General features: G+C 32.4%; 48 protein-coding genes, 1 tRNA gene and 2 pseudogenes (1 of these 51 cut by a window edge). 18 read left to right on the top strand and 33 right to left on the bottom strand.

Annotated elements, in window-relative coordinates:
• Positions 1-1,051: cache domain-containing protein (locus RVY88_RS01770; protein ID WP_317051247.1), on the bottom strand; the 1,051-nt coding region annotated here is incomplete at its 3' end.
• A gap of 222 nt (positions 1,052-1,273) precedes the next feature.
• Between RVY88_RS01770 and RVY88_RS01765 the strand changes: the two genes are divergently transcribed.
• The 3 genes from RVY88_RS01765 (at position 1,274) to RVY88_RS01755 (ending at position 3,458) form a co-directional block, all read left to right on the top strand.
• A complete protein-coding gene (locus RVY88_RS01765; RefSeq protein ID WP_162167632.1) occupies positions 1,274-2,842 on the top strand; it encodes a multicopper oxidase family protein in 1,569 nt (522 codons plus the stop codon).
• 124 nt (positions 2,843-2,966) lie between these two features.
• The gene (locus RVY88_RS01760) at positions 2,967-3,200 is read left to right on the top strand and encodes a DUF1353 domain-containing protein (RefSeq protein ID WP_046037407.1); all 234 of its coding nucleotides are present in this window, start codon (positions 2,967-2,969) and stop codon (positions 3,198-3,200) included.
• Between the two features lie 114 nt (positions 3,201-3,314).
• Positions 3,315-3,458: a hypothetical protein gene (locus RVY88_RS01755; RefSeq protein WP_251149216.1), complete on the top strand. Its 144-nt coding sequence runs from the start codon at positions 3,315-3,317 to the stop codon at positions 3,456-3,458.
• A 121-nt stretch (positions 3,459-3,579) separates the two neighbouring features.
• Here the strand turns inward: RVY88_RS01755 and RVY88_RS01750 are convergent, their stop codons facing one another.
• From RVY88_RS01750 to RVY88_RS01670, 15 genes and pseudogenes are all read right to left on the bottom strand, one after another.
• Positions 3,580-3,765, bottom strand: coding sequence for a hypothetical protein (locus tag RVY88_RS01750; RefSeq protein WP_038453909.1), 186 nt, complete (start codon positions 3,763-3,765; stop codon positions 3,580-3,582).
• A gap of 693 nt (positions 3,766-4,458) precedes the next feature.
• Entirely contained in the window at positions 4,459-5,082 is a 624-nt protein-coding gene (locus RVY88_RS01745) for an FMN-dependent NADH-azoreductase (protein WP_162167623.1), read from the bottom strand.
• A gap of 65 nt (positions 5,083-5,147) precedes the next feature.
• Positions 5,148-7,258 (bottom strand): annotated as a pseudogene (gene feoB / locus RVY88_RS09200) (ferrous iron transport protein B).
• Positions 7,255-7,488, bottom strand: coding sequence for a ferrous iron transport protein A (locus RVY88_RS01725; RefSeq protein ID WP_002850087.1), 234 nt, complete (start codon positions 7,486-7,488; stop codon positions 7,255-7,257). The pseudogene feoB and the gene RVY88_RS01725 overlap by 4 nt, the downstream one beginning before the upstream one ends.
• A 167-nt stretch (positions 7,489-7,655) precedes the next feature.
• A complete protein-coding gene (gene argH / locus RVY88_RS01720) occupies positions 7,656-9,044 on the bottom strand; it encodes an argininosuccinate lyase (RefSeq protein WP_002850086.1) in 1,389 nt (462 codons plus the stop codon).
• Between the two features lie 289 nt (positions 9,045-9,333).
• Entirely contained in the window at positions 9,334-10,908 is a 1,575-nt protein-coding gene (pckA, locus tag RVY88_RS01715; RefSeq protein ID WP_162167624.1) for a phosphoenolpyruvate carboxykinase (ATP), read from the bottom strand.
• Between the two features lie 159 nt (positions 10,909-11,067).
• Positions 11,068-12,909: a biotin/lipoyl-containing protein gene (locus tag RVY88_RS01710; protein WP_025370381.1), complete on the bottom strand. Its 1,842-nt coding sequence runs from the start codon at positions 12,907-12,909 to the stop codon at positions 11,068-11,070.
• Between the two features lie 27 nt (positions 12,910-12,936).
• The gene (locus RVY88_RS01705; RefSeq protein ID WP_002850085.1) at positions 12,937-14,313 is read right to left on the bottom strand and encodes a sodium-dependent transporter; all 1,377 of its coding nucleotides are present in this window, start codon (positions 14,311-14,313) and stop codon (positions 12,937-12,939) included.
• A gap of 232 nt (positions 14,314-14,545) precedes the next feature.
• The gene (locus RVY88_RS01700; RefSeq protein ID WP_317051243.1) at positions 14,546-15,160 is read right to left on the bottom strand and encodes a hypothetical protein; all 615 of its coding nucleotides are present in this window, start codon (positions 15,158-15,160) and stop codon (positions 14,546-14,548) included.
• A 639-nt stretch (positions 15,161-15,799) separates the two neighbouring features.
• Entirely contained in the window at positions 15,800-16,255 is a 456-nt protein-coding gene (locus RVY88_RS01695) for a hypothetical protein (RefSeq protein ID WP_002850084.1), read from the bottom strand.
• Between the two features lie 521 nt (positions 16,256-16,776).
• On the bottom strand, positions 16,777-17,049 hold the full coding sequence (locus RVY88_RS01690; protein WP_167497343.1) for a hypothetical protein: 273 nt from the start codon (positions 17,047-17,049) through the stop codon (positions 16,777-16,779).
• A 71-nt stretch (positions 17,050-17,120) separates the two neighbouring features.
• Positions 17,121-17,360, bottom strand: coding sequence for a helix-turn-helix domain-containing protein (locus RVY88_RS01685; protein ID WP_162167343.1), 240 nt, complete (start codon positions 17,358-17,360; stop codon positions 17,121-17,123).
• A gap of 124 nt (positions 17,361-17,484) precedes the next feature.
• A complete protein-coding gene (locus tag RVY88_RS01680) occupies positions 17,485-17,610 on the bottom strand; it encodes a hypothetical protein (RefSeq protein ID WP_011732149.1) in 126 nt (41 codons plus the stop codon).
• A 64-nt stretch (positions 17,611-17,674) separates the two neighbouring features.
• Positions 17,675-18,819: pseudogene (locus RVY88_RS01675) on the bottom strand (iron-containing alcohol dehydrogenase).
• A gap of 112 nt (positions 18,820-18,931) precedes the next feature.
• Positions 18,932-19,804 (bottom strand): AraC family transcriptional regulator, encoded by an 873-nt coding sequence (locus tag RVY88_RS01670; RefSeq protein ID WP_238389025.1) that lies wholly within the window; start codon positions 19,802-19,804, stop codon positions 18,932-18,934.
• A 140-nt stretch (positions 19,805-19,944) separates the two neighbouring features.
• On the opposite strand from RVY88_RS01670, the gene RVY88_RS01665 reads away from it, so the two are divergent.
• Positions 19,945-20,244, top strand: coding sequence for a zf-TFIIB domain-containing protein (locus RVY88_RS01665; protein ID WP_002850081.1), 300 nt, complete (start codon positions 19,945-19,947; stop codon positions 20,242-20,244).
• 30 nt (positions 20,245-20,274) lie between these two features.
• On the opposite strand, the gene RVY88_RS01660 is transcribed toward RVY88_RS01665, so the two are convergent.
• The 4 genes from RVY88_RS01660 to ciaB all read right to left on the bottom strand — a co-directional run bounded on the left by RVY88_RS01660 (position 20,275) and on the right by ciaB (position 22,966).
• The gene (locus RVY88_RS01660; protein WP_024305165.1) at positions 20,275-20,601 is read right to left on the bottom strand and encodes a YnfA family protein; all 327 of its coding nucleotides are present in this window, start codon (positions 20,599-20,601) and stop codon (positions 20,275-20,277) included.
• A gap of 14 nt (positions 20,602-20,615) precedes the next feature.
• Positions 20,616-20,701, bottom strand: a tRNA-Leu gene (locus tag RVY88_RS01655).
• A 31-nt stretch (positions 20,702-20,732) separates the two neighbouring features.
• Positions 20,733-21,035, bottom strand: a complete 303-nt coding sequence (locus tag RVY88_RS01650; RefSeq protein ID WP_002850080.1) for a F0F1 ATP synthase subunit C — start codon at positions 21,033-21,035, stop codon at positions 20,733-20,735.
• 110 nt (positions 21,036-21,145) lie between these two features.
• Entirely contained in the window at positions 21,146-22,966 is a 1,821-nt protein-coding gene (ciaB, locus tag RVY88_RS01645; protein ID WP_162167344.1) for an invasion protein CiaB, read from the bottom strand.
• A 174-nt stretch (positions 22,967-23,140) separates the two neighbouring features.
• Between ciaB and msrB the strand changes: the two genes are divergently transcribed.
• Together msrB and RVY88_RS01635 are read left to right on the top strand one after the other, a co-directional pair.
• Entirely contained in the window at positions 23,141-24,154 is a 1,014-nt protein-coding gene (gene msrB, locus RVY88_RS01640; protein ID WP_011732145.1) for a peptide-methionine (R)-S-oxide reductase MsrB, read from the top strand.
• An 85-nt stretch (positions 24,155-24,239) separates the two neighbouring features.
• Positions 24,240-24,650, top strand: coding sequence for an acyl-CoA thioesterase (locus tag RVY88_RS01635; RefSeq protein WP_002850076.1), 411 nt, complete (start codon positions 24,240-24,242; stop codon positions 24,648-24,650).
• Between the two features lie 37 nt (positions 24,651-24,687).
• On the opposite strand, the gene RVY88_RS01630 is transcribed toward RVY88_RS01635, so the two are convergent.
• The 7 genes from RVY88_RS01630 to RVY88_RS01600 form a co-directional block, all read right to left on the bottom strand.
• Entirely contained in the window at positions 24,688-26,301 is a 1,614-nt protein-coding gene (locus tag RVY88_RS01630; RefSeq protein WP_162167345.1) for a cation acetate symporter, read from the bottom strand.
• A complete protein-coding gene (locus RVY88_RS01625) occupies positions 26,298-26,630 on the bottom strand; it encodes a DUF485 domain-containing protein (protein WP_065844397.1) in 333 nt (110 codons plus the stop codon). The genes RVY88_RS01630 and RVY88_RS01625 overlap by 4 nt, the downstream gene beginning before the upstream one ends.
• Positions 26,631-26,931: 301 nt before the next feature.
• Positions 26,932-27,123, bottom strand: a complete 192-nt coding sequence (locus tag RVY88_RS01620; RefSeq protein ID WP_162167346.1) for a hypothetical protein — start codon at positions 27,121-27,123, stop codon at positions 26,932-26,934.
• 61 nt (positions 27,124-27,184) lie between these two features.
• Positions 27,185-28,903 carry a Na/Pi cotransporter family protein gene (locus tag RVY88_RS01615; protein ID WP_170117946.1) on the bottom strand — a complete coding sequence of 573 codons (1,719 nt, stop codon included), beginning with the start codon at positions 28,901-28,903 and terminating at the stop codon, positions 27,185-27,187.
• Positions 28,904-28,960: 57 nt separating this feature from the next.
• Complete coding sequence (locus tag RVY88_RS01610) at positions 28,961-29,677, bottom strand: EI24 domain-containing protein (protein WP_002850066.1); 717 nt, start codon at positions 29,675-29,677, stop codon at positions 28,961-28,963.
• Positions 29,674-30,369, bottom strand: coding sequence for a dUTP diphosphatase (locus RVY88_RS01605; protein ID WP_002850064.1), 696 nt, complete (start codon positions 30,367-30,369; stop codon positions 29,674-29,676). The genes RVY88_RS01610 and RVY88_RS01605 overlap by 4 nt, the downstream gene beginning before the upstream one ends.
• A 55-nt stretch (positions 30,370-30,424) precedes the next feature.
• A complete protein-coding gene (locus RVY88_RS01600) occupies positions 30,425-30,952 on the bottom strand; it encodes a hypothetical protein (RefSeq protein WP_002850062.1) in 528 nt (175 codons plus the stop codon).
• 90 nt (positions 30,953-31,042) lie between these two features.
• On the opposite strand from RVY88_RS01600, the gene RVY88_RS01595 reads away from it, so the two are divergent.
• Entirely contained in the window at positions 31,043-31,453 is a 411-nt protein-coding gene (locus RVY88_RS01595) for a pyridoxamine 5'-phosphate oxidase family protein (protein ID WP_065844394.1), read from the top strand.
• Between the two features lie 6 nt (positions 31,454-31,459).
• Here the strand turns inward: RVY88_RS01595 and RVY88_RS01590 are convergent, their stop codons facing one another.
• The 5 genes from RVY88_RS01590 to RVY88_RS01570 all read right to left on the bottom strand — a co-directional run bounded on the left by RVY88_RS01590 (position 31,460) and on the right by RVY88_RS01570 (position 37,944).
• Complete coding sequence (locus tag RVY88_RS01590; RefSeq protein ID WP_011732143.1) at positions 31,460-31,840, bottom strand: PleD family two-component system response regulator; 381 nt, start codon at positions 31,838-31,840, stop codon at positions 31,460-31,462.
• A 6-nt stretch (positions 31,841-31,846) separates the two neighbouring features.
• Entirely contained in the window at positions 31,847-34,897 is a 3,051-nt protein-coding gene (locus RVY88_RS01585) for an ATP-binding protein (protein ID WP_038453877.1), read from the bottom strand.
• Positions 34,894-35,646 (bottom strand): hypothetical protein, encoded by a 753-nt coding sequence (locus tag RVY88_RS01580; protein ID WP_202930982.1) that lies wholly within the window; start codon positions 35,644-35,646, stop codon positions 34,894-34,896. The genes RVY88_RS01585 and RVY88_RS01580 overlap by 4 nt, the downstream gene beginning before the upstream one ends.
• A gap of 62 nt (positions 35,647-35,708) precedes the next feature.
• Entirely contained in the window at positions 35,709-37,517 is a 1,809-nt protein-coding gene (gene uvrC / locus RVY88_RS01575; RefSeq protein WP_011732141.1) for an excinuclease ABC subunit UvrC, read from the bottom strand.
• Positions 37,504-37,944 carry a hypothetical protein gene (locus RVY88_RS01570; protein WP_002850056.1) on the bottom strand — a complete coding sequence of 147 codons (441 nt, stop codon included), beginning with the start codon at positions 37,942-37,944 and terminating at the stop codon, positions 37,504-37,506. Before RVY88_RS01570 ends, uvrC begins: the two co-directional genes overlap by 14 nt.
• A gap of 196 nt (positions 37,945-38,140) precedes the next feature.
• Here RVY88_RS01570 and guaA point away from each other — a divergent pair, with 196 nt between their 5' ends.
• The 9 genes from guaA to RVY88_RS01525 all read left to right on the top strand — a co-directional run bounded on the left by guaA (position 38,141) and on the right by RVY88_RS01525 (position 48,676).
• A complete protein-coding gene (gene guaA, locus RVY88_RS01565) occupies positions 38,141-39,673 on the top strand; it encodes a glutamine-hydrolyzing GMP synthase (RefSeq protein ID WP_002850054.1) in 1,533 nt (510 codons plus the stop codon).
• Positions 39,674-39,687: 14 nt separating this feature from the next.
• The gene (locus tag RVY88_RS01560; RefSeq protein WP_162167365.1) at positions 39,688-40,161 is read left to right on the top strand and encodes a DNA-deoxyinosine glycosylase; all 474 of its coding nucleotides are present in this window, start codon (positions 39,688-39,690) and stop codon (positions 40,159-40,161) included.
• A 4-nt stretch (positions 40,162-40,165) separates the two neighbouring features.
• Positions 40,166-40,801 (top strand): uroporphyrinogen-III synthase, encoded by a 636-nt coding sequence (locus RVY88_RS01555; RefSeq protein ID WP_002850051.1) that lies wholly within the window; start codon positions 40,166-40,168, stop codon positions 40,799-40,801.
• A 256-nt stretch (positions 40,802-41,057) separates the two neighbouring features.
• Positions 41,058-42,305 carry a phosphoribosylamine--glycine ligase gene (gene purD / locus RVY88_RS01550; RefSeq protein ID WP_162167347.1) on the top strand — a complete coding sequence of 416 codons (1,248 nt, stop codon included), beginning with the start codon at positions 41,058-41,060 and terminating at the stop codon, positions 42,303-42,305.
• Positions 42,302-42,757 carry an RDD family protein gene (locus RVY88_RS01545; protein WP_038453867.1) on the top strand — a complete coding sequence of 152 codons (456 nt, stop codon included), beginning with the start codon at positions 42,302-42,304 and terminating at the stop codon, positions 42,755-42,757. Before purD ends, RVY88_RS01545 begins: the two co-directional genes overlap by 4 nt.
• Positions 42,747-44,933 carry an LPS-assembly protein LptD gene (locus tag RVY88_RS01540; protein WP_410494514.1) on the top strand — a complete coding sequence of 729 codons (2,187 nt, stop codon included), beginning with the start codon at positions 42,747-42,749 and terminating at the stop codon, positions 44,931-44,933. The genes RVY88_RS01545 and RVY88_RS01540 overlap by 11 nt, the downstream gene beginning before the upstream one ends.
• Entirely contained in the window at positions 44,930-45,610 is a 681-nt protein-coding gene (locus RVY88_RS01535) for a phosphoribosyltransferase family protein (RefSeq protein WP_002850043.1), read from the top strand. Before RVY88_RS01540 ends, RVY88_RS01535 begins: the two co-directional genes overlap by 4 nt.
• Positions 45,611-45,619: 9 nt before the next feature.
• Positions 45,620-47,806, top strand: coding sequence for a polyribonucleotide nucleotidyltransferase (locus RVY88_RS01530; protein WP_002850035.1), 2,187 nt, complete (start codon positions 45,620-45,622; stop codon positions 47,804-47,806).
• A gap of 21 nt (positions 47,807-47,827) precedes the next feature.
• A complete protein-coding gene (locus tag RVY88_RS01525; protein ID WP_002850032.1) occupies positions 47,828-48,676 on the top strand; it encodes a universal stress protein in 849 nt (282 codons plus the stop codon).
• Positions 48,677-48,701: 25 nt separating this feature from the next.
• Here RVY88_RS01525 and RVY88_RS01520 read toward each other — a convergent pair whose 3' ends face one another.
• Positions 48,702-49,061: a histidine triad nucleotide-binding protein gene (locus tag RVY88_RS01520; protein ID WP_002850031.1), complete on the bottom strand. Its 360-nt coding sequence runs from the start codon at positions 49,059-49,061 to the stop codon at positions 48,702-48,704.
• Between the two features lie 127 nt (positions 49,062-49,188).
• On the opposite strand from RVY88_RS01520, the gene pheS reads away from it, so the two are divergent.
• A complete protein-coding gene (gene pheS / locus RVY88_RS01515; RefSeq protein ID WP_162167349.1) occupies positions 49,189-50,181 on the top strand; it encodes a phenylalanine--tRNA ligase subunit alpha in 993 nt (330 codons plus the stop codon).
• Positions 50,178-51,838 carry the 5' portion of a phenylalanine--tRNA ligase subunit beta gene (gene pheT / locus RVY88_RS01510; RefSeq protein WP_162167350.1) on the top strand. Its footprint extends 676 nt past the window's final position, so 1,661 of the gene's 2,337 nt are visible here — the first part of the coding sequence; its start codon is at positions 50,178-50,180; its stop codon lies off the right edge, out of view. The genes pheS and pheT overlap by 4 nt, the downstream gene beginning before the upstream one ends.

The raw sequence follows: 51,838 nt of genomic DNA, 5'->3' as shown, positions 1-51,838 counted from the left end.
CGTTTATAAGTTTAGCCATAACTCCAAACTCATCATTAGATTTTAAGCTTATAGCTTTAGGATTATCATTTTTATGGTTTAAGAAGTCAAAGAAGTCTTTGAGACCGTTTTGGATAATCTGTATAGGTTTTAAAAATCTTTTTACTAAAATATATATTATTAGTGTTGCCAATATAATAAATGTTATAGATATGATAATATTTTTGTAAAGTATATTATCAGTCTTTTTGCTAAAAAAATCTATATCTACATTGCTACAAATAATCCAATCGTTTATTCCAAACGAAACACATCTGCCAAGTTTTTTAGATCCGTCTTCATGTGTGTATGGAAGCCTACCGTATTCATCTACATTGTTAGCTTTGTAATTTTTGAGAATTTCTTTTGTAGCATTTAATGTTTTTCCTATAAAATCGCTATTTGGATGCATTATTAGTTTTGCATTTTTATCCATCAAAAGCATATATGCTCCTTCGGCGTTTCCTAGTTCATTAAACTCTTTTTGTATCCCATCAATCGTAAAATCCGCACCTACTACGTATAATAGTTTATTATCCTTATAAAAAGGAGTCGCTGCCGTTATTATCTGTTTTTTTGTTACGTTATCGATATACGGTTCTGTAATTAACGTTTTTCTTAAATTTGCTGCTTCTTGATACCAGTTTTGTTTTCTAGGATCGTACTCATCAGTCGGGAGCCCAGAATTTCCATCCGAAGCTACAATCATTCCGTTATCTTGATATGCTATATACATTGCTTCAAAATCCATTGAGCTATTGATATTTTTGAGTATATTTTCAACTTCTTTATAATCATAGTTATTTGAGCTAAATAGCTTTGATAAATTTTCAATACCTACAATGGCTTTTTTAAACTGTGTATCTAATAACATCTTACCAGCTTGTATGGATTTTGCTCTTTCACTTGATAAGAGTTGAGTCGTATTTACTTTTGAATTTGAATAGTTTATATATGTTAAAACTATAAGCAGAATCATAAATAATATGGATACTCCAATCGATACTTTTGTGGCAAGCCCTCTTTGTTGCATATATGCTCCTTAAAATATTTCTATTTTGAAATTATAATAGATTGATTTTTAATTTATTCTTAAATGATATATAGTATCATTTAAATCAAATTTCAGAGTAATATAATCTCCTATAAAATCAAAAGCTTTGGAAGTCGATAAAGATTATTTTTTTGTTTTAGTTTTATAAAAATTTGTTAGTTAAAATACCAAACGATGCAAAACTTAATAATAGGAGTTATAATGAATAGAAGAACATTTTTAAAGCTAAATGCCTTAGGATTAGTTAGTTTTTGTAATGCATATGCAAATCACATTAATCATTTTGGTATGCACCATGAAATGATGAACGTCAATGATAGTATATTAAATATTGATACATCTTTTATTAACTTTTCTTCAAACAATTTAAAGCTTCTTGATGAAAAATATTTTCCGCAAAATCAAAATCTAAAAGCCTTGCCTTTGCTTAAAAATGAAAGCAAAACAAAAAATACGTTTAAAGCAACTTTACAAATTACTCAAAGCCAACTAGAGATAGTTAAAGGTAAAAAGACTAAAGTATATACATATAACGGTACAATACCAGCACCAAAAATTGAGGTTTTTGAAGGCGATAACGTAGAAATTTTAGTTAAAAATAGATTAAGTGAGCCTACAACCATTCATTGGCACGGACTACTGGTAGCTCCAGAGCAAGACGGTAATCCGCATGATCATATTTTAGCTGGCGAAGAAAGAGTATATCGCTTTAACTTGCCTATGGGTAGCGCTGGAACATACTGGTATCATCCACATCCTCACCATATTGCTTCAAAACAGGTTTTTATGGGTTTAGCTGGAGCTTTTGTCGTTAAGTCTAAGCAAGATGCCTTAAGCGATTTAGTAGAAAAAGATTTGATGATAAGCGATTTAAGACTTGATGAGAATGCTCAAATTCCAAATAACAATTTAACCGATTGGCTAAATGGAAGAGAGGGAGAATTTATTTTAATAAATGGGCAGTATAAACCTAAAATACGCTTAGCCACAAATGAACGTATAAGAATATATAATGCTACTTCTGCAAGATATTTGAGATTAAAAATACACGGAGCAAATTTTATACTAGTAGGAACCGACGGTGGGCTGATTCAAAAACCGATTTATAAAGATGAGATATTTTTAACTCCTGCTTCAAGAGTTGAAGTATTAATACAAAGTAGTAAAAGCGGTGAGTTTAAGCTTGAAAGCTTATATTATAATAGAGATAAAATGATGGTACAAGAAGAGCCAAAAACATTATTTTTAGCTGATATCATCCTAGAGAATAAAGATATTAGTATTCCAGATAAATTAAGAGAATTACCAAGATTAGAAGAGCCTAAAAGCTTTAAAAAAATAATTATGAGTGAAAATCACTCAAAAATGATGCAAATAATGAATTCTAAAGATGACAATGAGATTAAAGCAGCCCTTGCATCAATGTTTTTGATGAATTCAAAGACTTATGATTTAAATAGGACTGATTTAATTTCTGAAGTTGGAGTAGTGGAAGAGTGGGTAGTAAATAACAACTCGCATATGGACCATCCATTTCACATACATGGAACTCAATTTGAAGTTATTAGCTCAAAACTAAATAAAGTTGTATCAAAACCGGAGTTTAGAGCATTAAGAGATACAATCAATGTCAGACCAAATGAAGAGATAAGACTTAGAATGAAACAGGATTTTGTTGGAACTAGAATGTTTCATTGCCATATACTAGAGCACGAGGATTTAGGAATGATGGGAAATTTAGAAGTGAAAGAATATCATCTTAAGCATTAACTTAATGAAATGAATTGTTATCAAATTTGATATACTTTGTAACTCAATATCGTCTGATTTTTAATGTAAATATTATGACGTATATATGTCATAATATTTTAGTGCTTTATTTTTTATCATTAAAATGAAGCAAAGCTTTTTAGTATGCTGTTCTCAGCAAGTTAGTGGTATTAATATACCAAAAGGATATAAAAACGGTGCTGATATACCGCATATATTTTTGGTTATTGCATCCACCTTTAAGCCAAAATATCTCGATGCGATAGTCTTGCACGGCTACTTATGTGATAATGCGAAAAGCAAGGCAGAGTATAGAACAGCGGATATACTGCTCAAATCATCTATGGAAAATCTATGAGCAAATAAATTAACAGTTTTTTATTTCTACAAATTGATTTTAATGCGGATATTTTTGATCTACTTGATACGGATTTTGACAGGAGGGCAACTAGCCAAAGAGAATCGGGCTATTATGGCGCGGGATTTGTATCTATCTGCGCGAGATAGAGACGATCAACTGAAGCAAAAAAGAAGGAGAGATAAAACGGATGCAAATGAATATATCAAATTATCAAAGATAGACGATATCATAAGATATCAGCTTATCTTTTTTTAATCGATTTGGTAGATATTCACTAAATTTATTTGCAAAACTAACTGTATTATTTTTACTTCTGTAGTTTGTTAATAAATTATATTGTTTCAATATATTATCTTGATCATTTATTTCATTGTATTCAATAATCTCTTTGAAATCTTTTTAATATTACAGATGATATAGAAGCTGTTTTGTCTGAAAATATAAAAGCTATAGCAAAAGCTAGTTCAAGTCTATAATTTTCTATAAAGAATTCAAGTCGTTCATTTGAGCACGTAATTTTATTTTTGATAGTTTCAAAAATATCTATTTGATTTTTTTGCAAATTTTTATATTTAAAGAAAGCATTAAAATATTTATTATCAGATGATGGATATATAAATATCTTTTAATGACTTAGGCAATGATTCAAATTTATCATTCAAAATTTTTAGAAGCTCTTGCGCATGTTCCATATCAATGAACGGCTGATTTTCTATATTTAGCTCTGTCTTATAAGGCTTATCTAATTTATGAGTTTTTTATTTGAAAATAGAAGTATTGATAACAGCAATGTGTCGATTATCGGTATTTTTTGGATATAACTATTAAAACTTTAACTTTTAATTCATCAATTACAATTCCTAAATTTTCTATTTTTTGACCATTTATATTTACTTCAATATACAAAAAGGCTATTTTTTCTAAATTCACTAAAGATAGCTTTTTATTGAATATGAGATATGGCGGTTATTTTTATTCATAATTGTTTTGCCTATTTTATTATTTGTTTTAATATAATTTACTTCTTATTTTATCTTTTTTTCATATATAATTATAATTAAATTTATATAAAGATAAATTTATCCATATTAAAAAATATAAAATTCCACACACAATAAAAGTCCAAATTTATGTAATAGTAAATTTAAAAATAAGCAGATAAAATATATGTTTTATTTTTGATTTGTATCTATATTTTATGAGAATTACTTCATGTTTTCTATAGATATATCTGTAAAATTTACTATTTTTAAATTTAACTTAGTTTATAGAATTCGGCAAAAGTCTTATCTAAATCCAAATAAGCTTTGCTTAAAATACCGTCTTTGCTAAATTTACTCATTGACGTACCTTCGGCCCTAACTATATAAAAATTGTTAAAACCCATGATCTCGCAAAACATCGCCTTTAGGTATTGGCATGCAAAATCAAGATTTGCATATCTTCCTCCATCTGTATAAACTGATCCGCTAGAACATAAAACAAGAACTTTTCTATCATCGTTCATCAGTCCTACCGAACCGCCGCTTGTGTAGGCAAACGTCTTTTTAGCGATAAGAATGTTGTCCATATAGTCCTTTAAACGTGCTGGGATATTAAAATTATGCAAAGGCATAACTATTGCTATTCGTTTTGAGGATAAAAATTGCTTCATTATGCTATTCATCTGTGTTTGAAGTTCGTCATTTTGTTGATTTTGAAATAAATTTAACATATCTCTATCAAGTTTTGGTATTGCGCTATTGTATAAATTTATGCTACATAATGAGTTTGTATCAAATTCATTCTCAAATTTATTTTTAAATTTACTCTGCAAAGAGTAAGAAAACGTACCTTTCTCATCAAATTTAGGATGAGCGTTTATGAGTAGTGTTTTCATTGATTGTCCTTTTGATTGTTTATTTTAACTATAAATAATAAATTATTTTACGGGTCATGATTAAATCACGCTATATTTAAAAAAGTGATAACTTTATATGTAATAAACGCGAGTATCCAAGCAGCACTAAAAGTAAATATAACTAGATAAAACGTATATTTTTTACTTTCTGCTTCTTTTGAAAATACGGCAGTTGCTGCGAGACAGGGCAGATATACCATAACAAATACGATAAATGCCATAGCCGAGGCAAACGATATATTTTTAGCTAAAGTTTGCTGCAAAGTAATGTTACTTTCGCTAACCTCCCCGCCTAAAGAGTATAAAACTCCTAAAGTAGAAACTATAACTTCTTTTGCCGCAAGCCCGCTTACTGTGGCAACAGACATTTTCCAGTTAAATCCAAGTGGTGCAAATATAGGCTCTATAGTTTTACCAAACATTCCTAGATACGTATTTTCCATAAGCTCTTGATCTTTTTGATTAGTAAGCTCTAATTTTAGCTCGTCGCTTGACGCTGTTTGAATTTGTTGTTGGTATTTTTCTTCTATATGTGGATTTTGCGGAAAAGTGCTGATAAACCAGACCAAAATAGAAGCTGCTAGTATAAAAGTACCTGCCTTTTTTAAATACATCATGGATTTTGAGTATATAGTTAGCCAAATGAGCTTTATGCTAGGAAGTCTGTATTTCGGCATTTCCATAACAAATGGTTCATAATTGCCTTTGAAAACGAAAATGCGTAAAACTTTAGCTGCTATCAGTCCTAAAAGAGCACCTAATATATATGAAAAACAGCACGTTTCCCGCATTATCCGGTTTAAAAAATGCTCCAGCAAATAGTACATACACAGGAAGTCTAGCCCCACAGCTCATAAATCCTATGATAAACATAGTAAGAAGTCTATCTTTTTGACTTTTAAGAGTGCGCGCTGCCATATATGCAGGGATGGAACAGCCAAATCCGGTAACTAGCGGTATGAAACTTTTGCCGTGAAGTCCGAATTTGTGAAAAAATCCATCTAGTAAAAACGCAACTCTTGCCATATATCCGGTTGTTTCTAAAAGTGCTATACCTAAAAATAAAATTATTATGTTTGGTAAAAACAGTATCACTGTGCCGACTCCGGCTATGATACCGTCTACTATTATGGATTTTATCATATCATCATTTAAATTTGCAGATACGCTATTGCTAAACCAAGCAAACGTCATCTCTATGTATTGCATCGGAACTTCGCCAAGAGTAAACGTGGCTTGAAACAGTAGCCACATAAAAAATAAAAATATAGGTAGTCCGAAAAATCTGTGTATAAGTATGCTGTCTATCTTTTTTGTGATATCCGTGCTTTTGCCGGCTTTTATATTTTGAGTTTCCAATGCCGCGCCTTTTGCAAACGAGTGGTATTCGTCGATAAGCACGTCCTCTATGGAGTTGTTTTGCGTTTTTTGTTTGATATTATCAAATACTTTTTTGATCTCGGGTATCAAAAACAGCATTTTTGGATCTTCATGAGACAGTGCGTAGAATTTCTTATCTTCTAGTAAAAATAGTATAGCCGCTTGTCTTGAGGAGATGCCTTCTTGTTGAAATCCTGTTTCGTCTATTATTTTGGTTAGATATATCAGTTCTTCTTCTATAGAATCACTAAATTTAAGTCTATTTTTCTTATACGGCGTGTTTAAAGTTTGAATAATTATATCAAGTAAAGTTTTGAGATTTGTCTTTTTTACCGATGATACCTTAATGGTTGGTATACCTAAAATAGAGCTCAAATGTTCACTATTTATATCTATACCTTCGCTTTTGGCTTCATCATCCATATTGAGAGCTATCACCATTTTTTTACCAAGAGTCATAAGTTCTGCCGTTAAAAAGAGATTTCTTTCTAAATTTGTAGAATCTACGACATTTAGTATCATATCGTATTTGCTTTTCATCAAAAAATCTTTTGCTACGCTCTCGTCTTTTGAAAAATCGTCCATACTATAAAGACCAGGAAGATCTATAAAATGTAAAGTTATACCGTTCTTTTATAAGAGTTGCTTCGTATTTTTCTACTGTTACGCCTGCGAAATTTCCGATTTTTGGATTTGATTTGCTAATCGCGCTTAAAAACTGACTTTTGCCTACATTGGGTTGTCCTACAAGAGCTATGATAAACTGTTGGCTCATTTTTCAGCCAACAGTTCACAGCTTAGCATTTTTGCCTCATTCTCTCTCAAAGCTATTAAACCGTGTTCGCTTAGTATCTCTATGTTTGAATTTGTTATGCTTTTTTGTTTGATTTGTATCTTAGATCCGATATCGAGTCCAAATGACCTAAATCTTCTTTTTGTATTTTTCAGTCCGTTTATCCCAGTGAGTATAGCTTTTTGATTTATTTCTAATTTAGATAAATCCATTTTTACCTCTTTAAATTAGCAAATTATTTATAAATTATATCTAAATCAGCTTAATATAGCTTTATCGATAATCAATACCATTAATAATAATATGTAGTTATATAATTTTTTATAAATTTTTAAAAAGTGATTTCGCACTCCAAACATATACGAGTGCGATTTATGTACTATCTTTTTAAATTTAAAAACGAATTTAGTTCGTTTAATTGCGTATCGACACTTTTATTGCCGGTGCCGCCCTCAGATTGTCTAGCTTCTTTTGAGTTTTCTAATTTTAACACTTCTAAAGCGTCACTTTTGATATCTTGGTGGATACTTTTTAGCTCATCTAAGCTGAGCTCGCTTATATCTTTACCAAGTTTTTCAGCTAATGCCACGCATTTCCCGGTGATAAAATGAGCTTCTCTAAATGGTATATCTAAATTCCTTACTAAATAATCCGCCAAATCAGTAGCGCTAAGGTGACCGTTTTTACAAGCTTTTAACATAAAATCTTTATTGAAAGTAGTCGTTTTTAACATCTCTTTAAGTATAATAAGAGAGTTGATCGCAGTTTTAACACTATCAAATACGCATTCTTTGTCTTCTTGCATATCTTTATTATAAGCAAGCGGAAGAGCTTTCATAACTGTTAAAAGTGAAATGAGGTTGCCGTATACTCTACCTGTTTTTCCTCTTATAAGCTCGGCAACATCCGGATTTTTCTTTTGCGGCATTATGCTTGAGCCGGTACTAAATTTATCACTTATAGTAATGTATCTAAACTCACTGCTACTCCATAGTATAAGCTCTTCACAAAGTCTTGATGTATGAGTAAATATAAGGCTTATATTAAAAAGAAGTTCAAGCGCAAAATCTCTATCGCTAACACTATCCATACCGTTTTGTGTGATATCTTTAAATCCGAGTTCTTCAGCTACCATTTTTCGATTTATGGGATGAGGAGTTCCGGCAAGTGCGCATGATCCAAGTGGACTTAAGTCGTTTCTTTGGTAGCAGCAAATCAACCTTTCATAATCTCTTTTAAACATAAAAGCATACGCTAATAAATGATATGCAAGGCTAATTGGTTGTGCGTGTTGAAGATGTGTAAAACCAGGCATTAACGTATTTTTATGCTCAGCAGCGATATCTTTTAAAACCACCATTAATTCTAATATTAAATTTGAAATTATAACGCTTTGTTGTTGCACAAAAAGTTTAAAATCAAGAGCTACTTGATCGTTTCTACTTCTTGCTGTGTGAAGCTTACCGCCAAGCTCTTTGCCTATAATCTCGGATAGTCGCTTTTCAACTGCCATATGTATATCTTCATTTTCTATTTTAAATTCAAACTCAGAGTTGTCTATTTCGCTTTTTACTTGTTGCAGTCCGTTTATAATTTTTTGCGATTGTTCTGTGGTTAAAATTCCGCATTTTCCCAACATTTTGGCGTGAGCTATTGAGCCCTCTATATCTTGTTTATACAACTCTTTATCAAATTCTATTGAGGCGTTAAAAGCTTCTAAAAGTTCGCTGCTACTCTCACTAAATCGACCTTCCCACATTTTTTGCATATGTTTCCTTTTTTTTGTTTTAAATTTAAAACAAATATTGTTATCGGTAAATATCTTTTTTATACAAAAATTGTCATTAACAAAAGTTTTATATTTTTTGATAGTTAATTTTTTAAAAGCAGTCATCGCTGCTAATATACTAATCTTGCTTCTATATTAAATTTATTATTATTCATCAAAAAAGAGATTATTTTAACATTATTTATTTTAAAAGGTAATTTAATTTTTAAATTTAATAGATAAATTTCCGCAACCGAATTTTAAAATAGTTACGGAAATTTATATAAGTTTAATTTGCCGGACCGGCTTTTGCGAATTGCACGCCTTCTTCTACATCCTCGTATCTGTTGAAATTTTCCACAAACATATTTGCTAGCTTATCTCTAGCTGCTAAGTATTGGTTTTTATCATTCCAAGTATTTATAGGATTTAAAAGTTTTGTTTCTACTCCTTCTAGCTCTTTTGGAATAGAAAGATTAAATTTATCAAAGTTTTCAAATTCGCATTTTTTTATGCTTCCATCAAGTATAGCATTTATACAAGCGCGAGTAGCTTTTATGCTCATTCTCTTACCGATACCGTAAGCACCGCCGCTCCAGCCTGTATTTACTAAATATACGTTTACTTGATGTTTGTCGATTTTTTCTCCAAGAAGTCTTGCATAAACTGTTGGATGCAATGGCATAAACGGTTCTCCAAAACATGCTGAAAAAGTAGCTTGAGGCTCGGTTATACCGCGTTCCGTTCCTGCTACTTTTGCGGTGTATCCACTTAAAAAGTAGTACATAGCTTGCTCTTTTGTAAGTTTTGAAACAGGAGGCAGAACTCCAAATGCGTCTGCTGTTAAAAATATAATGTTTTTTGGATGACCTGCTTTTAAGCTCGGTTCGTGATTTTCTATATGCTCTATAGGATAGCTTACTCTTGTGTTTTCTGTTTTGCTGGCATCACCGTAATCCACGCAGCCGCATTCATCGCAACAAACATTTTCTAAAAGTGCGTCTTTTTTTATGGCTGCATAAATTTCAGGTTCGCTTTTTGGATCTAAATTTATACATTTTGCGTAGCAGCCGCCCTCAAAGTTAAATACTCCTTCATCATCCCAACCGTGTTCGTCATCGCCTATTAAAGCTCTATTAGGATCTGTTGAAAGAGTTGTTTTTCCAGTGCCACTAAGTCCGAAAAATAGTGCGGTATCTCCGTCTTTGCCGACATTTGCTGAGCAGTGCATAGATAGTTTATTTTCTAGCGGAAGCCAGTAGTTCATCATAGAAAAAATACCTTTTTTCATCTCTCCGCCGTACCAAGTTCCACCTATGACGGCTATATTGTCTTCTATATTAAATACTACAAATACCTCTGAGTTTAGTCCATCTTCTTTATAATTGTCATCAACACATTTGCAAGCATTATATACCACGAAGTCTGGTTTAAACTCAGCTAATTCGTTTTGATTTGGACGGATAAACATATTTTTTACAAAATGCGCTTGCCATGCTACTTCTGTTACAAATCTAACACTTTTTCTACTAGCTAAGCTAGAGCCGCAATATGCATCTTGAATATATATATTTTTACCGCTTAATTGTTTTTGTGCTTTGTGTAGTAGTTTGTCGAAGATCTCTTTGCTGATAGGTTTATTTACTTTACCCCAAGCTATATATTTTTGACTCGGGTCTTGTTTAACGAAATATTTATCTTTTGGGCTTCTGCCCGTGAATATACCGGTATCCACGCCGAAAGTTCCGCTATTTGTAATATATCCTTCACCATTTGCTTTTTCGTGTTCAAAGAGTTTGTCATAGCTTAAATTATGATAAATTTCTTTTATATCCTTAAGTCCTAGCTTATCTACATCCTTTATCATGGTTATACCTCTTGTAAATCTTTATTAATTGAAGTCTATATGAATTTTAGTAATTTTTTGCTTAATATCTCTTTTATTTTGTATATTTTGGATAATAAATTTCAAAATTTAAAAAGTAGCCATCTGCACGCTATGTGCAAACGGCTTTTTTTGGGGTTATAATTTTATTAGTATCTGTCCATCATCTACTGATTGACCTTGGGTTATAAGGATTTCGCTTACTACTCCAGCGCTTGGTGATTCAACCGGTATTTCCATTTTCATAGCCTCTAACACTACAACTGTTTGACCTTTTCCTACGGTATCTCCAGCTTTTACAAGTATTTTAAATACTCCAGCAGACATTGTAGCTCTTATCTCGCTTGATCCATTGCCGCTGGATATTTCGCTACTTTGTTCTGTTTTTGGCTCATCTTTTTTTTCTGTAGCTTGAGCTGGTTTGCTAGTTGCTGGAGTTACTGATTTTATTTGAAAATTATCAAATCCGTCAGAAACTTCAACATTATATTTGCTTCCGTTTACTACTACGCTATATTTGTTTGCTTCTGATTTTGTTTTAGGCGCTTGATTTAATACTTGTTTAGACATATTGCTTATTTTGCGAACCATAACTTTACCTTCACCTTTGAGATACGCTACGCCTTTTTCTTTACAAGCAGCTGCTATAAAAATATTTTCTTCGGTTTGCTCAATGCCTTCTTTCTCTAAAATAGCTTTTGTGTAAGAAAGTGATTTTGTCTCGTCGTTATCGGCGATATCTATAGCACTTTCATTTGTAGGTTCAAGCCCTAATTGTTTACTGGCAAGTTCTACTATATCTTGATGCGGCGTAACCGGAGTTTTACCAAAATATCCAAGAACCATTTTTCCATAGCCTTCTGCTATTTTTTTCCATGGTCCAAACATTACGTTATTAAATGCTTGTTGGAAGTAAAATTGGCTAACAGGGGTTACGCTTGTACCGTATCCACCTTTTTCTACTACTTCTCTCATAGCTTTTATAACTGCTGGGAATTTATCAAGTATATTATTGTCTCTCATCATTTGAGTATTAGCCGTAAGCGCTCCTCCTGGCATAGGAGAAAATGGTATAAGAGGACTTACTTGAGTAGCTTCAGGTGGCATAAAGTAGTCTTTTAAACAGCCGTGTAATACATCTTCGTATTTTAGGATTTTTTCTACATCAAGTCCGCCAAGATCATAGTTTTTACCTTTTACAGCGTGAAGCATAGTAAGGATATCTGGCTGACTTGTTCCACCGCTTACTGGAGACGCGGCAAGATCTATGCCATCTGCTCCGGCTTCAAGAGCAGCTAAATAACAAGCTACGCTAACTCCTGCGGTTTCATGAGTGTGAAGACGCAAATGCACAGAATCGCCAAGTAGTCTTCTAGCCATTTTTATAGTTTGATATACTTTTTCGGGACTGCTTGTACCGCTAGCATCTTTAAAACAAACGCTATGAAATTTGATATCCGAGTTTAAAATATCTCTCAAGCATTTCTCGTAAAATGCAGCGTCGTGAGCTCCTTCGCAGTTTGGCGGTAAATCCATCATAGTAACTACGACTTCATGTTTTAGACCGTGATGAACTATTCTTTCACCGCTATATTTAAGATTTTTTACATCATTTAACGCGTCGAAATTTCTAATGGTATTTGTGTTGTGTTTCGCAAATAATTTTGCGTGCAGATCTACTAACTCACGACTTCCTGTATCAAGAGTTACCGTATTTACGCCCCTTGATAGAGTTTGTAGATTTGCATCATTTCCTGCTGCTTGTCTAAATTTATCCATCATTAAGAACGCATCTTCATTTAGATAAAAATATAAACTTTGAAATCTAGCCCCACCGCCAAATTCAAAGTGGTTTATACCGGCTTCTTTTGCCGCGCTAACCGCGGGTAAAAAGTCATCCATCAAGACTCTAGCGCCAAAGACTGATTGAAAACCATCACGAAATGTGGTGTCCATCACATCTATAAATTTCTTTGCCATTTATTTTCCTTTTTACAATATTAGATATTAATTAAGCTTATTAATTAGCTGATAAACGCCGATAGCTATTATCGCGATCGGTGCGACATAACGAAGTGCAAAATACCAAATTTCAAACCAAGTTTTACTAATAAATCCTGAGAATAAGATATATAGCCCGTCGCGTTTTAAAATCCAACCGACAAAAATACTAAATGTTAATGCTCCAATCGGCATAAGCACATTTGAAGTCATAAAATCCAGCATGTCAAAAAACGGAACTGGTTTTTGAGTAGCAAAAATCTCTTTCGGAAGAGAAAATGAAGCAGATGTATCTCCATAATATGATAATATACAACATATTCCAAGAATATAAACTAATACTCCTATAAAAGTTATTGACATTTTTCTAGATATATTAAATTTATTTATAAGATAAAGGGTAAATGGTTCAATCATAGAAACAGCTGAGGTTACGCCGGCAAAAAGTAAAGATATAAAAAATGCTATAGCTAAGACATTTCCCACAACTCCCATTTGTGCAAATAAAGATGTTAGCGAAACAAAAATAAGCCCGGCTCCTTCGCTGGCTGGCTGACCATCTTGTATAGGTATGAACGAGAATACAACAAGTCCCATCATTATACCGATTAAAATATTTATAGATACTATGGAGAAAGTTGATTTGATCAAATTCGTTCCATCCGGAAGGCTAGCAGCATATGTAGCAACAGTACCTACGCCCATAGACATAGAGAAAAAAGCAAGTCCTAAGGCTTGAAGTATGATACTAGGATTTAAAAGTTTGCTGAAATCCGGAATAAACAAGAACTGAACTGCGCTTACAAATCCTCCGCTTTGAAATATAGAGTATAAAAGTAGAAGTACAAGTAGTCCGAACAAAGATGGCATCATCCAAATATTTAGTCTTTCTATACCGCTTTTTATACCTTTTGATACTACATAAAAAACTAGTAAAAACACTAGCGTAAAACATATAAATACGCTTATAAAGTCATTTGTTATTAAATTACCAAACGCCGCGCCAGCCGCAGCCGTATCAGCTGGAAGAGTGCTAAAACTCATAAATATATATTTTAAAATCCATCCTATAACTATCATATAAAATGAAGCTATGAGCACAGCGGTTATCATAAAAAATCCAGCTAAACTCCACTGTTTTTTATGCTTCGGTGCTAGTTTGTAAAGAGAGCCTACTATATCTGTTTCACCGAGTTTTCCTATAGCAAGTTCTGCTAAAAAAACAACTACCGCTATACCAAGAGTTAGCAAAACATAAAGCAAGATAAATGCCGAACCGCCGTTATTGCCAACCATAGTAGGGAATTTCCAAGCATTTCCAAGTCCTACGGCGCTTCCTGCCATCGCAAGAACAAAGCCGATTTTAGAAAACTTTTCTATCATTTATAAAACCTTCTATTTAAATATGGTTAGTTTAACAAATTTTTTCTTTTAAATACTTTTACGGCGATAAAAAAATATTTTTTTTATCGATAATGTAACTTTTTGACAATCTTTTGATGCAAGGCTTATATTTAAACTCAAATAAGCTGGATATTTGCTTAAAATTTATTTAAATATAAGCAAATTTACAGCTCACGCCCAAACTCTAAGAGGTTTTGGATAGAATTTATCTTTACTCGTTTATGGTTTTGTTTGAATTTGAGTTATTTAAATTTAAATTACTTGATTTATCAGAATTATCTAAATTTGAATTACCAAATATATATTTAGTATAGATATCGCTTACTGTTATGCTTTTATTGTTTTGTATATCAGTAAATAACTTATATCCTCTACTAGATAGTTTCTTTATCATCTCAACGCCAAGATCTTTTAAAGATATAAGTTCCATCTCTCCTGAACTATTTCTTATTTTAGCCGCACTTACGCTAAAGTCTAATTTAGTATTTAATTCTTCTTCGTTTAGTCTATTTATATTTAAGTTTAGTTCTATCCTTGCTTCAAATACTTTGCTTGTATCTTTATATAGTTTATCTACTACAAACTCTCTTCCACTATTAAATCTAAATAGCTGTGAGTTTGAGCTAAAGCTTCCTACTCTAAGTTTATCATTATCTCCTGCTAGATCTAAGAATAGTTCTGCTTTACCAAATTTAGTATTTATCAAATTTGAGTTAGCGTAGGAGTTTAGGTAGCAGTCTTGCGGAATTTCATTGTATTTATAATGATCTGAGGTCATAAAATATCCAGCTTCAGATGACGGATAATTTACATAATATATCTCCATTTAAAATACCATATGTTTGAGTTACCATAAAAAGTTCTAATACTTCTTCTTTTGCATATGTTTTGGTTCCATATTTTTGAAGTATATTTATATCGCTGTAATAAAAATCATAGTAATCTATAGTTTCTACTTCTCGCCCAAATCTATCGGTAAGTTTATTCGTAGATTTATCACTTGTATTTTCTTTATTTATGTCATCTATTCTTAAATTTAGTTTTTTTGAAAATGTTTGGTTTACATCTATATAAAATACATTTGTCTATAGTGATCCGATATTCATCTTAAGTCATTTATCTATGTGTATATGGTAAATTTACTTACCCTATAATATTTATTAATATGCTCTGACATCAACAATTATGACGTTCATATTATCATCTACATACAATCTTAATTCATCTGCTTCAAAATAATTCGTAGTCCCTGATATATCTGATAATATTTTGTTTATCAAATTTGAATCTATGGATAAGTCTGGTTGCTATATAGGTTTATCACTGATATCCGTTTTATTCATATCTGCAAACATATTTACCTCATAACCCTAAAAAAATCTAGTCATACGATTATATTTAGAAAGAGTTTTTTATTCAGTTTTTGTTTCGTCAAAAAAGTTTTGAATAAAAGGTGAAGATATCGTTATGCATCCTGATGTTTCTTTTGTAGCATTTTCGCCGCCGTCTGATGAACAATATTTTGAGTATTTCTACCAACTCTAGTATGATATAAGTCAAAATTGCAATCAGCTACTTGCTGAGCAATATAATCACAACCATAATTTTGCAATATGTTTTTAGACAAAAAAATTGTCGGATCGCCTTGGACTTTGTTATAAGCCAGATAAAATAACAATTGCCCACCATTATATATGCCTGTAAGTTCATCAGTATTTGAATCAAACACGAAATCACTAACATAAAATACTTTATAAGCACGAACTTTTGAGTATTGTTTAGCTTTTAAACCTTGTTTTGAGTGAGACTTTTGTAAATTACTCATAACTTCTTTTGTATTATTCGCTTTTTTAAAAGTAAAACTATCTGCTGAAAATAGGGCAGAAACTAAAAATATAACTCCTAAAATAAATTTATTCATATTTTTTTCTTTTGTAAAATATATTAATCCTATTGACTATATAATAAAAAACTTTATATTTAAGTCTCATATTAAGATAAATTTAAGTGAGTAGAAAGCGGTGTTTAGTATAAATTTAGATAGATAATTGATTATATCTATCTAAATATTTGAATATATAATTATAGTTTTATTTTAAGCAGTTTTTCGCCGACCATTTCTGGTACAAATAGATATTTTCCATCATAGAACATATCTGCTGGACCTTGCAAACCGTGTAGTTGTAGGATTTCATTTTTATCTTTTGATATTTTGTAGATGACTCCTTTTTTCGCGTATTTCTAGTCGCTTAGGTATAAATTTGCGTTCTCATCGCTCACTAGACCATCAAACGTGCCTTTTAGCCCACCAACTGCTTTGATGTTTTTACCATCAAATTCGCTAAATATCGCTCCGTCAATTTTGATGGAAAATACGGGCTTTACGCTATTTACGTCAAAAACTTTTAGTTCGTCTATATCAAGAACGTAGAGTTTGCCGTCTTATATAAATAGACCTTTTGGCACATTTATATCTCTAATGAAAGCTTTTTGCAATGTATTTCCATCATAATCCAGCTTTGAGATAAATCCGTCACCGTCTTTAGCAAGCGGCTCTATCTTTTCACCTACGTTTAGGACAAAAATATTGCCGTCATAGACAAATACACTTTTTGGATGACTAAATCCTTCTATCTCTTTTATGATTTGTGGTTTTGCGTGCAAACTTAAGCCTATCAATGCTGTGCAACTGATTGCGATTAATGTTTTTCTCACTGTTTTTCCTTTTTAAATTTGATTAAATTTAAAAAGATTAAATAAGAAATTTGATATTATTTGTATAATTTTTATGGTAGATTATATAAGTTATTTGACTTTTTAAGTTCATTTGGAGTTAAGTTAAATTTCTTTTTAAACCTAGCTATAAACCAAGCAGGTGAGCTAAATCCACACTCTAAGCAGATCTGATTTATATTTTTATCGGAGTTTTTTATAAGATATAATGCTAGATCAAATCTTTTATTATCTATCCACTCTTTTGGGCTGATTTGAAACAGTGTTTTAAATTTCCTACTAAAACCACTCATATCCATTTTTTGCTTTTATATCGCTAAGAGTATAACTTTTTGAAGGTAGAAAAAGAATATCTCCATAGTTTATACCGCACTCTTTTTGCTTGTATAAACTATTTTTTACCGTTTTTTACAAAGATTACCGCATTTTTTCAAATTTGGCTTGGTATTTTAAATTTGTTATCTCAGAGCTGTGTATTAACAATAGCAGCTCATCATCGCCTATAAATTTATATTTATGCAGTAGATCATTTGGAAGTATCATATCAAATTTCTTCTATTTTTTTATATTGTAGTGGAATTTGCACCGAATTTGGTGCAAAATCGTTTTAGTAGGCTAAATTTAGTATCTCTTCAAGTACGTCTTTTGTATAGATATCGGCTATACCAAAGGCTTTTGCGTGATGAAGCGCCGCAGTAGTGATGTCGCTCACGCTCATATCAAGTCCAAAATCTCTTAGTTTTGTAGGAGTTCCTATCTTTTCAAACCAAGTCTTTAAGGCTTCTATACCTTCATCCGCACTATTTTTACCAAAAATAACTTTTGCAAATCTACTAAATTGCGCTTCATTTTTATTTTTGTACCATTTCATCCAAGCAGGCATCACGACTGAAAGTCCGGCGCCGTGTGGAACGCCATAAAGTGCTGAAATAGAGTGCTCTATCATATGATTTGGATAAGAGTAACCACCGACGCCCACGTAAGTAGTGCCATTTAGTGCACAGGTCGCAGCCCATGCAAACTCGGCTCTAGCGTCATAGTTGTCTGGATCTGCTAGTAAAATTTCCGTTGTTTTGATGATAGTTGAGATGTTTGCTTCTACTAATTTACTGATGATCTCTGGATGATGAGTTGCGGTCAAATACCCTTCGATACTGTGAGCGATGATATCTGCAGCCGAATATACAAGGTAGTTTTTAGAGATTGATTTCATAAGTTCTGGATTTATGACTGAAACTTTTGGATTTACAAGGCTTGAAGTTATGGATATTTTTTCTTTTGTATCTTTGTTTGTTACAACGGCAAATGAGTTCATTTCGCTTCCAGTCGCCGCTAAAGTCATGATGTCAATACCATGAGTGCATCTTTTATCAGTGCTTTTGCTAAAAATAGATCCCATACGTCGCCATCGTATTTTGCTCCGGCAGCTACGCTTTTTGCAGTGTCTAGCACAGAGCCGCCGCCTATGGCAAGCACGCTATCTACACCGTTTTTTCTAGCTAAATTTATAGCTTCATAAACTTTACTTAAAACCGGATTGCTTACGATGTCGCCTAGTTCGCTAAATTTGATACCGAATTTAGTTAAACTAGCGGTTGCTTTATCGAAAAGTCCGTCTTTTTTCACTCTATCGCTGCCAAAAAGTATCAAAACATTTTTTGCGCCATACTCGTTCAAATACTCGCCGATACTATTTTCTTTACCTTTACCGAATTCTATTCTTGTCGGGTTACAATATGAAAAATTTACCATTTTTCTCTCCTTGATCTGAATTTTTATTTTGATAATTATACTGTTTCTTTTGATTTTCGGATAGAAAAATATTCCATATTGATTGCCTGATTCTACAAGTTTATGCTATCTCTTAGAAAATTGCAGTGTGCTTTTGGAGACATTCCAAACATTCTTGTGTACTCTCTGCTAATTGAGATGGGCTTTCATAGCCGACTTTAAAAGCGATTTGCGATGCTTCTAAATTTGTAGATATGAGAAGGTTTTTTGCTTCTTCTAAACGTATCTTTTTCTGAAATTGTAAAGGGCTTAATGAAGTTATTTTTTTGAAATTTTGATATAAAAGCGATTCGCTTATACCGATTTCTTTTGATAATTTTTTCATATTTATATTTTCATTAAAGCTGTTTTTTATAGCCATAATTGCTCTTGAAATTTGATTTGCCAGATTTCCTTCTAAAATATATTGTTTTAATAAATCTCCATTTTGCTTTAAAATAAGATATATAATCTCTTTTAAAATTAAATTAGATAGAAATTCCGCGTCATTTTTTGGCTTTTCTATCAGTTTAACAAATTTCGCAATAGCCTCTAAAAGTGTGTCGTCAAGGTCACTAAAGCATAATCTGTTTTTTATATTTTTTTTATTTTGGATCTTAAAATCACCAACTTCTTTTATAACCTCATATATACTTTCTGGCTTAAGTTTGATGACTAAAGAGATATATGGCTGATCTTTAGAGGCTTTTTCTATTTGAATTCTTGCTGGTATGTATGTAGTCGCAAGTAAGTATTTGTGGGGGTTGTAACTATAAATATCATTTCCAAAACCTACTGCTTTTTGACCTTGAATTATCACGCAAATCGATGGCTCATATATAGTATTTAAAAATTCGGTAGGTTTTATGGCCGTATAAAAACTAAGCTGTTTTATATCGGTTTGTATTTCTCCATAGTTTGCTTTTGTTTTAAGTATTAGTTTTAAAATTTCATCTCTATAATCCATAAAACCTCCTGGTATAGAGTTATTTTACTACGTTTTTTCAAATTTTATATCCGTATGCTGTAAATATCTATCATTTTTTATATCCGTTGGTTAAAAATTTCTTGGTATTATTTTATAAATTTGATTTTTAAGGAGATAAAATGAAGTGTCCGGTCTGTGCAGATCAGAATCTTATGATGAGTGAGAGACAAGGTGTGGAAATAGATTACTGTCCATCTTGTAGAGGAGTTTGGCTTGATCGCGGTGAGCTTGATAAAATTATAGAAAGAAGCGGCGCTGTAGAGCCAAAACAAAATAGTCAAAGAGAGTATTTTGACAAACAAAATCATAAAGATGAATATAACAGCCATAGAGATAGCAGATATAGCGATAAATATTATCAAGACGGATATAGAAAAAAGAAAAAGGAGAGCTTTTTATCTGAGTTGTTTGATTTTTGATCGTACTTGATCAGTGATTTAAGGTTTGATCTATTTTGAGTTTCCAAAAAATATTACAAAAGCTCCAAGAAGTGCTAAAAATGAACCTAAAATATCCCATATATTAAAGCTCTCTTTTTCTACCAAAGCTAACCAAGCAAGAGAGCTTATGATATAAATTCCACCATAAATAGCGTAAATTCTTCCAGCGTGAGATATGTCTATTTTAGTTAAAGTATAAGCAAAAATCAGAAGTGAAATAACTCCGAGCGCAAGCCACCAATGGGTTTTATAATCTCTAAAATAGAGCCAAAAAGCAAAGCATCCAAGTATTTCAAAAAATGCCGCAATGAAAAATAGGGTAATATTTCGTATCATGATTGTGTTAGTAATGGTGCGATCAGCGAGACTCGAACTCGCACACCGTAGAGGCACTACCCCCTCAAGATAGCGTGTCTACCAATTCCACCATGATCGCAGTAGAGCAAAAGCCCCATTCGGGGCTAAAATTAACCTAAAAATGGGTTAGCGTAAAGTGCGATAAGAGCGATAACAAGTGCATAGATAACTTGCGCTTCGATCATCGCAAGAGCGATAAACATCGTAGTTAAAAGCTTTCCGCCAAGACCTGGGTTTCTAGCTGTTCCAAGGATAGTTGCTGCTGCAGTATGTCCCATACCGATAGCTCCACCAAGTGCCGCAACACCAAGACCGATGCCGGCTGCTACAACTGAAAATGCTTTGATTTGTTCGCCATCGGCACCAAAAGCAAAACTTGCTAAAGCTACTACAAGAAAAAGAACTTTTTTCATAAATGCTCCTAAAATTTTATGTTTAAGTTAGTTCGGATAAATTCCCTACTTAGAACTTAAAACGCGTAATTATATTTTAAATTTGCTTTGATTTGCTTTAAATTTAACATTTATGCTTGCTGCCATTTTTGCCATTCGCCGCTATCATCGATCTCGTTTGCCATTTTTTCATATTTTTGGTAGTAGAACTTCACAAATTCTAGCGTTTCTACATTTTTCGGTAGGTAAATTTCGCCTTCAAACTTAGCAAATTTAGCCAAAAACTCTCCTGCGTTAAGCTTGTTTGAATAATGCGTTGCTAGATTTATGTAGTTTTTCATAACTTCATTTTTAAAGTTTTGATAGCCGTTTTGAGTGAAGTCTATCTGCAGTTTTTTACCATCAAATTTTAAAACTCCGGATCTAAAAAGTAAGCTTAGATGGATGAGCCCCTCGCAATAATACGCCCTTGTTTCGGTGACTTTTTGCCACGCTATGAGTCCGACGCTTCTTTTGATAAGCTCGTGAAATACGGCCATTTTATAAGTATCGTCTTCATGTAAAAAGAAATTTATAAGTCCACCAGTAGTAGCTTTGTATTCTTCTATGAATTTAAACTCTCCACTTTTGTTCATAGCGCTTTCCGTGTCACTATCTATAAATAAAATATGTCCAAACTCATGTCCGATAGTTGAGATCTCATAGACTTTTTTCCAAATTTCAGGCTTTTTATACAAAATTTCTCTACCAAAATCCAAGAAATTTTTATCAAAAATTTCGCTTGCCAATTTCATAAAAGGCTTAGCCTTTGTGCTTTCATATACGAAATTTACAAAAGCAAATATCTTTTTGCCGCACTCACGGCTAACTATCTCATCATTTGGTACGACTTGCGCCGAAAAAAGACCGTTGAACTCAGCAGCGTAATACACCATAGGTCCTGATATATAAAGCTGGGTTTTATCTATGTTTGAATGTACTAAATTTACCATATTTTGGTTTTTTACGCCGGTTTTTGAGTAGATCTCGTCAAAGCTTTCTTTTATGCTATTTTTAAATTTAGTCTCATCGATACTTAGATCATCAACTAGTCTGATGTCCCATTCGAGCGCTACTGCGTGAGTATAAGCGTCTTCGTAATACTCTAAGGGATGACCGATCTGAATTTTGCCTTTAGTATCCATCCATGCACGCTCAGCATCTTGCCAGCTAGCTATCACAAGATCATTATCCGTTTGTAAAAATGCGTTTTTTAGCTTTGTTAAGTATATTACATAGCTTTCATCTTCTTTTATTTTGCTTAATTTTTCTAAATTTGCTAGACTAGTTTCAAAAGCGTCTTTTACGCTTTTCATCTCGTCTTTAAAAGACACTGCGTAAGGCACTAGCCTATAATTCTCACCGTTTTTTATAACTGCGCCATAAACCCTATCGCAGCGTGAATTATCCGGATTTATCTGATAAAGTTTGTTTTTGGTGATAAACTCGTTTGCTTTTGCGATACTTTCAAATTTGGTTTCAAATTCTCTGTTTGTAGTCTCTATGATGCTTTTTTGCCATGTTTTTTGCATTTTGCTTAGAGATACGCCGATGCGATGTACCGACTTAATAAGTTCTAGATAAAACGGCTCTAAAATGCCTTTTTCTTCTACCTCGTTTATCAAATTTAAGTGGCGATTTATATAAAACTCGCTTACAAAATTATACATTTTAGCTTTTATGATATCTATCTCTTCCTCGTTTTTACCACTGTTTTTAAGCTCGTTTATGATTCCTTCTTCTTTTAAATCTACGATCCGTCTCAAAACCGCTATTTTATTGACGCTAGAACTATCTAAAGAGCACAAATTTAGGGCTTTTGAAACTATCTCGTTGTCCATATTTTTATATAAATAGTTTAACTCATTTTTTTGTTTTTTTACCAGCTTATTTAAAGCTGCGAAATCATTCATTTTTATCCTTAATAAATATATTTTTGATAAATTTTATCACTAAATTGCTTAATATTTTTAAACAACTTACTAAATTTCAAATCTTAATGCTAAAATTCATGTTTATATAGTGCTAAAATCTTATTTAAAAAGTAGTGTTAAAATCATTTAAATTTAAACTAAAAAAGGGGAAAAATGAAAAAAATATTGTTTGTGGTGGCGACTATATTTATGGCGCTGTTTTTAAATGCAAAGGAGAACGATATGAGAAATTTAAAAGATATATATCTAGCAGGAGGTTGCTTTTGGGGAACTCAAGCGTATTTTGATAAGATACGAGGAGTCATAAAAACCGATGTTGGATATGCAAATGGTAAGAGCGATAAGACTGATTACCACTCACTTCATTACTCAGGTCACGCAGAAACTGTTCATATAACATTTGATGAAAATATAGTAAGTTTGGCTGAGATTTTGGCTCATTATTTTAGGATAATAGATCCGTTTTCGGTAAATAAACAAGGAAATGACGTTGGTTCTCAGTATAGAACTGGAATTTATTATAATGATAGTAGCTTAAAAAACTCGATATCTGAATTTATAAAACACGAACAGACAAAATATGATAAAAAGATCGCAGTAGAAGTAGAACCGCTTAAGAATTATGTTTTAGCCGAAGATTATCATCAAAAATATTTAGATAAAAATCCAGGCGGTTACTGCCATGTAGATCTAAGCCTTGCAGACAAGCCGCTTTATAATGAAAGCAAATTTAAAGCGCCTTCAAAAGATGAACTTAAGGCAAAATTATCTGATTTACAGTACTCAGTAACTCAAGAAAAAGCTACGGAGCGACCTTATAGCAGCGAGTATGATAAATTCGATAAAAAAGGAATTTACGTAGATATCGTGAGCAAAAAACCACTTTTTAGTTCAAGCGATAAATTTGACGCAGGATGCGGCTGGCCGAGTTTTACGAAACCTATCACGACTGACGCGCTTGGATATAATCGCGATTTAAGCCATGGCATGGAAAGAGTAGAAGTCACTTCAAGCCTTGCTAACAGTCATTTAGGTCACGTTTTTACCGACGGTCCAAAAGATAAAGGAGGGCTAAGATACTGCATAAACGGCGCTTCTTTGAAGTTTATACCGCTTGAAGATATGGAAAAGGAGGGCTATAAGGATTATATTATTTATGTTAAATAGTAATTTTTTTTAAATTTAAAATATTATTAATAAATTTTAGATAAAATTCAGCCATTCAAAATTTGTTTGTAAAGGAAAAATAATGATGAAAGATATGGGCGAGCCACGTATAAAAATTGTCGCTATGCCTAGTGATACTAATCCGGCTGGAAATATATTTGGCGGGTGGATTTTGTCTCAAATCGACCTCGCCGGTTCAATCGCTGCTAGAGAGCTAGCTCCAACTAGAGTTGTAACTATATCTATGAAAGAAGTCATCTTTAAAGAACCTGTTTTCATAGGTGATATAGTAAGCTGCTATGCAAAAGTTGTTAGTGTTGGAAATACATCTATAACAACGGTCGTAAAAGTAGTTGTTCAGCGTTTAAATGACGGAGGCTTTGTAGAGTGCGTTCCTGTTACTACTGCTGAAGTAACGTACGTAAGCGTAGATGAGCAAGGTAATAAAAAACCTATTGATAGTGAATTAAAGCGACTTCATGGTTTTGTATGTTAAATTCGTATTTGGTCAGCAGTTTGCTGCTGACCAAAATTTAATGAGTAGCTTCTTTGTTGGCTCCTATTCCGCTTTGCGCTCTGAAATACTGAGCTTCAAATCCGCTTCTATCGATCTTTGCTCTATATGAATTATCAAATTTAGATATCAAATACACAAGTATAAATGTTACTGGCATAGAAAAAATAGCCGGATCTTTATACGGAAATATAGCCTCTTCAAATCCGAAACTTTTTACCCAGATTCCAGGTCCTAAAATAGTTAGTCCGACTACGGTTAAAAGCCCTATAAGTCCGCCCCAAAATGCGCCTTTTGTAGTAAGATCTTTCCAATATATAGAGTAAAATAGTATAGGAAAATTTACGCTTGCGGCTATAGCAAAAGCAAGTCCTACCATAAATGCTACATTTTGACCTTGAAAAATTATACCAAGAAATATGGCAAATATTCCTATACCTATAGTTGCTATTTTTCCTATTTTTAACTCACTTTCCATAGATACTTTTCCATGTTTTATAACATTTGCATACAGGTCGTGTGTTATGGCGTTTGCTCCACTTATAGTTAGTCCTGAAACAACTGCAAGTATAGTTGCAAAAGCAACTGCACAAATAAAGCCGTAAAATGCATTTCCACCAAGGATTCTAGCTAATTCTATACTTATCATATTTGTTCCGCCCATAACATCTTTTCCTGTTAAAAATGCTATAGCTCCAAATCCTATTATAAATACTAAAACATAAAAATAGCTCATAAAAATCGTTGCCCAAAATGTACTTTTTCTAGCTTCTTTTGCAGAATTTACGGTAAAAAATCTCATCAAAATGTGCGGTAATCCTGCAGTTCCGAACATAAGAGCCATGCCAAGAGAAACAGCACTTACCCAGTCTGTTATAAATCCACCTGGATTTAATATGGCTTCGCCTTTTGGATGTACTTTTATAGCGTCGTTAAAATAAGTCGTAATATCAAAATTGCTTGCTTTTAGTACTAAAAACGCTAAAATACTAACTCCTATTAGAAGAAGCCCTGCTTTGATTATCTGCACCCAAGTAGTTGCGTGCATACCTCCAAAAAACACATATACTACCATAAGAAGTCCGACTATGACAACAGCGATATTATAATCTAGCCCAAAAAGCATTTTTATAAGTTCGCCTGCTCCAACCATCTGAGCTATTAGATAAAAACATAAACACACTAGAGCAGAGATAGCAGAAATAGCCCTAATAGGCCGTTGTTTTAATCTAAAAGCCGCGATATCCGTAAATGTGTATTTGCCGAGATTTCTAAATTTTTCAGCTATCAAAAACAAAACTACAGGCCAGCCAGCTAGAAATCCTATAGCATATAAAAGTCCGTCAAATCCATTTGTAAAAACAAGTGCCGATATACCTAAAAACGATGCCGCGCTCATAAAATCTCCGGCCATCGCCATACCGTTGTTAAATCCCGAAATTCCTCCGCCTGCTGTGTAAAAGTTGCTTCCGGAAGCTTTTCTAGCTGAAAAGTATGTGATGATTAGTGTTGCAAATACAAATATCAAAAACAGAGTTATGGCTGTTAAATTTAGATCGCTTTTTTCTCCTGCTACTATCTCGGCCGCGTTAATGGAGCCGGCAAATATCGGTAAAAATAGTATTTTTTTCATTTATCGTCCTTTTTTAAAGCCCCATCTTCATTTATAAGTCCGGCTTTTTCTAAACGATCTATGGCTCCTGCAAATTCTCTATCTAAAAATGTGTTTGCGACGTATGTATAAAGCCCTGTTAAACTAACACATGTTACGATTATAAAAATGCCTATTATTATGGCAAGACTAACAGGATTTGAACCTATCTTGAGTCCTAAGAATTCAGGTGCAAGCCCTATGAGAAGCATTAAAGTGTAGTATAAAATTGCCACTACTGCAAATAAAAACCATGCGAAATGACTTCTTATTTCTACTAATATATTGAAGTTGGCTATTTCAGCTTTCATTTTATCTCCTTATTTAAAAATTAAGCATATTCTATCGTAATTATTAAATTTAGAGATATATTTTTTATCAAAATATGTTACAAATAGTAATAAATAATATATTAGTTATAAATAGTAACATAAATTTAATCTAATGTTGATTAAATTTATAGTTATAGAGGATTAAATTCTAAAAATATAAATAAATTTAGTAAAAATTTGAGATAAAGTATGAAATTGTAATATATGTTATTTTAGTTATATCATTATTGATACAACTAAAATAATTAGTAAAATTTAAAAGTATATAAGATAAAATAGTTTATTTTATCTCTTCCAAAATCTCATCATTGCTTTTTATAGCAATTCCTGAGCCGTGTATTATCGTAGGCATACAAGATGTGCATATATCGACAATTTCACCTTTATGAGTTGCTTGTATAAAAACTTTGTTTGGCTCTTCACTGTTATTTGCAAGACAGATATTGCAATAAACTTTTGATTTGTATTTCATTTTTTCTCCTTTTGTTTTATAGCATTTTAGCTAGTTTGTGTAAAAAAACGGTTGATTAAACTCAACTTTCTCCTATACTTTGTTTGATAAACTCGAAATCCTCTTTGCTATTGTTGTGAATAAATATAACTTCTATTATTCTTAGCATATTTTTTGTTATATTTTGTATCAAGGCAGTATCGTTCATGAGAGACGTTGCCATTTTATTCGTGATTTTTTTACCGCCTAGAAGCGTATCTAGGTTTATCTCGTCTTTTTCATAGTCATAATATATCTGTTTGAGCTCTTTTAACTCTGTTTTTAAGCTGCTTCCATCATTTATATTTGCTATTTTATCCATAATTCTTAAACTTTTTAGCATTTTTATTCTTAATTTGTCATACTCGTTTTTGGCATCTATATTGTTTGAAGTCATAAATTTATAGATATTCGGCTGAGAGTTTTTCATATCTTTTAGCGCTTCAGCTAGCATCAACGTTACGCGTCTTATATCCATAAATTTACTTACGTCTTCTTTTTTAGCTTTTGAGCTTGCTGTTATAGCGAAGTCTATTATCTGACTGTAGATCTCTTTAAATCTGTTGTTATATAGCTCGTCAAAATTTATTTGTATAGGATTTTGGCGCATAGATATTACCTCTTCTGCGCTTAAATTTGAAGTTATATCGGATTTGCTTATACTTATGGATTTTGCTATGATCGAACTTGCGTTTGCATATAGGTGTTTCATCTCTTTTGTTAAAACTTCAAGTGCGCTATCGCTGAACTGCATTGAATCCGTATTTAGATAATACGCTCTATCTACTTTACTTCTTTTGTATTCAAATTTGATATATTTATTTAAAAATTTCTCCATCAAACCAGTTAATGGATAAAATATAAAAACTCCAGTAAGGTTAAAATAAGTATGAAAAATCGCAAGTTTCATCGTATAATCATCATTTCTTATGCCGATGACTTTTGCCGTTTCATCGGTGATAAATATGAAAAAGTTTATGAAAATCAGCGTGATTATAGCGCTTGTAACGTTAAATATCACGTGAGCTACCATCAGCTTTTTGCCTTCTTGATTTGCATTTATCGAGCCGATGATCGCCATAATCGTACTTCCTACGTTTGATCCTATAGCTATAGCGACCGCATTTTCATAGCTGATTTGATTTACGCCAAGAGCTGTTATAGCTATGGTAATAGTCGCTGTGGAACTTTGTAAGATCACGGTTACGCCAAGACCGATCAAAGTATAAACCAAAAGCCCACTTATACCTGTCATAGCGTATTTTGAGAGATCTATAGTTTCTTTGATGTTGTCAAATCCGGATTTCATGTAAGCGATACCTAAAAACAGAAGTCCTATACTAAGTAAAAAATATCCACAGCCTTTTAATTTTTCGGATTTATTAAATATAAATAAAACGCCTATTATGATAAGAGGCATAGCATATAATGCTATATCTACTTTCAATCCAAGTCCCGCAACTAGCCATGCTCCTACAACGGTACCTAAATTTGCTCCGTATATGATAGAGAGTCCTGAAGCAAGGCTTATAAGTCCGGCGCTTAAAAACGATATTGTTAAAACGCTAATCAAGCCGCTTGATTGCATAATGACAACCGTAATAAATCCAAATCCAAATCCGGAAATTCTGCTGCTAGTGGCCTTTTTAAGAAAATTCTCTATAGCAGTAAACATAGAAAAGCTACTTTCTAAAACCACCATGGCATATAAAAATATGCAGACTCCGCATATTATAACTAAAAAACTTTTGCTTATATACATAAGCACACATAGTATTGACACGAGTAGAAAAATTAATATTTTATTCAATGTTGAAACCTATTGATTTTGATTTTTTTTAAATAGTAAATGCGTAAAAAACATAACAAAAAACAGCTGGAAAAACAGTCCTATAAACGGTATCAAGCATAGCAGGTAAAATAAAATCGCGCTAAGAGCGAATCCTAAGCCAGCACCTTTTATCATAGTTATTTCAAACATTGTTTTATCCATACAGTTTGAAGCAACATCTATGAGCATAAATTTATAAAATAGATAAAAAAACGGTAAATTTATGATAAATAAATTCAAAAACGGAACAAATAAAAACGGTATACAAATTAGCAAAATAGCTATAAACTTTAAAAAAGTTATTATAGAAATTTTAATAACTCTAGAAGTTGTTACTTCAGAATCTATGTTTATGTTGTAGTATTTTTTATTTACATATTTAGTTACTATGGGTGTTAAAAATCCGGCTATAATTCCTGCTAATGCACTGCTTAAGATAATTACGAAAAATCCGCTAAATATATAAAATGATGATAAAATAAGTGCTTTTACGATGCTAAAAGATAGTATAGTTGCCACTATGCCATCTTTATCCAAAAATTCTCCGTTACTAGCTAAATTTTTTAACGCTATAAGTAGTTCGCTTCCGCCAAATATCATAAGCGAACTAAATACGATAACGGAAAATACCGTCGGCAAGAGCGATAATAGTATAAATTTTTTCTTAAAAAAATCGCCTATGCAAAGATTTATTATATTTATCATTTAACTTTGCTATACTCAATCTTAAGTTTTGCGTAAATTTCATCCATAGAGTTTATACCTGATTCTAAAATTTGGCTCATTACTTCGTTATCTTCTTTACCGTTCCAGTTTTTATTATAAGTTCCGGCTTTGTATCCGTGATCTTGTCTAAATTTATTTAGTACGTTTTTCCCCATATAAACTTCAAAAAGCCTACTTAAATTTACACCACATTTAAGCGATAGTCTAAAATAGTCTTTTAAAAGATCGAAAAAATTTATATCAAATCCGCTACATCTGTTTATAATAACTTCGATATCGTTTATGATCTCGTAGATATTGTACTCTTTTATGTTATAAGCTTCTTTGCAAAACTCGCTAAATCCGCTGCAAGAGCTTATATCGATAGCTAAAGTATGGATATCGCCGAGTTTATTTGTATGATAATTCTCAAGTCCTAAACTCATAATAAAATGCCAGATATCGACTATTTCGATAGTTACGTTTTCTAAATTTGGATCTTTGTTTATAGCTTTCCAGTGTTTCCATGCAAAGCTATCTACAAGTTCCGCGCATTCCATATAGATGCATCTTTTCCAGCTTATGAGTTTTCCGTCTTTTGTTATACCCGTTTCCCAGTTTGTACCGTTTGTTTCATCGTTTAGTTTTTGTTGCAAAAGAAGCATTTCTTCTATCGGCTTTATATATGTCATAAAATTTTCCTCTATTTTTTATAAATTATACAAAAAATATGACAATAAAGCAATATTACGCATATATGCTAAATCTCTCCATCTGTTTTAGCATCTCTTCAAATAGTTTATTTGCAGGATATAAGATATTTTTATCTAACACGTTGTTATCTGTGTTTTTAGTGATTATATTATCAAAAAGATCTAAAAGACTGCTAGATACCGCATTTTTTTGATTTTCACTTTTTACATTCGGAAGGTCTTTTTTAAGTGAGTTTGCTAAGTTTGTTATAGTGTCATCTGAAAATGGTTCATTTTCTTTGATTTTTTTCATAAAATCTTCAAGTTTCGGCTTTAAATCCTCCATAGCTTGTGCGATTTCGGCTCTATCTTGTTCACTAAGACCGTTTGAGTTGAACTCAAATTTATATCCGTATTGATGAGAAAGAGTAAGCTCTTTTGAGCTGCTAGAACCGTCTTTTTGGCTTGAATAGTTTAATTTTTTATTATCGTATAACGATAAGTTTATACTATCTCCGGAGCTGGTTTTAAAGTTAAAAGCAAAATTATTATAAGATGCATTAGCGTAGTTTTGTGTTGTCATTTGAAAACTCCTTGAGCTCTAAATCGGTATAATCAAAAAATATTTAAGTGCTTTTGTGATAAAATATTTTTAAATTTGAAAAGATAAAAAATGGATGAAAATATATCTAAGTTTTTGGATAAAATACATATCTTGACTCTTGGAGTTATAAGCGATGGATTGCCTTATCTTTGTAGCTGTTTTTATGCTTATGATCCGGATTTAAACTCGTTTATAGTAGCTAGTAAATCAAGTTCAAAACATATACAAAGTATCAAAAATCAGCCAAATATAGCCATAAATATAGCATTAGATACAAAAATAGTCGGTAAAATAGAAGGAGTTCAAGCAAACGGAGTTATGAAACTTTTAGATGATGAACGACTAGAAAAACTATATTTTAAAAGATTTCCTTATGCAAAATTGCTAAACCCGGAACTTTATGTCATAAGAGTTGATTATATCAAATATACGAATAACAGACTTGGATTTGGTAAAAAAATAGTTTGGCAAAGAGATTAAAATAAATTAAAGCAAGATATTCATCGCATTTTCTACTACCATGTTAAGCTCTTTTTGTCTGATCGGTTTTAGTATAAAATCATAAGCTCCTAGCTTAAAAACCTCTTGTTTTTTGGTTTCGTCCGTGCTTATAACAACTACTGGTATCATAGAAAGATACTCTCTACTTTCTAAATTTATCAAAAATTCTATTCCGTTCATTACCGGCATAGATAAATCAAGTAAAATTAGCCCAGTATCAAATTTGCTTTCTAAGATATTTATCCCTTCAAGTCCGTTTTTTGCTTTTATGATTTGAGCTACTAAAGGATTGTTTTTTAGCATCAGTTCAAGCAGTTTTAGGCTTATTTCATCATCATCTACTACTAGAACATTAATCTTTTTCATATTTTCTCACTTGATATATGGTTTGATACGAGCTTCTAACTGAGTTTTATTGATAAGACTTGTGAGTATTTCATCAAATTTATCATCTAAACTCTCGTCTATTTCTACATTTGGATCGATAAAAATTATAGTTTTTGTATCAATTTTGTATTTTTGTCTTGAACTATTTATCCATGAATATATCAGGTTTGATTCAAAATTTGGTATTTTGTAATCCAATAAAACTAGTCTATAAGCTGAGTTTTGAAGATATTCTTTTAGCTCTTCAAAGCTGCAAACTACATCGACACTACTGCAAAATCCGTTTAAAACCGTGCTGAATATTTTATTTTCTATATTGCTTTTTTTAAACAGCAATACGTCTTTTAAATTTGCTATCTCCTCTTTGGCTTCAACTTTTTTATTTATAGGAGCTATTATTTTAGCTCGTAAATTTATCGCGTTTTGCGGTGTAAAATTATTTAAAATTTGTAATATTTCATTTTTAGAAGAGCGTTTTTGTATATAGTCGTCAAGATAGTTTTTTTCTACGTTAATTTGGTTTAAATTTGAAATAGTATTTACTATACCGATAATATGAGTATGTGGCAAGTTGTTTTGTTTTTCATGATGAATCATATTTTTAGCACATAAAATAGCATTCATTTCATCTAGCACCATATCTAAAAATATAATATCATAATGGCTTATTTGCGTATACTCAATGACACTTTTTGCATCATTTACCACTTCTACTCTTTCGCAAAGCTCTTTTAAGATATGTTCTATGTCTTTGGTTTTATTTTCATTATTTGTTGCTAATAAAACGCTGATATTGTATTTGTGAGAGTATGCGTCGTTGGATTTTTGTCTTTTTTTATAATCTGCTTTTTCTAATGCTTTTTTTAATTTAGTTATAGATAGAGGCTCATTTATAAAGCTTATATTTCTATCTTCTACTAGGCTTGTTTGCATCTCTTTGGTATTTGCTAAAACCAGAACGAATGCATCTGTTTTTAGGCGTGCGTAGTTTTTAAATTTAGTAACCACTATATCTTCTTTGTTTAATTTTAAAAGCTCATTGCTATCATATACTATATTTGTTTCAATGCCTAAAAAATCAAAGTATTTTTCTAGATATTCGTCATATAAACTATCTTTTCTGGTTGTAAAAACAGTAACTGTTTTGCCCGCAAAATCCATAAAATAATTTTGATCCTTAGAGTCTGCGCCTTTAAATTTAATAACAAAACTAAACTCGCTTCCTTCTCCAAGTTCGCTTTTTACTTTGATAATCGAGTCCATCATTTTTATATATTCATTTGATATGCTAAGCCCGAGTCCGGTGCCGCCGTAAATTTTTGTTATGTCTTTATTTGCTTGAATGAAACTATCAAATATTTTTTCCAGCATATTTTTATCGATTCCGATTCCGTTGTCTTTTACGCTAAATTTAATTGTAGTTTTTCCATCTTCATTTTCATCTAATTTTGTTATATCTACTATGATTTGTCCATTTTGAGGAGTAAATTTAATCGCATTGCCGATAAGATTTATAAGTACTTGTTTTACTTTAAAATAATCGCCTTCTAAATGCTTGTTTAGCGATGGATCAATATAACATATAAATTCTATATCTTTTTCATACGCTTTTTGCGAGTAGAGTTCCACAGCGCTACTAAACTCTTTAATAGGCGAAAATACTTCATTGTCTAGCTCAACTTTACGGCTTTCTATCTTTGATATATCAAGTATATTATTTATAATTCTAAGTAAATTTTCGCTGCTTTGTTCTATCACTCCTACAAGCTCTTTTTCTTGTTTTTTTAAATTTGAGTTTTTAAGCAGATCCGTAAAGCCTATTATCCCATTTAAAGGAGTTCTTATTTCATGGGATATGTTGGCTAAAAACGCAGATTTTGATCTGTTAGCATCGATTGCCGCTTGTTTTTGAGTTGTTATAAGCTCAAGCGCTTTTGCTATCATATCGTACGCTCTGCTTATACCGCTGTTTGTGCTTAGGTCTATATTTTTATTATCGGTTAGATTTGCTATTTGTTTTAGTATATTTTTGAGTTCAGATATATTTTTCTTTATGCTTGTTTTTGTGAGACATCCTATTATAAATAGTATTATATTTACAATCCAGATGAAAGCTCCTATGATAACATGATTGAAAAAAGATGATTTAAACTCTATTATCTCATAATCGATCTGATTTTTTAATATATCTTGTATCTCGTATGATATCGCTAACTCATCACTAACTGTATCAAAATAAGAAGCAAAATTCGCCTCTGCCGTGTTTGATGAGTTTCTTATGATCTGCGTTGCGTAATTTTCAAGTCTTGATATTAAATTTGCATATTCAATACTGTTATATATATCATCAATTATATTTTTTGCTTGAGATTCGGGAATATATTGATAATGAAATTTATCTCCTCTTATGAGACTTAGCCAAACTTTTACTTCGTTTGATTTAAAATCTCTATTTTGGATTAGAATTTGAGATACAAAATCTCTTTTTGTGCTTATTAAATTGCTATTTGCGTAAGCTAAAGTAAATGATGTTAAAAACGTTGTTAGATGAGGAGATAAAGTATGATCTTTAAGCATCATAAGTTCTTCTTCTATCGCTTTATTTATTATTTCAAAATATTCAAAAAATATCTCATCAAAGCTGATAGATAAAGAGTCTATTTTATCTCTTATCCGATTTATATCAAGAAGTCTATTTTTTATGATATTTGCGTTTTTATCGTTTGGTATATTTTCATATATTTTAAGAGTTTGTTTTATAAGCTCATCTGAATTTTTCCTCTGTTGTTCTATATTTTCACTATCAAAAATTCCTCCAGTAGCCATATATAGTACGCTCATACTTTTTTCTTGATTTAGCTCTTTTGATAGCTTTGTTAATGTTTGAGATATACCAAATTCATAGTTTAGTTGATTCAAATTTAAATAGGTTTTATATGAATTATATAGATAAAAACTAGATAAGAAAAATATGATAAGAAGCGGAATGGTGCTTATAAGCCTTAGTATATTTATGGTGCTAAAAAAGGTCTTCATAACATCTCTTTTTTTGTGATTTCATTTAATTTTTTAATAAAGTCCTTGTATTTGTTAAAATACTCGTTTATCTCTTCGTCGTTGCAAGATATTTGAATATTGATTAAAATGTTCAGAAAATCACTAAATTTTAGTTCATAAGCGTAATTTGCTAAATCTTTTACCGTTTTATTGATAATATCCATCTGGTTAAATAACTTTGCTTCGTATAATTTTTCATAAGAATGTTCGGCTTTTTTTATAAATTCATGCATAAGTTTTATAAATTTATCTTTTGATATATTTGAAAAAGAAAAAGTATCCCAAAACCATATCCTATCGACTTTATACTCTTTTGTTAGCTCTTCATCTATACTTTGGGCATTGTAATTTGAAAAGTTAAAAATAGAATCAGAGTTTAAGTTTTGAGAGTTAGTCGGATTTTTCTCATAAAGCATAGTTTTAGTTATACTTACTCTATAGAAATATTCCGTTTTGTATTTCTGATATACTATTTCGACATCCATATAAGCATTTAGTATATCTCCGTTATAAAGTTTGAAAACCATGTTTTGTATATTGTATTCTGGGTTATTGCATATAAGGTCTATAAAATGTCTATTTTTATCATAAATAGAGATATGTTTTACAAAAAACTCCGATATATCGCTATGTGTTTTGAAAAATAGGGTTGGATCGCTAAATCCAAACATGTTAAGCGTCTCTCTGCTTATAGCGATCATCTCGTAGTGCTGATTGTAAAGTATCATTTAAAATCCAGTTTATAATTTGCTTTTATATTTTAGCAAAGTATAATTTAAAAATATCTTATTTAAGGCTTTTTAATGGCTAGTATTTTATTCGCAACGGTTTTATTCGTTACTTTTTTTATATCGTCCCAGCTTGCTTTATGAATATTTTCAAAACTACCAAAATAGCTTAAAAGTTTTTTTATGCTTCCGTCAGATACGCCTAAATTCATAAGTTCGCTGCTTTGTAAATCCTGCTTTTTTCTGCTATTTTGGTGAAACGATATGGCAAATCTGTGAGCTTCATCGCGCAAACGTTGGAAAAATTGTAGTTTTTTATCGTTTGAGCTTAAGCTAAGTTTTCCAAATTCTGTATAAATTTTATCATTCGCGTTACCTTTGGCTCGGTGAGCTTTTGCATCTATTTTTTCTTTTGAAATAGCAATTATGTCAACATTTGCGCCACTGCTTTGTACTATATTTTTAGCAAGTTTTAAAAGCGCGTCTCCGCCATCTAAAACCCAAAGATCAGGAGGATTTAGTTTATCAAAACGTAAAGCTCGATTTGTAAGCATCTCATTCATCTGATCGTAATCGTTTGTACTATTTAGATGAATATGACGGTAATGCTCTTTTTTAAATTTATCCAGTTCCCATGAGATCATGCCACCAACAGGAGCTGTTCCAAATAGATGTGAGTTATCAAAACATTCGATTTTAATCGGTAAATTCGTTAGTTTAAAATACTCTTTTATCTCATTTAAGAACTCGTAGCTATGTGCTTTTAAATGTTTTTCTATAAAAATATCGCAGTTTTTTAACGCGACTTCTAAGAGTGATTTTTTATCTCCTGCTTTTGGAGAGATGATATGAAATTTTTTAGAATGTCTTTTAGATAGTATTTGCGATACTAACTCCATATCTTCAAACTCACTGTATGTATAAATTTTTGTAGTATTTATAGGTAGATCATCTGGAAATGCTTCTAATATAACTTGTTTATAAATTCCTGATAGATCTAAGTTTATAGTATCTTTAGCCGGAGTTAAACTATGATTTGCAAATGATACTTTTCCATCTCTTATAGAAAATCTCACAGAGCATACGAAACCTTTTGCACAGCTTATGGCTATAGCTTCAAAATCTTCAAGTTTTGCGATATCTATCTGCACTTTTATGCTTATATCTTTTATGGTATTTATCTGATCTCTTAGTTTTGCTGCTTCTTCATAATTCTCCCGTTCGGCAAAGTTTTGCATTAAATTTGAAAGATTTTCTACCAAAAGTTCAGGATTTTTTAGTTTTTTTATGGCGCTAGAGACGATTTTTGCATATTCTTCTTTTTTTATAGCCCCTATGCAAGGCGCGTGACATCTATTTATCTGATGAAAAAGACATGCTTTTTTATCCTTTAAGCATGATTTTTTCTGTACTAACTTAAACTCAAGATATAAAGCTTCTAGTATCTCTTTTGCTCCTTTAAAAAATGGTCCGAAATACTTTATATTTTTGCCTTTTATAACCTTTCTGGTTATCTCAAAACGAGGAAAATTGCTGCTTAAATCTACGTATATATACGGATAGGTTTTATCGTCTCTTAGTAAAATATTATATTTTGGTTTTAGTTGTTTTATAAATGAGTTTTCGAGTATTAAAGCGTCTGATTCGCTTGAAGTAGTTATCCATTCTATATGAACGGCTTCATTTATCATCTTTGCTATACGCGGACTTAGGCGAGAACTTGGACTCAAAGTTCCAGTAAAACTAAAATAACTTTTTACTCTGTTTTTTAATACTTTTGCTTTTCCTACGTATAACAGTTTTGAGTTTTTATCAAAGTATTGATAGACTCCTGGTTCATTTGGAAGAGTTTTTAGCTCATCTATTAGCATTTATACTCACTCTTAATTTTTCAAAAAGTTCGTATATAACTCTATCTTTTGCTAAATTTAAAAACTCTCCGTCTGATCTCTCTAAAATTCTACTTTTGATTTCGGAAGCCTTTTTAAATTTAGATAATTTTGTTATAAATATTTTTACTTCATCTACGCGTTTTAAACTAGTATCCTCTTTAAAAATTATATATTTATTTAACAGAGTTTTTATCTGATTTATGATATTATCATTTTTTAATTCTTGTAAAGCGAGTGGATGAGCAACTGCTATAAATAGCGTATTTTGTCTTTGATATGCGAATTTTATAAGTAAGCTTCTGCTTTTTCCAAGCATCAAAAGAGCCTCTTTGCATTCGCGAGCGGCTTTTAAATTTCCGTATAAAGGATTTTGCAAAATATGATTAATAATTTCAGAACTTTTCATTTGGCGATTTTAACATCTTTTTTATTAATTTTTCTTGTTGGTTGCGGATATAAGGACAATCCCAGATATAATATATCGCAAGAAACTACTTTAGAAAGTAAATAACCAAAGTTTCAACTCTTTTTAGATAGAATTGCGCAGTTTTACTATAAATACTATGTTTATGGTTTAATATTTAAATTTAGGTTGGTAAATAATGAAAAATGCAGATATATTGGTTCTAGACTTTGGATCACAATACACTCAACTTATCGCTAGAAGGCTTAGAGAGCAAGGCGTTTATGCTGAGCTTATGCCTTTTAATGTAAGCATCGAAGCTATAAAAGCAAAAAATCCAAAAGGTATTATTTTAAGCGGCGGACCAGCTAGCGTGTATGCAAAAGATGCGTATTTTTGCGATGAAGGCGTATTTACTTTAGGACTTCCGGTTCTTGGAATTTGTTATGGAATGCAGCTTTTAGCGCATAAAAATGGAGCAGACGTAGCTCCGGCAGGTCATAAAGAGTATGGGAAAGCAAATTTAAATATAGTTAAAAAGTGCGATTTTTTTAAAGGAGTTCCAGATACAAGTGTTGTGTGGATGAGTCATTCTGATAAAGTAAATGAACTTCCGCAAGGTTTTGAAGTATTAGCAAATTCGGAAAATAGCGAGTTTTGCGTATTTGCAAATTTAGATAAAAAACTCTATGCTTTGCAATTTCATCCAGAAGTTGCTCACTCTGAGTTCGGTGATAGTATGCTTAAAAATTTTGCTAAAATTTGTGGATGCGAAAGTACTTGGAATATGGGAAGTTTTGCAAAAAAAGAGGTTCAAGCTATCCGTGAAAAAGTAGGAAACGACAAGGTTCTATGCGCAGTAAGTGGCGGTGTCGATAGCTCTGTTGTAGCCGCGCTTTTAGCTCACGCGATACCGGATAATTTAATAGTAGTTTTTGTAGATAACGGTCTTCTTAGAACAAACGAAGCAAAGCAAGTTGAAGAGATGTTTAAGCTAAAATTAGGAGTAAATTTAATAAGCATAGATGCAAGCGAGCTATTTCTAAGTAGATTAAAAGGTGTAAGAGATCCTGAGAAAAAGCGTAAAATTATAGGTGAGACTTTTATAGAGGTGTTTGATAAAGAGGCAAAAAAACACTCTAATGTAAAATACCTTGCCCAGGGTACTTTATACACGGATGTTATAGAAAGCAGTGTTGTAGGATCTAGTAAAACTATAAAAAGCCATCATAATGTAGGCGGACTTCCTGAGTGGATGGAATTTGAACTAATCGAACCTTTAAGAGAAATTTTTAAAGATGAAGTAAGACGTCTTGGACTTGAGTTAGGACTTAGTAGAGATATAGTTTATCGTCATCCTTTTCCGGGTCCAGGGCTTGCTATACGCATTATGGGAGAGGTAAATACTTCTAGTTTGGAGCTTCTTAGAAAGGCTGATGTAATACTAAGAGAAGAGTTGAAAAGCAGCGGCTGGTACGATAAAACTTGGCAAGCATTTTGTGTACTTCTAAATGTAAATTCAGTCGGAGTTATGGGAGATAATAGAACATACGAAAACGCAGTTTGCTTAAGAGTGGTGGATGCAAGCGATGGCATGACGGCAAGTTTTTCTAGGCTTCCGTATGATCTGTTGGAAAATTGCAGCCGCCGCATTATAAATGAAGTCGATGGCATAAACCGCGTAGTTTATGATATCAGCTCAAAACCGCCAGCAACTATAGAGTGGGAATAGTTCTTAGTTTTGCAATGCCGACTCACCCATTTAAACCGGTTTTTGATAGCAGATCAAAAATACTCATTTTAGGCTCATTTCCATCGGTAAAGTCTCGGGAAATGGGCTTTTATTACGCTCATTCGCAAAATAGATTTTGGAAGGTTTTAATCGCGCTTTTTGGTTCTGAACATTTACGAAACGTTCAAGATAAAATAGACTTTTTGCTTAAACATCAAGTGGCGATTCACGACGCAGCTTATAGCTGTTCGGTAAAAGGCTCATCGGATAATTCTATATCGAGCGTTAAGCCGGCAAATTTGGATCTAATTTTTGAAAATGCAGATATAAAGGCTGTTTTTGCAAACGGAAATACGTCTTATGCGATTTACAAAAAATTTTATAATTTTGAAGTGATAAAACTTCCTTCCACTAGCCCCGCAAATGCTAAGTTTAGTTTAGAAAAACTTGTAGATGAATGGAAAATTATATTAAAGTATCTGGAGTAAAATTATGATATATTTAGTGTCAAATACGCCATATAATCTTGATGAGGTGATAAATTTAAAAGTATGCGAGGTAGTATTTTATAAATTTAATTTAAATTTAAATGATTTTGACGCGGCTGTTTTTACCAGTAAAAACGGTGTAAATGCACTTAAATTTAATAATATAAAATGTGAAAATTTAGATATATTTGCCATAAGCAATTCAACTGCGCAAGCTTGTAAAGAGTTTGGTTTTAAGAGGATTTTTGAAGGTTTTAATGCTCACGGAAACGAATTTGCCAAAGAGATTTACCCTTGTTTAAGAGGCAAAAAAGTACTTTATATAAGCGCAAAAGATACTGTTTCTGGTTTGAGTAGTTTTTTGCAAAGTAACGGCGTGGATATAAACACTTTGATAGCTTATGAAAATAGACTTTTAAAGTTAAATTTAAAAAAACCTGAAGACGGATCTATCATTATTTTCACAAGTCCAAAAAATGTAGAAGGATTTTTGAGTAATTTTAGCTGGAATGATAGCTATAAAGCTATTGCGATTGGTAAAACTACGGCTAAAGCGTTAGACTTCGTTACTGAAGCAATTATAAGCCCTACTCAGCAGATAAGCGAATGTGTAAATATTGCAAAAAGTTACAAAATATAAAAATATTCTTTGATTTTTAAGCTAAACTTTTATATAATTTTATAACCTGGATGGTTCGATAGCGTTTTTATGAGGGTCCAACACATTAGTATGGGCGGAAAAGTACGCAAATGGTGTGATGCGATCTCGTTTGTAGCCATTTTTAGCGAGAGATTGCGACCTAAAGTTTGAGTCTATCTGCAAGGTTGGCTTTTTATTAGGGCCGATTCTACTGCGTAACGGCCATTTGGGTTTTTATTTAAACTCTAGGAAAAATATGAATATTTTAATTATAGGAAGCGGTGGCAGAGAATACGCCATAGCGCTTAGATTAAAACAAGATGAAAATGTTAAAAATATATACTTTAGCCCCGGAAACGGCGCAACAACTAAAATCGGTCAAAATATAATCACAAAAGATTTTCATGAGTTGGCACAATTTGCTAAATCAAATAATATAGATTTAACTATAGTCGGACCTGAAAATGCTTTAAGCGCAGGAGTTGTTGATATATTTAGACAAAACGGTTTAAATATCTTTGGTCCTAGCAAAGCAGCAGCAATGCTTGAAAGCTCTAAAGCGTATATGAAAGAGTTTTTGGCTAAAAACTGTATAAGAACTGCTAAATTTATTAATACAGATAGTTATGACGAAGCTTCTAAATTTATAGATAGCTTAAGCAGCACGGTAGTTGTAAAAGCCGATGGATTATGCGCAGGGAAAGGCGTTATAATAGCTAAAAATCACGAAGAAGCTAAAAAAGCCGTACTAGATATGCTTAGCGGAGAAAGCTTTGGAGATGCCGGCAAACGCATTATCGTAGAAGAGTTTTTGGATGGTTTTGAGCTCTCGTTTTTTGCTATTTGTGATGGCGAAAATTTCGTATCTTTACCAGTAGCGCAGGATCACAAACGTCTTTTAGATAATGACAAAGGTCCAAATACGGGAGGAATGGGAGCTTATGCGCCAAGTCCTCTTGCAGACGCTAAGCTTATAAAACGTGTTGAAGATGAGATAGTGCATACGACTTTAAAAGGTATGCAAGAAGAAGGGGCACCGTTTTGCGGAGTTTTATTTGTAGGACTTATGATAGTAAATAATACTCCTTATGTTCTTGAGTTTAACGTAAGATTCGGTGATCCCGAATGCGAGGTTCTTATGCCTTTGATAGATGGGAATTTAAGCCAAATTCTACTAGACGCCGCAACAAAAAAATTAACAAACATAAGCCTAAAAAATAGTGTCGCTATAGCAGTTGTGCTAGCTAGTAAAAATTATCCGTATAGTTCAAGCCAAAAGTCTAAAATCATAGTAGAACATGTTCCAGACGGTACCCATATAGATTACGCCGGAGTAAGTAGTAATGGTGATGAACTTTACGCTGATGGCGGCAGGGTTTTAGTCGCTGTAGCAGTAGGGCAAGATATAAAAGAGGCTCATAAAAAAGCTTATGAACTTGTAAAGAATATTAAATTTGACGGTATGCAATACCGCAAAGATATAGCGTATCAGGCACTTAAATGAGTGAAAATTTATTAGATAAATTAGATAGAGAAAATATAGAAGTAGCAAGCATAAATAAAAGACTTTGGGCTTACTGCGTAGATGAAATTCTGATAAGTTTGTTGTTCATGTTAGCGTACTATAACGCGTTAGCTAAAGCTTCAGATGATATAGAGGCTCTCATGCTTATGATATCAAATATGGTTTTTCAGATTGCACTTTTAAGAGTTATTTATCAGACGTTTTTCATCTGGTACTATGGTGCGACCCCCGGAAAAATGATCTTTAAAATCATATGCATAGATACTGTTATGCTATCTAAGCCTAGTTTGCAGGCTAGTTTTTTAAGAGCTGTTGTAAGAGTGCTTAGCGAATGGCTGTTTTATTTAGGATTTGTGTGGGCTCTTAGCAATCAAGCTAGACAAACTTGGCACGATAAGTTGGCTAAAACAGTGGTTTGTAATGCTTATTAAGAAAATACTTTTATCTTTTTTGTTTGTTTCTTTTTTGTTTGCACGAGTGGAAAATATTGAATTTTTGGCTGATAGTGTTGAAAAAAACGGAAACATAGTTAATGCAAACGGCAACGTTCTTTTATATTCTCAAAATTATTTGGTTACTGCTGATAGAGCTATATATGATCAAAAAAGTGAAATTGTAGAGCTTTTTGGAAATGTAAATATGTTAAGAGGCGATAGCGAAACATCGAGTTCAAACTATGTGATGATAAATTTAAAAACAAATGATTTGAATTTTGACGGTAGTTTTGCTATGGATAAAAATAAAGAGATCTGGATACAAAGCGATGAAAGCTGTAGTACTGAAGAGACGTATTTTGCTTCTAAATCTATCGTATCTAGTTGCAATGTTCAAGATCCAGATTGGCATATAAATTTTAGCAGCGGTGAGTTAGATAAACAGAGCAAATTTATGCATCTTTATAATCCTGTTTTTTATATAAAAGATACGCCTGTTTTTTATATGCCGTATTTTGGATTTTCTACCGATAAAACTAGAAGAACAGGCTTTTTGTCGCCTCAAATAGCATACAGCAAGAGTAACGGAGTTATGTACTTACAACCGTTTTATATAGCTATAGCCGACGAGTGGGACTTGGAGTTTGATCCGCAAATAAGAACAAATAGAGGAAGCGGTATTTACTCTACATTTAGATTTGCAGATTCGCCTTATTCTGGTGGACTTATCAGAAGCGGTATATTCAATGAAAAAAATAGTTATAAAGAAAAAGAGAATTTAAAAAATACAAATCATACGGGTTTTGAAGTTCAATATGATAGAGATAGATTGGTAAAATATCTAATAGACGGTGATTTTACTGAAGGTTTATGGCTTAGATATACAAAGTTAAATGATATAGATTATCTTAATTTACGCGGTAAAAAAAATGGAGATTATGATTCGCTTGTGCAGTCTAAATTAAATTATTTTATAACTACCGACGAAAATTATTTTGGTGCTTATGCAAAATACTATATAGACACTGCAAAAATCAGTTCGAAATACGGAAACGACGATACTCTTCAAGAGCTTCCAAAGTTACAGTATCACAGTTTCACATCAACTTTTATAGTGCCGAATTTAATATATTCATTTGATGCTAAATATCATAATTATACAAGAAGTATTGGAACTAGAGCATCTCAATACGAGATAGATTTTCCAGTCGGTTTAAATTTTAATATTTTAGATGATTACGCAAACTTTTCAATAACGGAAAATATATATGCGACTCATATAGCATATAAAAATAATAGACTTTATGCAAATGGTGAGTTTATAGATGATAATTTTAATGACTACATAAACCATTACCATAAATTTCTTATAGAAACAGATTTAGCAAAAGCTTATAACAACTTCTATCATACCATAAATTTAAAACTTGATTATATAAAACCCGGTTATTCTAATGGAAATATAGAAAATAATTTACTAAAATACTATATGATAGATCAAAGTGGTAATAATATAAAATTAACCGATTCAAATTTATTTGAAGAAAATTTTGTGAGCGGACTTGACAAAAAATATAGCAAAGAAAGCACTACTGCTGATTTTGTACAGTTTTTTTATGGCTCTGATGGACAGAAATTTTTAAGACATAGTATAAAACAAGGATTTAATATAGACGACAGTGATTTTGAAAATTTAGAAAATAGGCTGAATTTATATTTTGGTAATTTTAATTTTGCAAATAAGATTGAGTATTCACACATAGATAATAGTTTGGCGAAAATTCAAAGCGGAACTAGCTACGCGAATTCACGTTTTAACGTCGCTTTGTGGCATACATACGATAAAAATAGCGACAATAAATTAATTTATGATAAAGAGAGTTATTTGAGTTCGTCTTTGAGTATAAATTTACCTAGAAATTATAGGTTTTTTGCGGGTTTTGACTATGACGTTCAAAGAAGTTATACGAAGATGTGGAGAACCGGTATCAATTACAAAAGAAAATGCTGGGATTATAGTCTTGTATATCAAGAAGATATAGAACCGAAAAATACCAGCGCCGGTTTAGAATCCAAAAAAAGTCAAGGGTTCTATCTGTATTTTAGTTTTTATCCATTAGGCGGGGTTGGATATGACTTTTCTATAGAGCAAAATAATGAGGCGAAACAGTGATAAGTCCAGATGATCTTAAATTTGAAAATGAGCTTGACGCCGCTGAAAAGCTACTTGATATACTGCCAAAAAACGAGCTTATAGACAATGATTTCGTTGTTGTTGGATCATCTTTAGATTCTGTTGTATTGACAGATAAAGTAGCTTCATCTTTGCAGTTGAGTTATGAGCTACTTTTTAGTGAACAAATTTTAGCACCAAATAATCCAGAATGCGAGATAGGAATGGTGAGCGAAACTGAAGAGATAGTCGTAAATGATGAGCTTATAAAAGCTTTTAATATATCTTTGGATTTTATATATGGAGAGGCTCATAGAAAATATGAAGAAAAAATATTAAAAAATGTGTATAGATATAGAAAAGGAAAGTTGTTAGGTGATTTAAAAGGAAAGAATATTTTGCTCATAGATGAGGGTTGCCAGACAGGTGCTACGGCTTTGGTATGTATAAAAACTCTTATAAATTTAGAAGCTAGATCCATTGTTTATGCTACACCTCTTATGCCTTTGAATATAGTGCCATATCTAAATACCTTAGTCGATAGTATATTTTGTGTTAAAAAGATAGCGAATTTTGTTGACGTGGATTTTTATTATAAAGATAAAATATCCCCCTCATCAGAAGCCATTATGTCTATTTTAGAAGATAGTCCGTATTACTTACCATTACAAAAATAAGGAGTTTTTATGCAGTGTTCAATAGAAGTAAATAATCAAATTGAAATTTTTGATCTTAATAAGGTTGCCAAACAAGCAGCCGGCGCAGTGTTAATGCGTGTAAAGAATACAGTTGTATTAGCCGCGGTTGCTAGAGAAGATGCTCAAGTAGAAGAGGATTTTTTACCTCTTACCGTGCAGTATATAGAAAAACAATACGCCGCTGGTAGAATACCAGGAGGATATGTCAAAAGAGAGACTAAACCAGGAGATTTTGAGACATTAACAAGCCGTATTATAGATAGAAGTTTAAGACCTTTATTCCCTAAAGGCTATGCATATCCGACTCAGATTGTCGTAATGGTTTTAAGTAGCGATCCAGAAGTGGATTTGCAAGTAGTGTCGCTAAATGCTGCGAGTGTAGCTTTATATCTTAGTGATATTCCGGTTAACAGTCCGGTTTGCGGTGTTAGGGTAGGGCATATAAACGGTAAATTTGTTATAAATCCAAGCAATTCAGAGCTAAAAAACTCTGCTCTTGATCTTTACGTGGCAGGCGTAAAAGATGAACTTCTTATGATAGAAATGAGAAGTTTACCCAATGAACAAAATGAAATTGTACCAGTCATCGCTATAGATCCTATGATGGATCCTAGTTTAAATGAAGGTTTCGTTTCAAGACAAAAAATGAATGAATTTAGTGAAGATCTTATGATAGATGCTATAAAATTAGCTACAGAAGCTATATTAAAAGGAAGCAACGCATATGAAGAGGCGTTTCGTAACTACAAAAAAGAGACTGCAAATTTAGAGTACAAGCCAGAGATAGAAAATGAAAATGTTGCGATATATATAAATGAATTTTACAAAGAAGATGTAAAAGCGGCTATAAATCAAATGGCTAAAAGCGAAAGAGCGAGTGAGCTTTCTAAAATAGCTAAACAAATAGCTCTTAGTGAAGTTGCTCAAAAAGAGGGCTGGGATGAAGCTCTTATCTCGAATATACTTGGAAAATATAAGAAAAAGTTAGTTAGAACAGGTATTATAAAAGATAAAAAAAGAGCCGACGGAAGAGGTCTAAAAGATGTTAGGCCGATCAGTATAGAGACGAATATTTTGCCAAATGCACATGGAAGTTGTCTATTTACCCGCGGTCAAACTCAAGCTCTTGTTGTAACTACTTTAGGTACCGATAATGATGCTCAAATGAGTGAGTACTTGACAGAAAAAAATGCAGTTGCCGATAAATTTATGTTTAATTATAATTTTCCTGGATTTAGCGTAGGTGAGGCAAGTCCTTTAAAGGCTCCTGGACGACGCGAGTTAGGACATGGAAATTTAGCAAAAAGAGCTCTTTATCCAAGTATAGATTTAAATAGTCCGTACTCGTTAAGAGTTGTTAGCGAAATTTTAGAAAGTAACGGTTCAAGTTCTATGGCTAGTGTATGTGGCGGCTCTTTGTCACTTAGAGCAGCAGGAGTCGAAACGATCAAGCTTGTAGCCGGAGTAGCGATGGGGCTTGTATTTGAAGGTGATGAGCACGCTGTTTTAACAGATATAATGGGGCTTGAAGACCACGATGGAGATATGGACTTCAAGGTCGCAGGCTCAAAAGACGGCATCACCGCTCTTCAGATGGATATCAAATTAGGCGGAATTAGTTTAGATGTATTAAAAGAAGCGCTATACCAAGCAAAAGAAGCTAGAGATCATATTTTAAATTTAATGGTTAAAGCAGATGAAGAAATAGTCGTGAATGAGGATGTTTTACCAAAGTTAGAGTTATTTAGCGTAGATCCTAGTAAAATAGTTGATATAATAGGACAGGCTGGAAAAACCATAAAAGAGATTATAGAAAAATTTGAAGTTAGCATAGATCTTGACAGAGATAAAGGCGAAGTAAAGATAGCCGGGGGAGAGAGACAAAAGGTAGAAGCTGCTAAAGATTATATTATACAAATTACGCAAAAAGAGCAGAGAAGCGGCGGTTTTAGGAACAAAAGAGAGTATAAAAACGTAACTCCTTTTAACATAGGTGATGAGTTTGAAGGCGAAATTAAAAAAATGGCTGCTTTTGGTGCATTTATATCTTTAAGAGATGGAGTTGACGGGCTTTTACATATTTCAAAAATAGTTTCACCTTTAAAAGAAGGTGATACGATAAAGGTAAAAGTTTCAGATATTAAAGGCGGAAAAATATCATTGGATCTTAATTAAATTTAATAACGGAGGTTTATCATGGAGATTAAAAAACTGTTCTTCCCTATAGGCGGCGGAGATAATTTTGAAGATAGATTATACGGTGCTTTGCTAGTTAGTAAAGCTTTAAAAACACACATAAGCTTTCTTGCTTCTCAGATGGATTTTAGTCTAGTGTGCAATCTTGAAATGGCTTTAAATAGAGGAAATATATTTAGCACTTTTAAAGATACCGTAATTTCGGAATTAGATGATGAGAAGAAGAGAAATTATGAGATATTTAGTTCTCTTTGCGATAAATTAGGTATAACTATCAGTGATAAACCTGTAGCAGGCGTACCAACTGCCGAGTTCCATACTAAAGAAGGCGTTAGAAGCAAAGTTGTAGAGTATGAAGCGAAGTTTTGCGATATGATAGTCGCTGCTTGTCCGCCAGAAGGGGAACCTACTGCTACTTTTGATTCTGCTGTTATAAAAAGTGGAAAAAATGCGATAGTAATCCCAAGAACTTTAACAGAGTTTAAAGCAGATAATATTTTAATTGGTTGGAATGGGACTTCTAGTATATCAAGAGCTATAACTCAGTCTATGTTTTTACTAAAAAATTCAAAAAAAGTACATATTATAGTTACAAATAAGTATTTTCAAAATGAACAAACCATAGAAAAAGATATTTTAGAATATCTATCTTTTCATGGCATCAACGCTACTTTTGAAGTCGTAAAAACTACATCGGTTCCAGGAGAAGCACTTCTTCAAAATGCTTTAAATGGCAAATTCGATATGGTTATAGCAAGCAGTTATGGTGAAAATGGATTGAAAGAGATGTATCTTGGCGGAACAACTAAGTACTTCTTGCAAAATACTCCGATTCCTGTTTTTATGTAGTATTAAGAGCCTTATGGCTCTTATATCAAAAACTATCTTTTGGATCGTTTGAGTGACTATCCGTCCATTTTAATATAGTTCCGCCTAGTAGATGAAAATGCAAGTGCATAACTTCTTGTCCTCCATTTTCACCACAGTTTGTAACTAGTCTATAACCTGTCTTATCTACACCGATAGTAGCTGCAACTTCTTGAATAAATTTCGTCATTTCCTCCATAAGGCTAGGATCCATTACTTGAAAATTTTCATAGTGCTTCTTTGGTATGATAAGTATATGTACAGGCGCTTTAGGATTTATATCGTGGAATGCGAGAAATTTATCATTTTCAAGTACTTTATTTGATGGTATTTCACCGGCTACTATTTTTTCAAAAATGCAAGGCATTGCTATCTCCTAATTTAAATTTAAGCACAATTATATCTAATTATTTGTTAATTTATAGATGCTTTTATAGATAATTTAATCAATTTTAGGGTACAATGATAGCGAAATTTTAGACAAGGTAGGTAATTTGCAAGAGATAATTGATAAGATAGATCAAGCTTTGAGCCTTGACGAACTTGAAAAAATAAGAGTTGAACTTTTCGGAAAAAAAGGCATTATAACGAACGAATTTGCAAAGTTAAAAGATATTCCTTCTGATGAAAAAAAAGCTTTTGCCGAGAATTTAAATATCAAAAGAGATACTTTAACCGTTCATATAAATGATAAAAAATCTATTCTTGAAAAAGAATTTATAAAAGCTAAAATGCGAGCTAGCGCTGTAGATATCACGCTTTTTAACGAGCCGTTAAATACCGGTGCACTTCATCCTGTTATGGATACGATGGATAGGATAATTGAGTATTTTGTAGCGCAGAATTTTAGCATAGAAAGCGGACCTCTCATCGAGGATGATTTTCATAATTTTGAAGCTTTAAATCTCCCAAAATACCACCCAGCAAGAGATATGCAAGATACGTTTTATTTAAAAGATTTTAGACTTCTTCGCACTCACACAAGTCCTGTTCAAGTAAGAACCATGTTGAATAATAAACCGCCTATTCGTATGATAGCTCCGGGAGCTGTTTTTAGACGCGATTTAGATCTAACTCATACTCCTATGTTTCACCAAGTAGAAGGACTTGTTGTAGAAGATGAAGGGAGTGTCAGCTTTTCAAATTTAAAATATATTTTAGAAGATTTTTTAAGATATATGTTTGGAGAGGTAAAAGTTAGATTTAGACCTAGCTTTTTTCCATTTACAGAACCTAGCACAGAGGCTGATATTAGCTGTATATTTTGTGGAAGTAAAGGCTGTAGAGTATGCAAGCAGACTGGCTGGCTTGAGGTATTAGGAAGTGGCGTTGTAGATCCAAATGTATTTAAAGCCGTAGGATATAAAAATGTAAGCGGCTATGCGTTTGGTCTTGGAGTAGAGAGATTTGCTATGTTGCTTCATCAAATTCCAGATTTAAGAAGCCTATTTGAGTGTGATATCAGACTTTTGGAGCAGTTTAAATGATAATAAGTAAAAATTGGCTAAATGAGTGGGTCGATGTTTCCCATATCAGCACAGAAACAATATGTGATAAATTAAATTCTATAGGCTTAGAAGTTGATAGTTTAAAAAGTATTGCTGCTCCTAAAAAAGTGGTTGTAGGACAAGTTAGAACTTGCGTTGAACATGAAAATAGCGACCATTTGCATGTTTGCGAAGTAGATGTCGGTACTGAAGTGCTTCAGATAGTTTGTGGAGCAAAAAATGTAGCTTCAGGACAGTTTGTAGCTTGCGCTTTAGTGGGAGCTATCATGCCTAATGGACTTGAGATAAAATCTGCAAAATTAAGAGGAGTAGCAAGTTTTGGAATGCTGTGTTCTAGTAGCGAGCTTGGACTAGCTAAGATAAATGATGGCATAATAATTCTTGATGATAGTATCGGCGAGCTTATATTAGGTAAAGAGCTTAGAGAGTATCCTATATTTAACGATGATATTATAGAGATTGATCTTACGCCAAATAGAGGGGATTGTCTTAGTATAAACGGTGTAGCAAGAGACCTTAGCGTTGCTTTGGATATTCCTATGAGAGATAGAACTCCTAGAGAAGAAGAGGAGAAACTTCTTGGTATAGGTAGAATACTTAGCATACATTGCGACGAGAAGATCAACGGCTCATTTTTATATAGGGCTATTGAGCTTAAAAATAATTTTGAAATTAGCTTAAAAACAGATCTCAGATTGGCTTTAATAGATTGTTCTAAAACAAATTCTATACAAAAAGTTTTAGAGTATGTTACTCATGCGACTGGAGTTTTATTTAGAGTTTATGATTATCATAAGATAGCAAAAGATGATGAAGATAAGATAAATATTGATATAAAGATAGAAGCAAACGGATCTTACGGCGTTTATTCCGACGGAAAGTGTCTTGGTCAAGCCGGAATTTGGCAAACGGACGAAGCTAGACTTGATGAATGCTCAAGAGTAATAATAATCGAAGCAAGCTATACCGAGCCAGATGTGATAGCATCTGCCATAGGAGGCGATAAAAAGCAGCCAAAAGACGATGCTACTTATAGGTCTAGTAGAGGAAGCGAGCCAAAACTCAGCATAGGTATGGATCTTCTTTTTGATCTATTTTCTAAAAATAAAAAGATAGCTCCATATGCAGGAGCGCAGCAAATTTTACTTGAAAAAGAGCAGACCATAGTGAGTTTTAATTGTCCTGAAATTTGCAATATGATAGGCAGTGAAATTTCAAGAAATGATGTTATTAAGATACTTAAAAAGCTCGGTTTTGATATAACTTTTAATGTTGAACAAGAGCAAATTTATGCAAGAGTGCCATTTTATCGCCACGATATACGCAATACTCATGATATTTGTGAAGAAATAGTAAGGATAATAGGTATCGATAATATACCTTCAACTCCGTTGATATTTAGTGAAAAAAACAGAATAAATCCTACATTTGAAAGCTATAAACACTCTAAAGATCTACGTCATAAAGCTGCTATGGCTGGATTTTTTGAATGCGTACATTATATATTTGATAACGCCGAAGAGCTTGAGGCGCTTGGATTTAAACCAAGTCGCACTGAAATCTTAAATCCTATAAATAACGAATTAGCAGTCTTAAAACCTACTTTGATAAATCATCTTTTAAATTCATGCGAAAG

Source organism: Campylobacter sp. TJR-1, from assembly GCF_032840035.1.
Classification (GTDB): Bacteria; Campylobacterota; Campylobacteria; order Campylobacterales; family Campylobacteraceae; genus Campylobacter; species Campylobacter fetus.
The sequence above is the reverse complement of the archived record's forward strand: the minus strand, read 5'-3'. Positions and strand labels throughout refer to the sequence as shown.

What these genes read in the sequence shown, in the direction of transcription:
- RVY88_RS01765 (WP_162167632.1), top strand. Translation starts at nt 1,274, where the DNA reads ATGAATAGAAGAACATTTTTAAAGCTAAATGCCTTAGGATTAGTTAGT.
- RVY88_RS01760 (WP_046037407.1), top strand. Translation starts at nt 2,967, where the DNA reads ATGAAGCAAAGCTTTTTAGTATGCTGTTCTCAGCAAGTTAGTGGTATT.
- RVY88_RS01755 (WP_251149216.1), top strand. Translation starts at nt 3,315, where the DNA reads ATGGCGCGGGATTTGTATCTATCTGCGCGAGATAGAGACGATCAACTG.
- RVY88_RS01745 (WP_162167623.1), bottom strand. Translation starts at nt 5,082, where the DNA reads ATGAAAACACTACTCATAAACGCTCATCCTAAATTTGATGAGAAAGGT.
- RVY88_RS01725 (WP_002850087.1), bottom strand. Translation starts at nt 7,488, where the DNA reads ATGGATTTATCTAAATTAGAAATAAATCAAAAAGCTATACTCACTGGG.
- argH (WP_002850086.1), bottom strand. Translation starts at nt 9,044, where the DNA reads ATGCAAAAAATGTGGGAAGGTCGATTTAGTGAGAGTAGCAGCGAACTT.
- RVY88_RS01710 (WP_025370381.1), bottom strand. Translation starts at nt 12,909, where the DNA reads ATGGCAAAGAAATTTATAGATGTGATGGACACCACATTTCGTGATGGT.
- RVY88_RS01705 (WP_002850085.1), bottom strand. Translation starts at nt 14,313, where the DNA reads ATGATAGAAAAGTTTTCTAAAATCGGCTTTGTTCTTGCGATGGCAGGA.
- RVY88_RS01700 (WP_317051243.1), bottom strand. Translation starts at nt 15,160, where the DNA reads ATGGAGATATATTATGTAAATTATCCGTCATCTGAAGCTGGATATTTT.
- RVY88_RS01695 (WP_002850084.1), bottom strand. Translation starts at nt 16,255, where the DNA reads ATGAATAAATTTATTTTAGGAGTTATATTTTTAGTTTCTGCCCTATTT.
- RVY88_RS01685 (WP_162167343.1), bottom strand. Translation starts at nt 17,360, where the DNA reads ATGAGTGGTTTTAGTAGGAAATTTAAAACACTGTTTCAAATCAGCCCA.
- RVY88_RS01680 (WP_011732149.1), bottom strand. Translation starts at nt 17,610, where the DNA reads ATGATACTTCCAAATGATCTACTGCATAAATATAAATTTATAGGCGAT.
- RVY88_RS01670 (WP_238389025.1), bottom strand. Translation starts at nt 19,804, where the DNA reads ATGGATTATAGAGATGAAATTTTAAAACTAATACTTAAAACAAAAGCA.
- RVY88_RS01665 (WP_002850081.1), top strand. Translation starts at nt 19,945, where the DNA reads ATGAAGTGTCCGGTCTGTGCAGATCAGAATCTTATGATGAGTGAGAGA.
- RVY88_RS01660 (WP_024305165.1), bottom strand. Translation starts at nt 20,601, where the DNA reads ATGATACGAAATATTACCCTATTTTTCATTGCGGCATTTTTTGAAATA.
- RVY88_RS01650 (WP_002850080.1), bottom strand. Translation starts at nt 21,035, where the DNA reads ATGAAAAAAGTTCTTTTTCTTGTAGTAGCTTTAGCAAGTTTTGCTTTT.
- ciaB (WP_162167344.1), bottom strand. Translation starts at nt 22,966, where the DNA reads ATGAATGATTTCGCAGCTTTAAATAAGCTGGTAAAAAAACAAAAAAAT.
- msrB (WP_011732145.1), top strand. Translation starts at nt 23,141, where the DNA reads ATGAAAAAAATATTGTTTGTGGTGGCGACTATATTTATGGCGCTGTTT.
- RVY88_RS01635 (WP_002850076.1), top strand. Translation starts at nt 24,240, where the DNA reads ATGAAAGATATGGGCGAGCCACGTATAAAAATTGTCGCTATGCCTAGT.
- RVY88_RS01630 (WP_162167345.1), bottom strand. Translation starts at nt 26,301, where the DNA reads ATGAAAAAAATACTATTTTTACCGATATTTGCCGGCTCCATTAACGCG.
- RVY88_RS01625 (WP_065844397.1), bottom strand. Translation starts at nt 26,630, where the DNA reads ATGAAAGCTGAAATAGCCAACTTCAATATATTAGTAGAAATAAGAAGT.
- RVY88_RS01620 (WP_162167346.1), bottom strand. Translation starts at nt 27,123, where the DNA reads ATGAAATACAAATCAAAAGTTTATTGCAATATCTGTCTTGCAAATAAC.
- RVY88_RS01615 (WP_170117946.1), bottom strand. Translation starts at nt 28,903, where the DNA reads ATGTATATAAGCAAAAGTTTTTTAGTTATAATATGCGGAGTCTGCATA.
- RVY88_RS01610 (WP_002850066.1), bottom strand. Translation starts at nt 29,677, where the DNA reads ATGATAAATATAATAAATCTTTGCATAGGCGATTTTTTTAAGAAAAAA.
- RVY88_RS01605 (WP_002850064.1), bottom strand. Translation starts at nt 30,369, where the DNA reads ATGACATATATAAAGCCGATAGAAGAAATGCTTCTTTTGCAACAAAAA.
- RVY88_RS01600 (WP_002850062.1), bottom strand. Translation starts at nt 30,952, where the DNA reads ATGACAACACAAAACTACGCTAATGCATCTTATAATAATTTTGCTTTT.
- RVY88_RS01595 (WP_065844394.1), top strand. Translation starts at nt 31,043, where the DNA reads ATGGATGAAAATATATCTAAGTTTTTGGATAAAATACATATCTTGACT.
- RVY88_RS01590 (WP_011732143.1), bottom strand. Translation starts at nt 31,840, where the DNA reads ATGAAAAAGATTAATGTTCTAGTAGTAGATGATGATGAAATAAGCCTA.
- RVY88_RS01585 (WP_038453877.1), bottom strand. Translation starts at nt 34,897, where the DNA reads ATGAAGACCTTTTTTAGCACCATAAATATACTAAGGCTTATAAGCACC.
- RVY88_RS01580 (WP_202930982.1), bottom strand. Translation starts at nt 35,646, where the DNA reads ATGATACTTTACAATCAGCACTACGAGATGATCGCTATAAGCAGAGAG.
- uvrC (WP_011732141.1), bottom strand. Translation starts at nt 37,517, where the DNA reads ATGCTAATAGATGAGCTAAAAACTCTTCCAAATGAACCAGGAGTCTAT.
- RVY88_RS01570 (WP_002850056.1), bottom strand. Translation starts at nt 37,944, where the DNA reads ATGAAAAGTTCTGAAATTATTAATCATATTTTGCAAAATCCTTTATAC.
- guaA (WP_002850054.1), top strand. Translation starts at nt 38,141, where the DNA reads ATGAAAAATGCAGATATATTGGTTCTAGACTTTGGATCACAATACACT.
- RVY88_RS01560 (WP_162167365.1), top strand. Translation starts at nt 39,688, where the DNA reads ATGCCGACTCACCCATTTAAACCGGTTTTTGATAGCAGATCAAAAATA.
- RVY88_RS01555 (WP_002850051.1), top strand. Translation starts at nt 40,166, where the DNA reads ATGATATATTTAGTGTCAAATACGCCATATAATCTTGATGAGGTGATA.
- purD (WP_162167347.1), top strand. Translation starts at nt 41,058, where the DNA reads ATGAATATTTTAATTATAGGAAGCGGTGGCAGAGAATACGCCATAGCG.
- RVY88_RS01545 (WP_038453867.1), top strand. Translation starts at nt 42,302, where the DNA reads ATGAGTGAAAATTTATTAGATAAATTAGATAGAGAAAATATAGAAGTA.
- RVY88_RS01540 (WP_410494514.1), top strand. Translation starts at nt 42,747, where the DNA reads ATGCTTATTAAGAAAATACTTTTATCTTTTTTGTTTGTTTCTTTTTTG.
- RVY88_RS01530 (WP_002850035.1), top strand. Translation starts at nt 45,620, where the DNA reads ATGCAGTGTTCAATAGAAGTAAATAATCAAATTGAAATTTTTGATCTT.
- RVY88_RS01525 (WP_002850032.1), top strand. Translation starts at nt 47,828, where the DNA reads ATGGAGATTAAAAAACTGTTCTTCCCTATAGGCGGCGGAGATAATTTT.
- RVY88_RS01520 (WP_002850031.1), bottom strand. Translation starts at nt 49,061, where the DNA reads ATGCCTTGCATTTTTGAAAAAATAGTAGCCGGTGAAATACCATCAAAT.